The organism is Vibrio frigidus (assembly GCF_042465995.1).
Taxonomy (GTDB): Bacteria; Pseudomonadota; Gammaproteobacteria; order Enterobacterales; family Vibrionaceae; genus Vibrio.
Map to the genome: position 1 here is coordinate 57672 of NZ_JBCDMC010000005.1, position 57671 is coordinate 115342.

General features: G+C 41.3%; 59 protein-coding genes (2 of these 59 cut by a window edge). 25 read left to right on the forward strand and 34 right to left on the reverse strand.

The features are described 5' to 3' along the window. The 4 genes from AACW90_RS09710 to AACW90_RS09725 form a co-directional block, all read left to right on the forward strand. Positions 1-723, forward strand: the 3' portion of a protein-coding gene (locus AACW90_RS09710) for a DEAD/DEAH box helicase (RefSeq protein ID WP_195705308.1). 471 nt of this gene lie to the left of the window's left edge; 723 of the gene's 1194 nt are visible here — the last part of the coding sequence; its start codon lies beyond the left edge, outside the window; its stop codon occupies positions 721-723. Between the two features lie 121 nt (positions 724-844). Then, positions 845-2440, forward strand: coding sequence for an ABC-F family ATPase (locus AACW90_RS09715; RefSeq protein ID WP_275137313.1), 1596 nt, complete (start codon positions 845-847; stop codon positions 2438-2440). A 265-nt stretch (positions 2441-2705) separates the two neighbouring features. Further along, positions 2706-3263, forward strand: coding sequence for a YceB family lipoprotein (locus tag AACW90_RS09720; protein ID WP_390233676.1), 558 nt, complete (start codon positions 2706-2708; stop codon positions 3261-3263). A gap of 24 nt (positions 3264-3287) precedes the next feature. Continuing rightward, positions 3288-3500 carry a TIGR02450 family Trp-rich protein gene (locus AACW90_RS09725; protein ID WP_390233679.1) on the forward strand — a complete coding sequence of 71 codons (213 nt, stop codon included), beginning with the start codon at positions 3288-3290 and terminating at the stop codon, positions 3498-3500. A 10-nt stretch (positions 3501-3510) separates the two neighbouring features. Here the strand turns inward: AACW90_RS09725 and AACW90_RS09730 are convergent, their stop codons facing one another. Beyond that, positions 3511-3897 carry a thiol-disulfide oxidoreductase DCC family protein gene (locus tag AACW90_RS09730; protein WP_390233681.1) on the reverse strand — a complete coding sequence of 129 codons (387 nt, stop codon included), beginning with the start codon at positions 3895-3897 and terminating at the stop codon, positions 3511-3513. A gap of 259 nt (positions 3898-4156) precedes the next feature. Here AACW90_RS09730 and AACW90_RS09735 point away from each other — a divergent pair, with 259 nt between their 5' ends. Both AACW90_RS09735 and AACW90_RS09740 read left to right on the forward strand, forming a co-directional pair. Beyond that, the gene (locus tag AACW90_RS09735) at positions 4157-4858 is read left to right on the forward strand and encodes a helix-turn-helix transcriptional regulator (RefSeq protein WP_390233684.1); all 702 of its coding nucleotides are present in this window, start codon (positions 4157-4159) and stop codon (positions 4856-4858) included. A gap of 66 nt (positions 4859-4924) precedes the next feature. Beyond that, the gene (locus tag AACW90_RS09740; protein WP_390233686.1) at positions 4925-5293 is read left to right on the forward strand and encodes a VOC family protein; all 369 of its coding nucleotides are present in this window, start codon (positions 4925-4927) and stop codon (positions 5291-5293) included. A 69-nt stretch (positions 5294-5362) separates the two neighbouring features. Here AACW90_RS09740 and AACW90_RS09745 read toward each other — a convergent pair whose 3' ends face one another. Beyond that, positions 5363-5944, reverse strand: coding sequence for a TetR/AcrR family transcriptional regulator (locus tag AACW90_RS09745; RefSeq protein WP_390233688.1), 582 nt, complete (start codon positions 5942-5944; stop codon positions 5363-5365). 152 nt (positions 5945-6096) lie between these two features. Between AACW90_RS09745 and AACW90_RS09750 the strand changes: the two genes are divergently transcribed. From AACW90_RS09750 to AACW90_RS09770, 5 genes are all read left to right on the forward strand, one after another. Further along, positions 6097-7149: an alkene reductase gene (locus tag AACW90_RS09750; RefSeq protein WP_390234318.1), complete on the forward strand. Its 1053-nt coding sequence runs from the start codon at positions 6097-6099 to the stop codon at positions 7147-7149. Between the two features lie 341 nt (positions 7150-7490). Further along, complete coding sequence (locus AACW90_RS09755; protein ID WP_390233690.1) at positions 7491-8123, forward strand: TetR/AcrR family transcriptional regulator; 633 nt, start codon at positions 7491-7493, stop codon at positions 8121-8123. A 10-nt stretch (positions 8124-8133) separates the two neighbouring features. Further along, positions 8134-9048: an SDR family oxidoreductase gene (locus AACW90_RS09760; RefSeq protein ID WP_390233692.1), complete on the forward strand. Its 915-nt coding sequence runs from the start codon at positions 8134-8136 to the stop codon at positions 9046-9048. A 196-nt stretch (positions 9049-9244) separates the two neighbouring features. Then, entirely contained in the window at positions 9245-9451 is a 207-nt protein-coding gene (locus tag AACW90_RS09765) for a hypothetical protein (protein WP_390233694.1), read from the forward strand. A 114-nt stretch (positions 9452-9565) separates the two neighbouring features. Next, positions 9566-9823 carry an HP1242/YdcH family protein gene (locus tag AACW90_RS09770; protein WP_390233695.1) on the forward strand — a complete coding sequence of 86 codons (258 nt, stop codon included), beginning with the start codon at positions 9566-9568 and terminating at the stop codon, positions 9821-9823. A 149-nt stretch (positions 9824-9972) separates the two neighbouring features. Here AACW90_RS09770 and AACW90_RS09775 read toward each other — a convergent pair whose 3' ends face one another. From AACW90_RS09775 to AACW90_RS09790, 4 genes are all read right to left on the reverse strand, one after another. Beyond that, positions 9973-10116, reverse strand: a complete 144-nt coding sequence (locus AACW90_RS09775; RefSeq protein ID WP_195705293.1) for a hypothetical protein — start codon at positions 10114-10116, stop codon at positions 9973-9975. 196 nt (positions 10117-10312) lie between these two features. Further along, positions 10313-12115, reverse strand: a complete 1803-nt coding sequence (locus AACW90_RS09780) for an ABC transporter transmembrane domain-containing protein (protein WP_390233698.1) — start codon at positions 12113-12115, stop codon at positions 10313-10315. A 180-nt stretch (positions 12116-12295) separates the two neighbouring features. Beyond that, positions 12296-12634 (reverse strand): DUF3316 domain-containing protein, encoded by a 339-nt coding sequence (locus tag AACW90_RS09785; RefSeq protein WP_390233700.1) that lies wholly within the window; start codon positions 12632-12634, stop codon positions 12296-12298. 63 nt (positions 12635-12697) lie between these two features. Continuing rightward, positions 12698-13036 (reverse strand): DUF3316 domain-containing protein, encoded by a 339-nt coding sequence (locus AACW90_RS09790; protein WP_390233702.1) that lies wholly within the window; start codon positions 13034-13036, stop codon positions 12698-12700. A 432-nt stretch (positions 13037-13468) separates the two neighbouring features. Between AACW90_RS09790 and AACW90_RS09795 the strand changes: the two genes are divergently transcribed. Then, complete coding sequence (locus tag AACW90_RS09795; RefSeq protein WP_390233704.1) at positions 13469-13714, forward strand: hypothetical protein; 246 nt, start codon at positions 13469-13471, stop codon at positions 13712-13714. On the opposite strand, the gene mnmH is transcribed toward AACW90_RS09795, so the two are convergent. The 10 genes from mnmH to AACW90_RS09845 all read right to left on the reverse strand — a co-directional run bounded on the left by mnmH (position 13700) and on the right by AACW90_RS09845 (position 26756). Then, complete coding sequence (gene mnmH, locus AACW90_RS09800) at positions 13700-14788, reverse strand: tRNA 2-selenouridine(34) synthase MnmH (protein WP_390233706.1); 1089 nt, start codon at positions 14786-14788, stop codon at positions 13700-13702. The two genes, AACW90_RS09795 and mnmH, sit on opposite strands and share 15 nt — an antisense overlap. Continuing rightward, complete coding sequence (gene selD / locus AACW90_RS09805; RefSeq protein WP_390234321.1) at positions 14788-15846, reverse strand: selenide, water dikinase SelD; 1059 nt, start codon at positions 15844-15846, stop codon at positions 14788-14790. The genes mnmH and selD overlap by 1 nt, the downstream gene beginning before the upstream one ends. 111 nt (positions 15847-15957) lie before the next feature. Next, on the reverse strand, positions 15958-16626 hold the full coding sequence (locus AACW90_RS09810; RefSeq protein ID WP_390233709.1) for a PilZ domain-containing protein: 669 nt from the start codon (positions 16624-16626) through the stop codon (positions 15958-15960). Between the two features lie 45 nt (positions 16627-16671). Next, complete coding sequence (locus AACW90_RS09815) at positions 16672-17868, reverse strand: EAL and HDOD domain-containing protein (protein WP_390233712.1); 1197 nt, start codon at positions 17866-17868, stop codon at positions 16672-16674. 293 nt (positions 17869-18161) lie between these two features. Beyond that, a complete protein-coding gene (gene trmY, locus AACW90_RS09820; protein WP_390233714.1) occupies positions 18162-18758 on the reverse strand; it encodes a tRNA (pseudouridine(54)-N(1))-methyltransferase TrmY in 597 nt (198 codons plus the stop codon). Between the two features lie 286 nt (positions 18759-19044). After that, the gene (locus tag AACW90_RS09825; RefSeq protein ID WP_390233716.1) at positions 19045-20649 is read right to left on the reverse strand and encodes a methyl-accepting chemotaxis protein; all 1605 of its coding nucleotides are present in this window, start codon (positions 20647-20649) and stop codon (positions 19045-19047) included. 428 nt (positions 20650-21077) lie between these two features. Next, positions 21078-21506 carry a universal stress protein gene (locus AACW90_RS09830; protein WP_390233718.1) on the reverse strand — a complete coding sequence of 143 codons (429 nt, stop codon included), beginning with the start codon at positions 21504-21506 and terminating at the stop codon, positions 21078-21080. A 127-nt stretch (positions 21507-21633) separates the two neighbouring features. Then, positions 21634-23130, reverse strand: a complete 1497-nt coding sequence (locus AACW90_RS09835; RefSeq protein WP_390233721.1) for a diguanylate cyclase domain-containing protein — start codon at positions 23128-23130, stop codon at positions 21634-21636. A gap of 319 nt (positions 23131-23449) precedes the next feature. Further along, positions 23450-24649 carry a mannose-6-phosphate isomerase, class I gene (gene manA / locus AACW90_RS09840; RefSeq protein ID WP_390233723.1) on the reverse strand — a complete coding sequence of 400 codons (1200 nt, stop codon included), beginning with the start codon at positions 24647-24649 and terminating at the stop codon, positions 23450-23452. A 208-nt stretch (positions 24650-24857) separates the two neighbouring features. Continuing rightward, on the reverse strand, positions 24858-26756 hold the full coding sequence (locus AACW90_RS09845; protein WP_390233725.1) for a PTS fructose transporter subunit IIABC: 1899 nt from the start codon (positions 26754-26756) through the stop codon (positions 24858-24860). A 377-nt stretch (positions 26757-27133) separates the two neighbouring features. Between AACW90_RS09845 and AACW90_RS09850 the strand changes: the two genes are divergently transcribed. Continuing rightward, positions 27134-27979: a helix-turn-helix transcriptional regulator gene (locus AACW90_RS09850; RefSeq protein ID WP_390233728.1), complete on the forward strand. Its 846-nt coding sequence runs from the start codon at positions 27134-27136 to the stop codon at positions 27977-27979. A 19-nt stretch (positions 27980-27998) separates the two neighbouring features. Here the strand turns inward: AACW90_RS09850 and AACW90_RS09855 are convergent, their stop codons facing one another. Beyond that, a complete protein-coding gene (locus tag AACW90_RS09855) occupies positions 27999-28910 on the reverse strand; it encodes a LysR family transcriptional regulator (RefSeq protein ID WP_390233730.1) in 912 nt (303 codons plus the stop codon). A 128-nt stretch (positions 28911-29038) separates the two neighbouring features. On the opposite strand from AACW90_RS09855, the gene AACW90_RS09860 reads away from it, so the two are divergent. Next, entirely contained in the window at positions 29039-30052 is a 1014-nt protein-coding gene (locus AACW90_RS09860; RefSeq protein WP_390233732.1) for a zinc-binding alcohol dehydrogenase family protein, read from the forward strand. A gap of 12 nt (positions 30053-30064) precedes the next feature. On the opposite strand, the gene AACW90_RS09865 is transcribed toward AACW90_RS09860, so the two are convergent. Both AACW90_RS09865 and AACW90_RS09870 read right to left on the reverse strand, forming a co-directional pair. Then, complete coding sequence (locus tag AACW90_RS09865) at positions 30065-30850, reverse strand: PTS sugar transporter subunit IIA (protein WP_390233734.1); 786 nt, start codon at positions 30848-30850, stop codon at positions 30065-30067. 9 nt (positions 30851-30859) lie between these two features. Continuing rightward, positions 30860-31162: a PTS fructose transporter subunit IIB gene (locus AACW90_RS09870; RefSeq protein ID WP_275138242.1), complete on the reverse strand. Its 303-nt coding sequence runs from the start codon at positions 31160-31162 to the stop codon at positions 30860-30862. 187 nt (positions 31163-31349) lie between these two features. On the opposite strand from AACW90_RS09870, the gene AACW90_RS09875 reads away from it, so the two are divergent. Beyond that, the gene (locus AACW90_RS09875) at positions 31350-32813 is read left to right on the forward strand and encodes an ATP-binding protein (protein ID WP_390233737.1); all 1464 of its coding nucleotides are present in this window, start codon (positions 31350-31352) and stop codon (positions 32811-32813) included. 2 nt (positions 32814-32815) lie between these two features. Continuing rightward, positions 32816-33505: a response regulator gene (locus tag AACW90_RS09880; RefSeq protein WP_390233740.1), complete on the forward strand. Its 690-nt coding sequence runs from the start codon at positions 32816-32818 to the stop codon at positions 33503-33505. 141 nt (positions 33506-33646) lie between these two features. Here AACW90_RS09880 and AACW90_RS09885 read toward each other — a convergent pair whose 3' ends face one another. After that, positions 33647-34534, reverse strand: a complete 888-nt coding sequence (locus AACW90_RS09885; protein WP_390233743.1) for a LysR family transcriptional regulator — start codon at positions 34532-34534, stop codon at positions 33647-33649. Positions 34535-34705: 171 nt separating this feature from the next. Between AACW90_RS09885 and AACW90_RS09890 the strand changes: the two genes are divergently transcribed. The 3 genes from AACW90_RS09890 to AACW90_RS09900 all read left to right on the forward strand — a co-directional run bounded on the left by AACW90_RS09890 (position 34706) and on the right by AACW90_RS09900 (position 37130). Next, positions 34706-35302: a TetR/AcrR family transcriptional regulator gene (locus AACW90_RS09890; RefSeq protein WP_390234324.1), complete on the forward strand. Its 597-nt coding sequence runs from the start codon at positions 34706-34708 to the stop codon at positions 35300-35302. A gap of 103 nt (positions 35303-35405) precedes the next feature. After that, entirely contained in the window at positions 35406-36440 is a 1035-nt protein-coding gene (curA, locus tag AACW90_RS09895; RefSeq protein WP_390233746.1) for an NADPH-dependent curcumin/dihydrocurcumin reductase, read from the forward strand. A gap of 312 nt (positions 36441-36752) precedes the next feature. Continuing rightward, entirely contained in the window at positions 36753-37130 is a 378-nt protein-coding gene (locus AACW90_RS09900; protein WP_390233749.1) for a nuclear transport factor 2 family protein, read from the forward strand. A 63-nt stretch (positions 37131-37193) separates the two neighbouring features. Here AACW90_RS09900 and AACW90_RS09905 read toward each other — a convergent pair whose 3' ends face one another. Together AACW90_RS09905 and AACW90_RS09910 are read right to left on the reverse strand one after the other, a co-directional pair. Further along, on the reverse strand, positions 37194-38183 hold the full coding sequence (locus AACW90_RS09905; RefSeq protein WP_390233752.1) for an ABC transporter substrate-binding protein: 990 nt from the start codon (positions 38181-38183) through the stop codon (positions 37194-37196). Positions 38184-38496: 313 nt separating this feature from the next. After that, positions 38497-38766, reverse strand: coding sequence for a putative hemolysin (locus tag AACW90_RS09910; RefSeq protein ID WP_390233755.1), 270 nt, complete (start codon positions 38764-38766; stop codon positions 38497-38499). A 212-nt stretch (positions 38767-38978) separates the two neighbouring features. On the opposite strand from AACW90_RS09910, the gene AACW90_RS09915 reads away from it, so the two are divergent. Further along, on the forward strand, positions 38979-39497 hold the full coding sequence (locus tag AACW90_RS09915) for an NUDIX hydrolase (protein WP_390233757.1): 519 nt from the start codon (positions 38979-38981) through the stop codon (positions 39495-39497). 73 nt (positions 39498-39570) lie between these two features. Here the strand turns inward: AACW90_RS09915 and AACW90_RS09920 are convergent, their stop codons facing one another. After that, positions 39571-40539 (reverse strand): Gfo/Idh/MocA family protein, encoded by a 969-nt coding sequence (locus AACW90_RS09920; protein WP_390233759.1) that lies wholly within the window; start codon positions 40537-40539, stop codon positions 39571-39573. A gap of 550 nt (positions 40540-41089) precedes the next feature. On the opposite strand from AACW90_RS09920, the gene AACW90_RS09925 reads away from it, so the two are divergent. Next, a complete protein-coding gene (locus AACW90_RS09925) occupies positions 41090-41290 on the forward strand; it encodes a hypothetical protein (protein ID WP_390233761.1) in 201 nt (66 codons plus the stop codon). Positions 41291-41340: 50 nt separating this feature from the next. Here the strand turns inward: AACW90_RS09925 and AACW90_RS09930 are convergent, their stop codons facing one another. The 9 genes from AACW90_RS09930 to AACW90_RS09970 all read right to left on the reverse strand — a co-directional run bounded on the left by AACW90_RS09930 (position 41341) and on the right by AACW90_RS09970 (position 50879). Further along, the gene (locus tag AACW90_RS09930) at positions 41341-41712 is read right to left on the reverse strand and encodes a cell envelope integrity TolA family protein (protein WP_390233764.1); all 372 of its coding nucleotides are present in this window, start codon (positions 41710-41712) and stop codon (positions 41341-41343) included. A gap of 88 nt (positions 41713-41800) precedes the next feature. Continuing rightward, the gene (locus tag AACW90_RS09935; protein ID WP_390233767.1) at positions 41801-42466 is read right to left on the reverse strand and encodes a helix-turn-helix domain-containing protein; all 666 of its coding nucleotides are present in this window, start codon (positions 42464-42466) and stop codon (positions 41801-41803) included. A 470-nt stretch (positions 42467-42936) separates the two neighbouring features. Next, the gene (locus AACW90_RS09940) at positions 42937-44490 is read right to left on the reverse strand and encodes an EAL domain-containing protein (protein ID WP_390233770.1); all 1554 of its coding nucleotides are present in this window, start codon (positions 44488-44490) and stop codon (positions 42937-42939) included. Positions 44491-44657: 167 nt separating this feature from the next. Beyond that, complete coding sequence (locus AACW90_RS09945; RefSeq protein WP_390233772.1) at positions 44658-45284, reverse strand: LysE family translocator; 627 nt, start codon at positions 45282-45284, stop codon at positions 44658-44660. 160 nt (positions 45285-45444) lie between these two features. Next, positions 45445-46281: an arabinose operon transcriptional regulator AraC gene (gene araC, locus AACW90_RS09950; RefSeq protein ID WP_390233775.1), complete on the reverse strand. Its 837-nt coding sequence runs from the start codon at positions 46279-46281 to the stop codon at positions 45445-45447. A 63-nt stretch (positions 46282-46344) separates the two neighbouring features. Beyond that, the gene (locus tag AACW90_RS09955) at positions 46345-46875 is read right to left on the reverse strand and encodes a hypothetical protein (protein WP_390233777.1); all 531 of its coding nucleotides are present in this window, start codon (positions 46873-46875) and stop codon (positions 46345-46347) included. 50 nt (positions 46876-46925) lie between these two features. Then, complete coding sequence (gene araA, locus AACW90_RS09960) at positions 46926-48413, reverse strand: L-arabinose isomerase (RefSeq protein WP_390233780.1); 1488 nt, start codon at positions 48411-48413, stop codon at positions 46926-46928. Positions 48414-48436: 23 nt separating this feature from the next. Continuing rightward, positions 48437-49183, reverse strand: coding sequence for an L-ribulose-5-phosphate 4-epimerase (locus AACW90_RS09965; protein ID WP_390234326.1), 747 nt, complete (start codon positions 49181-49183; stop codon positions 48437-48439). Then, on the reverse strand, positions 49176-50879 hold the full coding sequence (locus AACW90_RS09970) for a ribulokinase (RefSeq protein WP_390233783.1): 1704 nt from the start codon (positions 50877-50879) through the stop codon (positions 49176-49178). Before AACW90_RS09970 ends, AACW90_RS09965 begins: the two co-directional genes overlap by 8 nt. A 368-nt stretch (positions 50880-51247) precedes the next feature. Here AACW90_RS09970 and AACW90_RS09975 point away from each other — a divergent pair, with 368 nt between their 5' ends. The 3 genes from AACW90_RS09975 to araH are packed head-to-tail and all read left to right on the forward strand — an operon-like array spanning position 51248 to position 54831. Further along, entirely contained in the window at positions 51248-52249 is a 1002-nt protein-coding gene (locus tag AACW90_RS09975; RefSeq protein WP_390233785.1) for an arabinose ABC transporter substrate-binding protein, read from the forward strand. A gap of 59 nt (positions 52250-52308) precedes the next feature. Continuing rightward, positions 52309-53823, forward strand: a complete 1515-nt coding sequence (araG, locus tag AACW90_RS09980) for an L-arabinose ABC transporter ATP-binding protein AraG (protein WP_390233788.1) — start codon at positions 52309-52311, stop codon at positions 53821-53823. 15 nt (positions 53824-53838) lie between these two features. Beyond that, entirely contained in the window at positions 53839-54831 is a 993-nt protein-coding gene (araH, locus tag AACW90_RS09985) for an L-arabinose ABC transporter permease AraH (protein ID WP_390233790.1), read from the forward strand. A 204-nt stretch (positions 54832-55035) separates the two neighbouring features. Here araH and AACW90_RS09990 read toward each other — a convergent pair whose 3' ends face one another. Then, a complete protein-coding gene (locus AACW90_RS09990; protein WP_390233792.1) occupies positions 55036-55932 on the reverse strand; it encodes an ROK family protein in 897 nt (298 codons plus the stop codon). A 66-nt stretch (positions 55933-55998) separates the two neighbouring features. Further along, positions 55999-56703: a GntR family transcriptional regulator gene (locus AACW90_RS09995; RefSeq protein ID WP_390233794.1), complete on the reverse strand. Its 705-nt coding sequence runs from the start codon at positions 56701-56703 to the stop codon at positions 55999-56001. A 261-nt stretch (positions 56704-56964) separates the two neighbouring features. Here AACW90_RS09995 and AACW90_RS10000 point away from each other — a divergent pair, with 261 nt between their 5' ends. After that, positions 56965-57671 carry the 5' portion of a glycoside hydrolase family 1 protein gene (locus tag AACW90_RS10000; RefSeq protein WP_390233796.1) on the forward strand. The gene runs 691 nt beyond the window's last position, so 707 of the gene's 1398 nt are visible here — the first part of the coding sequence; its start codon is at positions 56965-56967; the stop codon falls past the right edge of the window.

Below are 57671 nucleotides of genomic sequence, written 5' to 3' on the forward strand. Positions count from 1 at the left end.
AGAATGTTGGATATGGGCTTCATTGAAGATATCAATAAGATTATTGGTCGTCTGCCCAAGAACATCCAAAATCTGCTATTTTCCGCGACGATGTCAAACCCAGTGCGCGAATTGGCAAGAACAGCGATTAATGATGCTACAGAAATCGCGATTACTAAAAATGCGGCGTCTAAAAGTAATATTAAGCAGTGGTTAGTCACGGTAGATAAAGATAAGAAATCGGCGTTGTTAAGCCATATGTTAAACGAAAACAGTTGGCCTCAAGCGTTGATATTTATTGAAACTAAACATGGCTCTGCCAAGCTTGTTGCACAGCTAGAAAAGCGCGGTATTGCTGCCGAGGCGTTCCACAGCGGACGAAACCAAGCTTCGCGTGCTCGCGTGCTAGAGGCATTTAAAGATGGCTCAGTTAAGTATCTGGTTGCGACAGGTGTTGCCGCACGTGGTATTGATATCGATGACCTTACCTGCGTGATCAACTATGATCTGCCGTATCCTGCTGACGAATATGTTCACAGAATAGGACGTACAGGTCGTGCCGATGCTCAAGGTGAAGCGGTTTCATTGGTATCAAGAGACAACTTCAAACACCTTTGCATGATAGAAAGTCGTTTGGGTCACCTGATTGAACGTCGAACAGTCGAGGGTTTTGTACCAACAAAAGAGGTGCCGATTTCTATTCTAAATTATGTGCATAAACATAAGAGAGAAGAGAACAGCTAAATCGCCACTCTTCTATAATTGATAGTGATGTGCTTCACAAAAGCTGTTAGAATCGCCCCAAATTTGGAAAGCTGGTATCGACCAGCTTTTTTGTGTAATTAAGAAAACTATTAGGTGTCCCGTGCTTACAACTGCAAACATCACCATGCAATTTGGCGATAAGCCACTATTTGAAAATATCTCCGTTAAATTCGGTAACGGTAATCGCTATGGTTTAATCGGTGCCAATGGTAGTGGTAAATCGACATTCATGAAGATCCTAAGCGGCGAGCTAGAGCAATCAGGTGGCACCGTTTCTTGTGATCCTAATGAACGCATGGCGAAACTAGGCCAGGATCAGTTTGCTTACGAAGATTACACTGTTATTGATACAGTGATAATGGGACACAAAGAACTTTGGAAAATCAAAGAAGAGCGTGATCGCATCTATTCGTTACCTGAAATGACGGACGAAGATGGCATGCGTGTAGGGGATCTTGAAACTGAGTTTGCCGAGATGGACGGTTATTCTTCTGATGCAAGAGCAGGAGAGTTACTGCTCGGGTTAGGTATCCCAGAAGCGCAACATTATGGCTTGATGAGCGAAGTTGCTCCTGGTCTTAAAGTTCGTGTTCTTTTGGCGCAAGTGCTGTTCGCTGAACCTGAAATCATGCTTCTTGACGAACCAACCAACAACTTGGACATGCATACGATTGCTTGGCTAGAAGATATCCTGTTGGCTCGTAACTGCACCATGATTATTATTTCCCACGACCGCCACTTCTTAAACTCTGTATGTACCCACATGGCTGACCTTGATTATGGTGAGCTACGTATGTTCCACGGTAACTACGATGAATATATGTTTGCAGCAGAACAGGCGCGTGATCGTTTGCATGCAGACAACGCGAAGAAAAAAGCGCAAATTGCTGAACTACAAACGTTTGTTAGCCGTTTCTCTGCGAACGCTTCTAAAGCGAAGCAAGCCACCTCTCGCCAAAAGCAATTAGACAAAATTCAGCTTGATGCAGTTAAACCATCAAGCCGCCAATCGCCGTTTATCCGTTTTGAACAAGAGAAAGAGTTGTTCCGCAATGCGTTAGAAGTTGAAGGTTTAAAACAAGGTTATGGTGAAAATATCTTGTTTAACGGTGTCGACTTGATGGTTGAAGTGGGTGAGCGAATTGCGATTATCGGTGAAAATGGTATCGGTAAATCAACGCTACTAAATACTCTTGCTAGAGCCATGGAACCAATGGCTGGTATGATCAAATGGTCTGAAAATAACAACATTGGTTATTATGCTCAGGACCACGCTCATGACTTTGCTGAAGACCTCAATCTGCTTGATTGGATGGGACAGTGGAAGAATGAAGGCGATGACGAGCAAGTTGTTCGTGGTATTTTAGGTCGTATGCTGTTTTCACAAAACGATATTAAAAAATCAGTTAAAGTTATCTCCGGTGGTGAGCAAGGCCGTATGCTGTTTGGTAAGTTAATCATGCAGAAAGCCAATATATTGTTGATGGATGAACCAACGAACCATATGGACATGGAATCTATCGAAGCACTTAACCTTGCGTTAGAGAACTACAAGGGCACATTGTTCTTCGTTTCCCATGACCGTCAGTTTGTATCGTCAATCGCAACACGCATTATTGAAATTACGAAAGATGGCGTTAGTGACTTCCACGGTAGTTACGAAGAATACTTAAGTAAACTTGGTGTCAAAGGTTAACCTCAAACCAAATTTACCAAGTAAAAAAGAGCCCAGTAGGGCTCTTTTTTGATCTGACCGAGTTCGCTCGTTTTTCCTATCGTTATATTCATAGGAAATTAAGTCAGACTTGACACTGGCTCCACTAGAGACTTTGCTTCTAATGAAGATAGTAGTAAACAATAAGAATGATAAAAGAAGTCAAGACCATTCCTTTTAGTGCTACAGTTTATCTTGTGAATAATAAAAAGCCGCGCTTCTAACGGACGAATAAGAGTTGATATAGATGATAATAAAAACAGTAAAAATAGTGACATTAACACTTTCAGCCTTGTTTATTGGTGGCTGTGCTAGCTATAGCATCTCAGAACAAGATATGACTGAATATCTGCAAGACAGTGTGGTTCTGGAACAATCTGTGGGCATTGAGAATGTCATGTATGCACAAGTTGCCGTTGACGATCTTAAAGTGAAAATTGGTCGCTCAGATGCAGAGCGCGTCTCCGTTTTTGCAAATACTCGCGCACAAGTGCAGATGTTCAGTATGCAGAACACGGAACTAGATCTTGATATTGAGTTTAGTGCGATTCCTGAATATGATCAGGAAAGCGGAGAGATATTTTTGAAATCACTTCGTTTAGAGCAGTTTGATGACCAAAGTCAGCAGTTGACCCCTGAAATAACGAAGCTTCTAAAACCGGCGGTTTCGATGATTGGCCATGCGCTGTCTCAACTCCCTGTCTATAAACTGGACGGAGACCAAGTTCAGCAAGCACTGCTTAAATCAGCGAAGCCCAATTTAGTTATTAAGAATAACAAGTTAGTGATCGAGTTGTTTGATTAAAGGATGAAACAATGGAGGGTATTGATGAATAAAATTAGCCCAAAGAAATTACTTAATAGCAAATGGACAGCCGTTAACCCTCTCAAAAAGGAAAAGCACTTTTTAGTCACGGAGGTAGAGATAGAAGACAATGAAGTGATGCATTGTCTAATAGAAGCCATTATCTCTAAACGTACACAAGCGATAAACTGGCACGACTTGAAAAATACGGATAATTGGCTCCTTGGCTGGAAATAGGTAAAGACACCTAGCGTGAACAACTGTCCTTATTACAACGAGATGTACCCGTTAACCAAAACGATATGCGATATCTGTTTTTGGCGAAATAAAGGTAACACCAATCGGCTATTGGCTTAAATATACGCCAGCGGAGTGGAGCATAGAGCCAGCCTTTTCCAACCAACTGCCACGCGCGATGCGTGGCATCCAAACCGAGCAATAATTGTCCCCTATCATCTAGAGCGTGCAAGATAGTATTTGCCTCTTGAGCATCAATTTGCGGATAATTGAAAAACGTATCACCGTAAATATCCACGGTCTGTATAAGCCGTTTATGATCCAGCTCTTTTAGCGCCTTCATCTCTTTTGAGCAGAGTGGACAGGTTCCGTCGTAAAATAGTGTCAATCGTGTCATGGCTGGCTCGTTAATATTTATTGCAGTTATGATTATACGATCCTTTCTTCGAGTTGGATCACTCGGTTCTCCCATTCCAACAACGGACGAATTACTTACGGAAGATAAATTGAAGCAAACATCATCGGCACTTCAGAAAATGGCACGTTATTTCGGAGATTAATCCTAATTGGTGTGAAATATCGTCTTGTTTTAGTTAAGAATAGCGCAGGATATATGGATGTAGTAACCTTTCCATTTACACAGATAAAGTACCTTCATGTCTAGAAGCCAACGACTCTTTGATTTACTCCAATTGCTGCGCTGTCACAAATACCCTGTCTCGGCTGAACATTTAGCTCAAGAGCTCGATGTTAGTGTGCGTACTATCTACCGAGATATTGCCACACTACAAACGCAAGGCGCGGAGATTGAAGGCGAAGCGGGGCTTGGTTACGTATTAAAGCCGACGTTTATGTTACCGCCGCTGATGTTTTCATTGGAAGAGTTAGAAGCGCTACTGCTAGGCGCCGATTGGGTTGCCAAACAAGCGAATGGTGAGTTTAGCGAGGCAGTGAAAAATGCTATCGCAAAGATATCGGCGGTGTTGCCTGCTGATCATAGCGCGAAGCGCAATGAAGATGTCATACGTGTAGCTTCTATTATTGAAGTCCCTGAGCTAACGAGAGAACTGTCTGACATTCGGCATGCTATCAAGCAACAATTTAAGGCTAAGATAATCTATGTAGATGCGAAAGAAGCTTCTAGCGTGCGGACTATCTGGCCTATTCTTATCGGTTTGTTTCAGCAGCACTATGTTTTGGTGGCTTGGTGTGAGACAAAAGAAGCATTTCGTAATTTCAGGCTTGATAGGATAGAAGAGTGGCAAACACTTGAACAAATGTATCGACGTGCTCGTCGTGATTTATTGAAAGAGTGGCAGCAAAAGGAAGGTATTGGTGATAAAAACGTACGCTACTGACAAGAACTGTCATTCGAGTTCGTTATATTACTCATCAAATCACGCTGTATCGCTTTAGGAGATAATATGTTTAAGATCGATTCGTTTGTTCTCTATGTCAAAGACATTGAAACCAGTAAGAAATTCTATACGAAAACCTTTGAGTGTGAGGGACAGGTTTTATCACCAACGTTCGTCTCTTTTTCCTTAGGTGAGGGTGTCACCATTGAGTTAAAGCAACTTGCACAAGTGTTACCTTTAGCTAACATCATGGGTGGAGGGACAGAGTTATCCTTGGTAGTCGAAGATTCAAAAACACTGCACGAGCTTTACGAGCAATGGAAAACCAAAGAGGTCAAATTCCTCCAAACGCCGACAACGTTGGTTTTCGGTCTGACGTTTGTTGCCATTGATCCTGATGGGCATCGGATTCGGGTGTTTACGCAAAACATTTAATTGAGCCCTAGTTTATCGTTAATAGCGGATCACCTGATAAGCTAGGTATCATCAAACTTCATGGCTTACCTATCGACACACGTCCTGATAAAGCTGTTCGGCAAGCTGCGTTATGGTATCACCTTGAGGATGAGTATGAGCGAATGTTCTTAATCCATATATCCCCATCATCAGATAATGAGCGCGAGCATCGGCCTCGCGGTCACTGCTAATCTCTTTTAGATCAATGGCCCTTTGCAAAACCTGAGTAATCGCTTGCTGCCAGTTAGCCAAATGAAGAGTGATAATACCATGCACTTCATCGTCGTTTTCAGTGACTTCGTTCAATGCTTTCGTCAGTAAACAAGATCGGGAGGCATCGCAGCTTTGGCACTCTACAACGATATGATCTAAATAGGATTTAAGTTCAATAAGCACCGAACGTTGACCTGAAAAAAAACCGGTGAACTCTGTAATTCTATCTTGATGATACTGGTCTATTGCCGCTAAGAAGAGCCCCCGTTTGTTTTCGAACGCACAATAGATAGAGCCAGGGTGTAAACCGGTGGTCCTTTTTAGATCTTGCATACTGGTCTTGCTGTAACCTTTATCCATAAAGGAGGTCATGGCAGATCGTAGTACTTTCTCTCTATCAAACTCTGCAATTCGCATTATTAATTCGTCACTCTCGTTAAGATTGTTATCTGAATAATCTATGTTAGTGAAACTATTGTAACCAATCTTGAACGCTTATTCAAAAAAGATCTTGAACGCCCATTCACAAAAGAGTATCTTGAATGAACATTCAATATACAGAGGTCGCTATGACTGATAATTTATTTCAAACTTATGCTCTCAATAAAACTTTATCTTTAAAAAATCGTATTATCATGGCACCACTGACTCGTTGCATGGCGGATGATTACCTAATACCAACTCAAGATATGGCCGATTATTATGGTCGTCGAGGCGAAGCAGGGTTAATCATTTCAGAGGCAGTAATAATACGACCTGATGGCCAAGGTTATCCTAATACGCCCGGTTTATTTACTCCGGCTCAAATCGACGGCTGGAGAACGGTGACAAATGCAGTGCATCAAAATGGCGGCAAAATTTTTGCCCAACTTTGGCACACGGGCCGCGTTGCACATCCGCATTTTTATCAATCAACAGGCAGTCAGGATGTGATGGCACCCTCAGCCGTCGGGGTTGAAGGTAGTGTCCCTAGAATGCGTGAATTAACGTATCAAATACCTAAGGCTATAACCGCTGACGACATTACTCAGTTAGTAAGCGATTTTTCCCAGGCAGCAGCTAACGCGATTGATGCCGGCTTTGATGGCGTTGAAATTCACGGCGCTAACGGCTACTTAATTGACCAGTTCTTACACCATGACAGTAATCGCCGTATTGATGAATATGGACAGACACCTAAAAATATGTCGCGTTTTGCACTTGAAGTGGTGGACGCTATTGTTGCTCGTATTGGCAATGAAAGAACGGCACTACGAGTATCACCCGGTGCCTATTTCAATATGGCCGGTGACAGTCGTGACCGTGATGTCTTCGACTATCTTGTCCCTGAGCTTGAGAAACGTGATTTAGCTTTTCTACATATCGGCGTTTTTGATGATGCGATGGAGTTTGAATATCTAGGTGGTCGCGCTTCAAGCTATGTTCGCAGCATCTATAACAAGACGTTAGTGGGCGTTGGCAGTTTCACCGCAGAAACAGGTAGTGACGCTATCGCGAAAGATCGATTTGACCTTCTTGCGATTGGGCGACCATTTATTGCTAACCCTGATTATGTTGAGCGCGTTCGTACTGGGAAAGACCTTGTTGAGTACTCAGATGAGATGCTGACTAGCTTGATATGATGCCAGTGCTTCGATGCCACTGATAACGATAAAAAAAGGGTTAGCTTTGTGCTAACCCTTTTTTTATCGCTTAAATATATGTATAGAAACTTGATAACGATACGAGAACAAACGCGCTCAATTTGCTGGTGGATTACCTCCATGGGTATGCCTTAGCGTTAAACAACAAAAACGCTAAGGTCGACTTGAATGTCGACATGTTGATAGGGCTGCTTAATTTCTACTGCATTGCACTAGAAAATGTTAAATAAGGCATAATTAATTATGGTACGCTTGCGTATCATAATAGGGTGGTGTACATTTAATCACATCAATTAAATATAGAGCGGAGCCTTCAGTAAATGAAAAAAACGGACAAAAAGGCCGTAGGCCGCCCGATCGATGATGACAAAACACAGAAAGTGTTTGAAGCCATAGACAACATATTGGCAAACGAAGGCATATCTAAACTTTCCATAGAACGAATCGCCAAAACCGCAGAGATATCTAAAGCAACGCTATATCGCCGTTTTCGTAATCTTAAAGGGATATTAAATGCTTATGTCGAGACATTTACAGATGATGCTCTTGCCCCACTCTTGCAAGATAAAAAAGTGAACGTAAAAGAGCCTATAGTTCTAGAACAGTTACTGATAAAGCTAGGTATAAATCTGATGCAACTCATTACTCGACCTAGAGTGATTGCTTTTGACAACGCGATGCTTTCTGCCGGTGTGGAGTATTCAGAATTAAAGCAAGATTTGTTTAAGAAAGGCCCACAAAATGCGGTACGTCAAATCGGTAATGTACTTGAACAGGCGGGAATCGTGTCGGCTTTTTTCGATAGCTATCGCTTAGGTGATATTTTATTCCATATTTGGCGTAGTGGGGTTTATGACAAGGCGAGGGTTTCCGGACAAGTTGTAATGAATAGCAAGCAACTCGATCAACACATAACATTAGGCACTCAGTTTTTCCTAACCAAGTTAATTTAGGGGGATTCGAATGAATAAACCAAATACTCGTATCTTAGTCGCGGGTGCGACGGGTTATTTAGGAAGTTACATTGTTAATGAGTTACTTAAACAAGAGGCAGATTTTAAAGCTCTGGCGAGGCGTCGTTCTAAACTGATCAAGATGGGGCTCGTTGATAGGCAAATTGAGATCGCCCAAATTACAGAGGTGAGTACTTTAAAAGGGTGCTGCAACGATATTGATGTCGTGATTTCGTGCGTAGGTATTACTCGTCAAAAGGATGGGTTGAGTTTTATGGACGTTGACTTTCAAGCTAATCTTAACTTATTGGAAGAAGCGGAAAAATCAGGTGTCAAAAAATTCATTTATATCTCAGCATTTAATGCTCCAAAATATCGACGTGTTCGGCTTCTTAACGCAAAAGAGCGTTTTTCTGAAAGGCTACTTGCCTCCATTAAGTTAACACCATGTGTAATAAGACCCAATGGCTATTACTCTGACTTAGAAGAAATTTATGCCATGGCAAAATCCGGTCGAGCTTATGTTTTTGGTCAAGGTGATGTGAAACTAAATCCCATTCATGGTGAAGACTTAGCGCAATTTTGCATAGACGTAGTAGAAAAAGATGAGCGTGAGTATGACATCGGTGGGCCAGATGTTCTCACCGTGAATGAGATAGCGGAGCTCGCATTTCAGGCCCAAAATAAGACGCCCAAAATCACTTATTTGCCTGACTGGCTAAGAACAATGTCTTTGTTTTTTGCGGCAAAGCTTCCTGAAAAATTGACGGGTTCTGCGGAGTTTTTCCTGACTGTGATAGAAAAGGACATGATTGCACCAATCTATGGACACCGAAAATTATGTGATCACTTTCAAGACATTTTTCACAAAAAAACACCATTATTAGATGAGTCGAAACACGAGCGAAAAAACGAGTTCCATTGATGTATGTTCATCATATAGATGGCTCCTAATGTAAATAATGCTGTTCGGTTAGTACTAAATACTTCGTCATTCCCGTGAAAACGGGAATCTGGGTGGATTTAGATCTCCACCTTCGTGGAGATGACGTAGATTTCGTGGAGATGACGTAGACTTCGTGAAGATTAGATGCTGTATACACAGAGGAAAGAACGTTGGTATGAAACAAATTTCAATCAGCAGGATACATACCAATAGCGGGATATTTCGCATCTCTGCCAGCATCGATAAGAGTAAATCTATCACCTATCATTCGGTAGACTTTATGAGCACAGATGGTTGGTTTGAACTCGATATTGAATCTATTGAAGGTAAGCGGATTTTGTGGGGGATAGAAACGGAAATTATAGAGTATATCGAGTCATGAATAGTTCTGAGAGAGTCGTTTTCTGCACACTTAAATGCTTTGTGTTTTAAGCCACATTTTTGTGAGCGAAATACCTCTATAATGATAGGTAATCCGACTGAAGAGAGAATGCCTATGCTAAATGAAAACCATGCCTTTATCTTAGATTTCCCTGATCTTAAATTAGACATTGTTCAACTTAACCATGACGATCCAATATTCAAAGCCGATCTTCAGCAATATCATGAACTGGACTATAGCATCCGTCAGCTAGAGATATCAGGGAGTCCAATTGATGATGATAATATGCATGAACTAAAGCTTCAACGTATGACGCTAAAAGACAGTTTATATAAGCAGTTAACCAAGCATCATGAGCAGGTAAAAGAGTAAATCAACGGGAGAGTTTGATCTATTACTAGGTGAAGAAGAACGATAGAGATCTTTTAATAGATGACAAGATCAAAAAAGAGCCAAGAAAAAAGACTATTATGGTCTACTTTCTTGGCTCTTTTTTTGACAGTTCTTTTACAAGAGAGATGTTACATCAGAATCGCTAAAACAGTGGATACAGATACAACAGCAAGGCCTACAAGTCTAAATAGAATCGGTGCTTCGTTCATTTCTGTCAGCTCAGTCGACTTCCAAGTTTTTAGGGCCGCTCTCAAATCGTTATTTACAGTCATAATATTCCCCTTACATTGCATTGCCAATCTCGATTAAATACATTGTATATACATTGCATTTTCAATGCAACCCTTTTGTGTCACTTTTATTTCACTTTTATTAATTTTGGTGTTTTTCGATGGAATCGAACGTCAAAAGGGCACTTTCGTGTCCAATTAAAGCGTTCGATCTTCTACATAATCGGTTAATAAGACGTTAATTTAGGTGTTTAAATTGCAGTTCAACCAACCTTTGATACAGCGAACAGCTTTCCATGAGTGCACTGTGATCACCCATTTCCACCAGTTTGCCATTTTCTAATACTGCAATCTGATCCGCGTGCTGAATAGTTGATAGTCGGTGAGCAATGATCAGGGTTGTTCTATTTCTCATTAACTCTTCTAATGCTTGTTGGACATGATGTTCACTCTCACTATCTAGGGCTGATGTGGCCTCATCGAGCAACAAAATCGTTGGGTTTTTTAGTATTGCTCTTGCGATAGCAATCCGTTGACGCTGTCCACCAGATAATCGAACGCCTTTTTCACCAAGAAAGCTGTGGTAGCCCTCGGGTAAGTTAACGATGAATTCGTGAGCATGTGCTTTTGTTGCAGCTTCAATCACTTCTTGATCTGTTGCGTCAGGTTTTCCGTAACGAATATTGTGAAACACATCGCTGCTAAAGAGAGCGGGGTGTTGAGGAACCAACGCCATCTGCTCACGTAGATCTTTAGGATCGAGCGCTTTGATATCTATTCCACCAAGTGTGACCTTGCCTGATTGCGGGTCGTAGAACCGTTGTAATAATTCAAACAGTGTGGTTTTTCCCGCTCCAGATGGGCCGACGAGTGCCAATACTTTCCCTTTTTCGGCAACCAGAGACAATTGGTTAGTGGCAGACTGATCTGGTCGTGACGGATAATGAAATGTTACCTTTTCAAAGGCTATTTCGGTGCTGAAGTCGGCCGCTTTCAACGTGTCTTTGGCCGGCGGCAAGATATGGCTTTTCACCTGTAATATCTCAACCAAGCGTTCGGTTGCTCCTGCTGCTCGTTGCAGCTCTCCGAGTACTTCAGAGATTGTCGCTAATGATGAGGCAAGAATAATCGAGTAGAAGACAAATGCACCTAAATCGCCACCAGACATTGTTCCGTGAATGACGTCACTACCTCCGACCCAAAGCATGCCAGTTATCGCGCCAAAGACAATAATAATTACGCCAGCGACTAATATAGATCGGTGTTGAACTCGTTGCTTACCAATGGCAAATGCTTTCTCTACTTCGTTGGCGAACGATACGCGCTCCTCATTTTCGCGGGTATAGCTTTGTACCGTCTTTATATGTTCGATAGCTTCGCCTGCATAGCTACCAACATTCGACATCGAATCTTGGCTTAGCCTCGATAATGCTCTTACGCGCCGACCATATACAAGAATAGGGATAAGTATCAGTGGGACAATCGCCATCACCACAAGAGTGAGCTTAATATTGGTCGCAAACAACATGACTAACGTGCCGACAAACATAAGCGCGCTGCGCATGGCCATGGAAAAAGAGGAGCCGATAATGCTCTGGAGTAACGTCGTGTCCGTTGTAATACGGGACATGATATCGCCACTGCCGTTGGTTTCAAAATAGCTTGGATGTAGAGTAATAACATGGTTGAAAACGGCCAAACGTATGTCGGCGCTGACTCGTTCACCAAGCCAAGAGACAAGATAAAAACGAGAGTAGGTTCCTGCAGCAATGAAGACAGTGATGGTAAGCAGAAAAGTAATGGCTTTTTTAAGCTCACTTAGCGAGTTTTGTGCAAAGCCACCATCAATGAGAAACCGCACGCCTTGTCCTACTGATAGCATAATTCCTGCGGTAAATAGTAAGGCGATGAGAGCGAGAACGACGCGACCCTTATAAGGGCGGATGAATCGAATGAGTTCGAATAAAACGGTGAGTTTTTTTGTTTCGCCATTTGATGTGGATGTTGATATTTCGGCATTTCTTGTGTCGTTGGCTTGCATCTATCGTTCTACCGTAAGTCGTTTGGTAACCTGATGATAGCACTACAATTGCGTTGATATGTTGCTTTTTTGTAAATGGCGTTTTATGGCATTATTCTTGGTGCTGATAAAGCAATCAAGAAACCATTAGGCTGTCCTTTGCCCGTTGGTTTTTTTGTACAAGAAAATCGATATGGACGATTAGTCCCTTTCTTTTGCATCGAAGTGATAATCTACGTCAACAACCGCGCGATATTGGATTTCACCACGCGTAACGGCAAATTCTTCAACGGAAACTTGTGTATCGTCGATGGCAATATCGCGAACGCCATTGGATGCATAAGTTGGTAGTTTATTGCGCAACTGACTTTTGGTCATGCTTTGTAGCGAATCTGTGATATCAAAACCTGCGTCTAGTGCTTCAGCTTTGGTTTGATAAAATGTGGAAATAACCGATGTTTCGCTGTGCGTCGTTTGAACAGAAGCGAACGCTGAAGAGGCAAGGAGTAAACCAGCAGCAAGAGTAATGATTTTTTTCATGTTATGTACCTTGTAATTTGAGTGTTGTTTTTATATGTACTTTGAATAGACAAGTTTTGGTGACTAATTTCTTTCTTTTGAGTCGAAGCTGTAGTCCACAGCAATAACTGCACGGTATTGAACGTCACCGCGAGCAACGGCAACTTCTTCTACTTTTACTTCGGTTCCTTCAAGTGCGACATTGCGAACGTTGCTTTCAGCGATGGTAGGTAACTCACTACGAAGTTGATTTTGTGTCATGGCTTGAAGAGAATCGGTGATGTCAAAACCTGCATCAAACGCTTCGGCTTTCGTCTGGAAGTTTGCCGTTGAAACAGATGTTTCGTTGTACGTTGTGTGTACTGAAGCAAATGCAGAAGAAGCAAAGAGTAGACCAGCAGTAATAGCAATTAATTTTTTCATGTTGTATTCCTTTTTGAATTAATAACGCAATTTGAAATAGTGGGTTCAATTGAACGGTCAGGGTTGCCCTGTGTCGTCCTATGAGATCCATATTATACTATACATACGTGTAGTAAATGGGTGGCAGGTTCATGGGTTGTGGGTAAATAGGCACTAATAAAAAGATAAAAATCTCAAATGTATGACGTGATATATTTTATATTGCAATTATTCAAATGGTTACAATAATTGTGATCTACTTCAAAAAATGCCAAAAGGCAGCTAATTCGATAATAATTTGTGTATTTATTTAGAAAAAATATAAAAATAAATGATAAAAAAATTGAGATTGTCATTTCTGTATGATGACTTGCAGGGCGCGAGCGTATATTCTTCGAATAGAAGTTAATCGATGGGTATAAGAATCGTTGATTTGAGATGGAGTTCATTCAAATGAAAATACAAGAAGAAGATTTAGGTTTTACATTTAGAAAAATAGCAAAAGAAGTACATATCTTTCACCGAGGCAAAAAAGCAACAGTGTTGCGTGGACGAAAAGCAGATGAATTTTTGGATGACGCCGACAGCTTTTCTGACGGCGATGGGCAGCAATTAATGGCTCGTATTACGGGTAATTACAAAAGAGGTAATGAGAAGCTGGCTAAGCAAAAGCAAAACAAACGTCTAAACACTTTCTAACCATGCTTCTACTTCAGAGTAGCATCCACGGAAAATAATACGTTCAGATTTTTTACCAAGTTGATATTCATACATGGGGTCATAGTACTGCTTGAGCAAAGGAGCTAGCCAATCTACATGATGAGTGATATCACCTGAACTCTGCATTATTTTTACGGCATCCTGTTGCACTTGAAGAAGATCACCGTAGCGTTCTAAACCTAATCGTTTTCGTATTTTAAACAGCCCCTGATTGAGATAATCAGAAAACGTTTTCCAACCTAACTCTTCGCCATAGTGTCTAATGTAATCAAGTTGCATCTTAATTACATATTCATTAAGCAGGCGCTCAAGTCGAATATCGAAAGGGTCTTCAATGACCGCTAGATTAGATTCACTGATAGCGTCTCTTATCGAGTTGGGCACAGAAGCACATCCTACCGTTTTACCCTCATCTTCATAAACGAAACTATTACAGCCTTGTTCCAGTTTCTTTACCATCTGAGTAGCAAGCTGATTCTCAAAATTAATTTGAGTACGCTGTTCGGTTACATAGCGACCAAAAGATGAGCCACGATGATTTGCAGCCCCTTCTATATCGATACCATTTTTGAGAGATTTTATAAGGTCTGTCTTACCGCTACCAGTGTTACCACCAAGAACGACCTTAGGCATAGTAGAGGCCTGTTCTACAGTATCGATCAAGAATCGACGTAGTGCTTTGTATCCACCAGTAACAAATGGGTAGTCTATGCCTGCTTCTTTAAGCCATTGCTGAGTGATTTGTGAGCGCATTCCTCCGCGAAAGCAATATAGGTATCCATTAGGATTCGCTTCGCAAAAGGCCTTCCACATTACGACTCGTTGGTCTTTGATATCGCCGTTGATCAATTGATGACCTAACTTAATGGCTTTTTCTTGCCCTTGTTGCTTGTAACACGTACCGATGGCTGAACGCTCTTCGTCTGTCATTAACGGCCTGTTTACCGATAATGGAAAAGCACCCTGACTAAATTCGACAGGCGCGCGGACATCCAATAATGGAATGTCCTTACTAAAGAGCGTTTTATAATCATTGCAATTTTGCCGCTGCATCAAACAACCTCGATAAGAGCATGGTTGTTTGCGCTATCTGATGGGTCAGCAGGCTTGATTAGTTTACCGATAGATAGAAGTTCAATACCATGTTTATCCGCGAGTGCTTTAACGGTCGCTTTGCCTTCTTCTGAAACGGCGAGAAGTAAGCCTCCAGAGGTTTGAGGGTCACACAAAATGGCTTTTTGTTGATCAGTGATCGTGCCAATTTTTTCTCCGTAACTATCGAAGTTTCTTTGCGTACCGCCTGGCACACAACCTTGATCGATATAGTCGAACACACCCGGTAGAGTAGGGATGTTGGCAAAGGTAATCTCTGCTTGAAGTCCGCTGCCCTCACAGATTTCACTTAGGTGACCGAGTAAGCCAAATCCAGTGACATCTGTCATGGCTTTTATTGAACTGATTTCAGCGAATTCTGCGCCAATTTTATTTAGCTTACACATCCAGTCTCGTGCAAGGCCTTTGTGGTTTTCGGCAAGTTTTGATTGTTTCTCGGCTGTCGTCAAGATTCCAATTCCAAGCGGCTTGGTTAGGAATAGCTCGCAACCATTCTCTGCTCGGTTATTGCGTTTAACTCTGTCGGTTTCTACAATGCCAGTGACTGCAAGGCCAAATATAGGTTCAGGGGCGTCGATGGAATGGCCACCAGCAAGAGAAATGCCTGCCTCAGCACAGACAGCTCGTCCACCTTCAATGACTTTTTGGGCGATCTCTGGGGCGAGGATATTAATTGGCCAACCTAAAATGGCGATGGCCATAATGGGTTTGCCACCCATCGCATATATGTCACTTATTGCGTTTGTGGCGGCGATACGACCGAAGTCATATGGGTCATCAACGATAGGCATAAAGAAGTCAGTCGTACTAACGACGGCGGTACCATTACCCAAATCATAAACTGCCGCATCATCCTTGCTTTCATTTCCTACCAGTAAGTTCGGGTCGTTAAATGGTGATATCTGAGTTTTTAGAATAGTATCAAGTACTTGAGGTGATATTTTACAGCCACAACCTGCGCCGTGACTGTATTGAGTTAGACGAATAGGTTCCATGATAATTCCATTTTAAAAAGAGAGATAATTCTACTCCTGATGAAGGCACTAGTCACTATACAAAGCTGAGGCGTTTCAATCGTTTTGATATGGTACAAGTGGGTATTTCGCTGCTCATCTAGTCGTGCTTTCAATGACATGATTAAGTACTTCTAATTTTAGATCGTCATTCATGACGATCTTTTTCTCTAATGCAACACCGATTATTAGACCGCCTCCATGACGGCGCATATTGACGACAGTTGATTTGGGGTAGGGCTTTGGAATATGTGTCATTTCAGGTTCGATGACCACTTCATTACCAATTTTTATATCAATACTGTCTTCTTTGAGAAATAGTGCGCAACCACTGACTGAGATATCGATGAAGCGTGCTGCGTACCTTTTATTGTTAACGTAAACATCAGCAGAAATATCGACTTTAAACCGTTTACTCGTTCTTATCGGTTTGCTTTCAATACGGTTTGGATATTGGATAAACAGCAACCATGATCCAATTGTTTTAATGCTCATTATGTGGCTCTTGAATGCAATCACATGGCCAACGTCTGTATCTGCAAACCCTCGAATAATGATGTCGAGTCCTGTTGTTTTACGAGTGATAAGGTCTTCCATTACCTTAGAGCCGAGTTCGAATATAAGATAATTATCTTCTTTGAGGCCGATAAATTTACATTGGAATGTATAATACTCTTCCGCTATAAACGCTATGTTTCCAGATAATCTCATGCCAAAGTCCAAATACCTTTTTAACTCTTCGGCTTTTACGAATGGGTTACTCAAATTACAATTCCATTATAAGTTGCTGTGTCTACTATTTTTCGGCCTTTAAAGGCCTTCTGACCAACGCATTGATTGGTCGTAACAATGGCGAGTGAAATCTTCTTTAAAATCTAAAAGGGTGTTAATTTGGGCAACGCTTTCCCAATCCGCTTTTTCATACGCTTTGACGAGAGAAAGTAATCTTCCTAGCTTTCCAGAGCTAAATAACAACGCTTCTTTTACGGTCAGTTCAACAGGAAGAATATCGACGATATCTTCAATAGGGGCGTCACATAATGCGTCTAATAAAGACAATAAACCGACTAAGAACGCTTGATTATCACCCATATCGTTCTCATTATATTGAGACGTCAATTCACAGAAACGAGCCCTTTGTATAGAAAGTGTGTACAAAATATCGGATTTATCTTCCGCTATAGAAGAGATGGTTACGAGAGAGATAAACTTTCGTAGTTTTTCTTCACCCAAAAAAGCGAGGGCTTGATGAAATGACCGAATGGGTGTTAAAAGTTGGGATGAGTTGACGTAACGTAATAGTTTAAATGAGAGGGTAACGTCTGAGGTAAAGATAGCTTCTAACTTTTTATAGTTGATCTCTTTGTTCGATATCTCTTTGCATAACTCAATCACGGTTTCAAGGAACGGATATATTTTTTTCTGTTTGATGATTTCGGGTCGACTAAAAAAATACCCTTGAAATAGATCGAAATTGCACGCTAATGCTTGTTGAAATTCTTCGTGGGTTTCAACCTTTTCGGCTAGAAATTTTATCTTCGACCCTTTCAGTTTTTCGATAAAACGTGCGGCCTTTGGGAGTGGAACAACCCGGATATCGAACTTGATAATGTCGATATGAGGTAAAAACCGGCGCCATTCAGGCGAAGGGATAAAGTCGTCTAATGCAATACAATATCCTTCGGACTTGAGTCGAACAATCGCCGCGTATAATTCATCCGTTGGCGAGCAGTCTTCCAATATTTCAACGACTATTTTTTCTTTTGGCAGTAACAAAGGTGCAAGTGAAATGAGGCTGTTATACGGAAAGTTAATAAAACCTATTTTGTCTCCTATGGCAGGACACTGAGTGCTGAAAAATTGATCGAGCATGATTCGACCGGTCGCTTGATCGGCATCTATTTGTGGAAACGCATTTTTTGAACCATCTCTAAATAATAGTTCATAGGCAAACGTGTTTTTATTGCGATCTAAAATAGGTTGTCGTGCAACGAACGAGTAACTCATAAATATTTTATACTATCGGATGATAAGATGAAGAAGATGTTAACCATAACAGTGTGTTACGACATTAACTTCAGAAGTATCACCGTTATTTATTGAAGAAAGGAAAGTGATGGGCGTACTGTATCAATCGAGTGGATATTTAATATGCAAAATCCGCAGGGAAGATAAAGAGTGTGACGCAAGGATGACGATAGTGACGAAATTGTGGTGTGAAATCCAAACGACAACCATTTGAATTTCACTGCATCGATAATAAAACTGAGAAATAGAGGTGACCTCAAAGACTTATTGAATTAATGATTGATATCTAGTTCATTGTGAATCAATACGACGCATTGAGAGGCAAACAGCATTTTTGGACCCAGGCTTATCTTTATCGCCCCAAGTCGTTTCAAACTATTGAAACTTTTCTTTGGCATAGGGATATGGTCAGTCAACAAAAAGCAAGGGTTACCAATGAATTCTTGTTCCCGAATAGGGGTGCCTTTTTTGTCCATCATGAATAATTGATAGTCTTCAGCAAGTTCTTGTACTAATTTTTCAAAACTAACGGTTCGCACGGTAATGCCCGGTTCCACTTGGCGCTCTTCTTCTTTGAGCATACCTTTTGATTTATCCAGTGCATTCGCCACCTTATCTAAAAGTGCCTGTTCATGGAATCCGCCGAAATTACTAATCTCATTTGGGCTCAAGCAGATGGTGCGAGAATAGTCTTGAGTCTTTTCTAGGACGAGATAAACCACAACATCATCACGATGGGATTGCGCGACAAAGATGGTATTCATTAAAGTGTGAGCCAAAATCTCGCTGTGTGCTTCTTGTCCAACCGACGCCAAAAGTTGTTGGCTGTCAGTGGAGGCTGCTCTAGCTCGTAATACAAACGCGCGCATAGATGATTGTCCTACTGATTGAATTGGTTTGTTTATAGATGAGAATGCCCTTATTTATAAGGCCACCAAACATTATGGTCGTCATTATTGCAGCTTTAGCAAATGATGTAACGGGTAATGATTCAAAATATGTTGACGAATTTATCGCGGACTCATTATATGAATGATTAAGTCGAATCTGAATGGTTACGTTGAAAGAGGGAAGAGGAAAGCAAAAAGAAGAAAGAAGGCGAGAGCCTCATGACCAGCGACTAAAGCGACTAGCCATGAGGAATAGCGACCGAAACTAAGGCATAGAAACAGAATCACCTAGATTGTACTGGTCCATTTGGAGTTCAAGTGATGCGGACAACTTGGTTAACGACTCGACCTTTTCTTCTAGTTGATGAATGCTGTCTGCTGTTCGATATGATTGGGTACTTATTGACGTTACATTCTGATTCATCTCTTCAGCGACACTGTATTGCTCTTCTGCGGCCGTCGCTATTTGCATATTCATGTCATTGACATCGGCGACAGATTCTACAATTTTCGAAAAGGCGTCTTCGGTCCCTTGAATTTGCTCTACTGAAAATTGAACTTTTTCTATCCCTTTATCGACGGCATTTACTGCGTTCGTGCTACCATTTTGCAGTTTTTCGATCATGGTATTTATCTGTACCGTTGACTGCTGAGTTCGAGACGAAAGGACTCTAACCTCATCGGCCACCACGGCAAAGCCTCTGCCATGTTCCCCTGCTCTTGCCGCCTCTATCGCCGCATTCAGTGCCAACAGATTAGTTTGGTCTGAGATGCTGCTGATAGATTCGGTAATATCCCGTATTTGCTGACATTCATTTGCCAGTAAGTTAATGGTTTCTGAGATGCTAGAAAGACTTTCAGCCAGTTCGAGAATGGTGTCTCTTGTAGACGAAACCATGACTTTGCCTTTGTTGGCTGCGATATCGGCTGTCGATGCGAGTTCAGATGTGCGAGAGGTATTTTGGGCAATTTCTGCTACCGTTGAACTCATTTCATTCATAGCAGTTGCGACCAGTTCTGTCTCCATATGCTGCAAGTTCATACTTTCTTTGGTTGTACTGCTTGTTTTCGCGAGCACTTCTGTCGCGAGAACCAAATCATGAGAAGACTCGCCAAACCTACCAACAACGGCTTTTAACCGACCTTGAAGCATCTTCGCTGACATCACGGTCTCACCAATTTCATCTTGCTTGATGATCTCAATCTTTTCGGTCAGATCGCCAGCGGAAATGCGTTTAATAATATGAGTTAATCTATTAATTCTTTGTACAACGTCAAAATTAATCAAATACAGCAGTATTCCAAATAACAGTATTGTCCATAGGTTACTGGCGACATCAAAAATATCTAAGCTAAACAGTTGATTCTCATTCCATTGCATGGCTAAGAATGTGATGAATGCTAAACCAACAATCGTGTTAACTTGAGTGGCGAGCGTCATTGTGGCGTACAAACTTGGTTTTGGGATTTTCTTCTGAGTGTTATTATTCAGGTCCTTATATAGACCCTGTGCATCATCTATCTGCTTTCTTGTAGGGCAACTTCTTACCGATTGATAACCCACTTTTTTACCATTTTCGAGAACGGGAGTCACGTAGGCATCAACCCAATAGTAGTCTCCATTTTTACAACGATTTTTAACGATGCCTTTCCAAGGTTTGTCTGCCTTAACCGTCGACCATAGGTCTTCAAAGGCCGCTTTGGGCATATCTTTATGGCGAACGAGGTTGTGATTTGAGCCGATTAACTCGTCTTCTGAATAGCCACTTATTACAATAAAATCACGGTTACAGTACTGAATGACACCATCCAAATTAGTAACAGAAACAAGCGTTGCATTGTCTCCAAATTTTCTTTCTTTATCTGCCATCAAATCTTACCTTCAAAAATTGTCCAATGGATACAGACAACCAACTAAATTGACGTTGGTTGTAAATGTGTAGAACGCCAAGAAGCACATTCATTTTCAATTGCTTCTATTTACGAATTAAACCTTTTTAGTTTTCTGTTATCGACGTGTTTAATTCTGAATTATTTATCTCAATTGACGAAGAGATACATAGACACCTTATATTATTACAGGATAAAACAAAGGTATTTTATATGGACTAGCCGCTAGACTTGAACTCATAGCTGATTTATAGAAGGCAAATATGAAGTTTGGTACTTGAAGGTGCACCTACAAAAAACGAAATGATGCACCCGTTTAAGCATAATGGAGCTGAGTAGAAAGACGAGGTTTATGGAACTTTCCTTAACTAAAAATGGTAGAAAGAAAATGGATAATCGTTGCAGACACTAGGCTAACGGAATGACCAATAATTCAACAGGAATGGATTTCATGACTTGCTTAGCGGATGAGTTGATGTTGTGCCAGAATCCTTGATGATGACCACAGACAATGAGATCGATTTCGTATTCGGCTACGGCATCTTCTAGCTCTTGAGAGAGACCGCCAAAACCCACCAAGGTTTGTTCAATAGGATAGGAAGTGCTCTCTTTGAGCGTATTCAACTGCGCTTTCGACTCTTGCAATATGTTGTTATTGTCGCTGTCATTCACAAACGAATGTACGATCTGATGCGTGAAGTCGTCGTCTTTCATTACGTCAATATAGATAAGTGACAGTTTGGCTTTGGTTGCTTTGGCAAGGTCAACGGCTTTGTCTAACAATAACTGGCTATCGTCGCTTAAATCTACAGCAACAAGTATGTGGGTGTAACTCATGGTCTATTTTCCTCATCATTACGTTCTATAATTGTAGGGTGATATTAACGTTTTATTCAATCATATCTTGTACAAATTGAGCGATAGATTATCCCTTGATAAAATGAATTTTATCAAACCACACAGTTCAAGGAGAAGGTACGAGTTCTCTATCGAAATCAAGTGCATGAGTTTCTAATATTTTATGGACGATGGCCAGATACTCATGCACGCTATCTTCATCTGCAAGAGAAGACAACTCATTGAGTGACTTGATTATTTGAGCGTGTTGCTGAATATGTTCTGAGGTCATATTTAGACTGAGTCGTTTGCTCACTTTTACTTCATTTTGAAAATGCTGTTTCATCTGTTTTTTAAACAAGCTTTTAAACTCCGTGAAGTCTTGATGATTGTTGTGAACAGATTGAATGAGGTCGTCTAATTGTTGGTGGTCTTTATCTATTTCGTCTATCCCTATTTTAGCGATACTGTAGTTTGCCTTGGGTGTTTCGCTAGAAAAAGTGATACTGCCTCGTTGTGATTTCTTAGAACGATACATCGCATTATCGGCTTCTCTTAGTGCAATATGAGCACTTTGAGAGTTTGGTGACAACATGTGTATGCCTACACTGCAATCAACTTGTAATACTAAACCATGAGTATTGATTGGATTCTTTATTAATTGCTGTATCTGGTGCGCCACTTTTTGTGCATGGTTTTCTGCTTCATCTAATGAACTGCCTGCGTTGACGATGAGTATCGCAAACTCATCACCGCCTAACCGAGCGACGACTTCATTAAATTGACATCGATGCTGTAAACGAGAGCCGAGTTCAACAAGAACCGTGTCCCCAACATAGTGTCCAAATTGATCATTTATCGGCTTAAACCCGTCTAAATCTAGGTAGATTAAAGCGCCAACATGGTTGTGTTGGATTAGCTTACCGAGTACATGTTTTAATTTACTATCAAACATACGGCGATTGTAAATACCAGTGAGCTGGTCAGTATTGGACTCCTTTTCAAGTTTGCTTTGAATTTCTTCGGTGTAACTCAGTAATGCAAATACACCGATGACAGCACAGAAAGCAGGCCAGATTATTTGTGAGTATATACTGGATTGAGAAAATAACTCAGGTGATACTTCCATCAGTATAGAACGACTCATGATGACGAAGGCCATGAACAGAAATGCGTAGCCGACGACGCTGTCGGAGGGGTATCGGATGGCTTTTAAACGCAAAAACAGATAACTGATAGAACCAAAAGCCACTGGCAGAAATACACCACTTATGTGCAAGTAGTAAGTGAGGTCGCTTTGTAATATAAAATAGAGTTGCGCTGCACAGTTAAGGCTAAAGAGTCCAATAATTAATAACCACGGAACCTTTGTAGCGGTTCGCTTACAGGCGAAGATAACCATTGCCCATACAAAAATGGTGGAGGTAAAAGCCGATGTAATTTCCAATATAGTGCCAACGTCAAACACGTAGATAAACCAGCTAACAAAATAAGCAAAAAACGCGATCATAAAAAAATTGATCGAGTTGGAGCGATTCTCTAACTCTTTTACCCGTGTTGCGGCAAAAGCGAATACCAAATTAATGAGGGCTACGCTAAAAAAGTAGGCTTGCTCAATCGCCATCGCTAAAACTCCAGTTTAAATCCAATAAATATCTATTTTTTGCCTAGGAAACATTACAGATATTTATGTTAACAAGCAATTTCATAATCTACTGATATCATAAAGTGAGTGGTATCGAAGTGTTTTCAGGTGAAATAACGTACTAAGGCTTTAATAGGCAAGTATTGTGGCCTAATTTAATAGATAAAATCGACGATGTTTTACTAAGAGAGATTCTATTGGCAACGGTATTAGATGGAATCATGCATAACAAAAAACCAGAGGCTTTAAAGTCTCTGGTTTTTATTTTTTAACGAAGCGATTAACGTGTAGTTAGTCGTTAGTTGAATGCGCGAGCCACGCGGCCCTTTGAAGTGATTTGGTATTTTCCCGTATAGGCAGGAATGAATACGGATTCACCTTTATTGAACGTTACCGACTCTCCACTTAAATGAGTGAGTGTTACTTCTGCATCTAGTGCAAGCAAGATTTCAGCACTGTCGGTGCGAAGCGTAAGACCAATGATATCTTCGAATACCGCGAATTTAAAATCATCGACAGGAACCGGGTAAAAAAGTCCGCCGTCTTGGTCAATTGGATTTGCCAGCAGCGTACTCGCCTTTTTTTCTTTGAAGATAGTACATTTTACAAGCTCTTTAACGTCAATAAACTTAGGTGTTAAACCTGCGCGTAACACGTTATCTGAGTTAGCCATGATTTCTAAGCCGGTGCCTTTTAGATAGGCATGAGGAGTACAGGCATCTAAGTACATAGCTTCGCGTGGTTGCAGTGTAATAACGTTAAGCATCAATGGAGCGAATAGACCAATGTCTCCTGGGTATAGTTCAGAAAGCTCTAGGATTAGACTAAACAGTGGATCGTTTTTATGTGCTTTAGCAAATGCAAGCAGTTCAGCAACGGCTGTTTCTTTAACTTCGCCTTTTAATGAAAGCAGTGCAGAAAAGAAGACTTCAAGGCCGACCTCATCAATAGATGCCTTGAAAGTATCAACAATACTTTGAATGGTTTGCACGTTCGCTTTATCGAATAGTGCAACGACGTCAGTGATTTCTCTAAAACCGTTCATCGCTTGATATGATGTCAGTGCGTAAACTAACTCTGGCTTATGGTTAGGATCTTTATAGTTTCGATTACCAGCGGTGCGGGGAATACCGGCTTGCTCTTCTCTTTGGAACCCTATTTCTGCTTGTTCTTTGCTTGGATGGACTTGGATTGAAAGCGCACTTGCTGCCGCAAGGACTTTAAATAAATAAGGAAGTTCACCAAATTGAGTATCGGTTCCTAGGGTCAAAATACCAGATTTATCTAAATTGATAAAATCGGAAAGCAATTGTTCTTCACCATTTTCAACTATCTTAGAACAACCATTAGGGTGGGCGCCCATCCAGATTTCTGCTTGCGGTTTGTTGTCTGGATTTTCAATGTCAAATAGTTGGTTTATTGAAGTTCGGCTACCCCATGCATAGTCTTGAATAACGTTTTGCATTGGGAAAAAGCACGGATTTTTTGCCTGAGTCATGATGTTCCCTTCCGAATATCTGGATTTAATTTGAATGGTGAAATTAAACGTAGTTTACGCTATTTTTGAATAGAAATGCAGTGATAATACGAAATAAATACATTTATAGTAATTGTATTGATTAATGTCAAATTTGTATTAAAACTAAACCCTCCTATACTAGGAGGGTTTATGAACAGATTGAAACTTTAGCGGTGATGCTTAACGATTATGCTAACGCAGTTTCAGTCTTGCCTTGGCGTATTTTTTTCAATGCAATACAAACGAGCGCGGTAACAATAGAACCGACGGCCATACACATTATAGCAAGAAGGGGTTTATTCATTGCCCCTAATAACGCAACGATTGGACCACCGTGTGCAACGCTATTCGTAATGCCAAAGGAGAAAGCCATAACTGCAGCGACCATTGAACCAAGCACGTTGGCTGGTATTACAGACATCGGGTCTTGAGCGGCGAAAGGTATTGCCCCTTCCGAGATACCCACTAAGCCCATCGCACCTGCCGCTTTACCTGCTTCAGTTTCAGAGGCTTCAAATAGGTCCAGTTTCCGTCCAAGTACTGTGGCTAAGCCCATACCTAATGGTGCGACTGGTATCGCACAAGCCATTGCACCCATGAACTGAGTTTGTCCGTTTGCGATCATGCCGACAGAGAATAAGAAGGCGACTTTGTTGAAAGGCCCACCCATATCAAAGCCTGCCATACCACCAAGGACGATACCAAGCAGAACAACGTTACCTGTGCTCATGCTCGTTAGAAGTGCATTCAAGCCATCCATTAAACTTGCAATTGGCGCACCAATGACAAAGATAAATAATGCAGAGATAAACAACGAACCAAGGATCGGAGCAATCATGATTGGAACGAGCGGTTGAATAAACTTGTGATAGTTAATACTTGTTAACCAACGGACAAAGTAACCAACCAATAGACCAGCGATAATCGCACCGATGAATCCGGTTCCGGCTTCTGCGCCATAGAACGAACCATTGTTGGCAATCCAGCCGCCGATTAATCCTGGTGCAAGGCCGGGACGGTCTGCAATAGCGTAAGCTATATAACCCGCTAGAATAGGGATCATCAATGTGAACGCAACAACACCAACATCTAAAATTTTATTCCATAGACTGCCCGCAGGAATAGCCATACCCGCTTCGGTAGGTTCACCACCAATCGCAAGTGCAAGCGCGATCAATAGACCACCAGTAACCACAAATGGGATCATGTGAGATACACCGTTCATCAAGTAACGATATAACTCTCCGCGCGTTTTTGAAATAGAGCTAGGTGTGTCGCTGCTCTCTTTTCCGTCTGCCTTATAAGTTGGAGCACTCAGTGCTTTTGTAATTAATCCCTTCGCGTCACTAATAGGGGCTTTAACGCTCGTTTCGATTAATTTTTTGCCAGCAAAACGGCTCATATCAACTTGCTTGTCACAAGCGACAACTATCGCATCCGCTTTTTCGATCTCTTCTGATGTTGGTGAGTTCTTCACACCAATAGAGCCGTTGGTTTCAACCTTAATTTCATAACCTAGCTCTGCTGCGCCTCTTTCGAGTGCTTCAGCAGCTAGATAGGTGTGCGCAACACCTGCAGGGCAACCTGTTACACCAATGAGAAAACCTTTGTCAGCAACCGGGTTGTTTCCCGCGGGCTCTACTTTTTTCAATAGCAGTTTTAACGCGTCTTTTTCTGTTTTTGCTTTAAGAAATTGCTCGATGAATCCATTCTGAATCAGTTTAGATGATAGTTCAGCAAGCACTTCAATATGGTGATTAGATCCGCCGTCTGGAGAGGCGATCATAAAGAAAAGTTTAGAAGGCTTACCGTCTTCAGCGCCATAATCGATGCCTGATTTACTGACACCAATAATAACAGCGGGTTTAGTGACTGCGCTACTTTTCGCGTGTGGTAAGGCGACACCATCTTCAAATCCCGTATTTCCTAGCTCTTCACGTGCGTTTATATCGGCTAAAAACTGTTCTTTGTCGCTGATGCGTCCTTCTGCGTGTAATACGTCAATTAACTCTACGAATACATCTTTTTTATTCGTAGCTTTAAGATCAAGACGAATCAATTTTTCATTGATTAACTCGGTGATCATAATATTGTCTCCATGTTTGTCGCTATTAAGTGTTTACCCTGTTTGTTATTACTATTTTCGTAGAATTCCGTTGATTCGGATAGTGTACGAGGAAGACATTTACTGGATAATTGTAACCTACTAAAATTTGTGTGAACTAGAGCGTGAAACAGGTGTTTTCATTGCATTGAAAGTAATTCTATATATACTCTTTTATATCAATTAGTTAAAAACATAATATGATAAATACTATTGTTAATAAAATGTACATTTTCTTTCTTTATATTGAGTTCTGGATTAAAGTGACTTGATGTGAGGCAAGAGAAACGTGCGTAGGCTCACGAAATTACCGTGTTATTAATCGTTTTTTTCTGGTTCACTATTTTATTGAGGTTGTAATGAGCACGGTTTTTCATAGTTTAATAGAAACGCTACTGTCTGAGCGTGAAAGCTTCAATCGAATATGGTTTGCGACCGATAATTTGACGCCTCCACAGTTTAGTTATCAGGTGAATTTTCCAAGGCTTGAGTTAGTGATAAGTGGAGAATATGTTAATCAAATCGAAGATCCTGATCAGGGTATCGTTAGCGTTAAAGTGCTAACGGGCGATGCCCTTTACATTCCACCGAACTGTTGGAATAAACCCGATTGGGATACGGATTGTTCAGTACTGAGTTTGTTGTTCGGTCGTCGCCAACTTGGGTTTAGTCTGGTCAGTAAAAATAAGAACGAAACGGGATTTTTTGATGTACAAAAACACAGCATTCAGACGCGTACAGGCCATGCGATTGACCATATCCTAGAGGCGTTAAACGCGTTAGGGCGCGAGCCTAGGAAGAGCCCAATGGATGAATACCTTCTTACAGCGTTGATGAGCTATGCGCAGACCATGATCTCTGACCCTGCGCACAGCGCAAAGAAACGAGGCGAGGATATGTATCAAGGGATTTGTATCCATATTCAAGAGAACTTTCATCGTACGATTACTCGCTCCAGCATCGCGGAGCGATTCAATATTTCCCCTAATCACCTTTCTAGATTGTTTCGCCAACAAGGGCATATGACATTGGCCGATTACATAACGTGGGTAAGAGTCGATCGGGCCAAATTCATGCTACGACGATACGACTTTCGATTGTCAGAGGTGGCGACGCGATGTGGCTTTCAAGATGTGAATTACTTTTTTCGTGTATTCAAAAATAAAACTGGCCATACCCCAAGCGAATATCGAGGTATGGGGTAAGTTCAATAGACTCTAGTCATTAATAATGTAATGCCTGAAATAGGCCGTTGCATTTGGCAATCAGATGCTCTCGAAGCGCCTGGATGGTTGGGTTGAGTTGTTTTCGATCCGCGCAAATCATGTTGAGTGGCGTTGGTGAACCTTGCCAATCCTGGCACAAACGAACTAAATGACCACTTTGTAAGTCCTCACCGATGTCGATGATGGATTTAAAGGCAATGCCTTTTCCTGCTCGCGCCCATCGATGAACCGCGTCACCATCATTGGTCATCAGATTCCCCGACACGGCAACCGACTCCTCCAGCCCATCCTTGATGAGACGCCAACGAGTGTGGAGGGCATCATCCAGAGTAAAACAAAGGCAATTGTGGTGCTTAAGTTGGTGAGGTGAAATGGGTTCGCCAAACGTGTCGATATACTCAGGTGAAGCGCAGAGAATACGAAAATTCTTTCGCGCAATGGGTAACGCGACCACACTAGAGTCTTTTGGGTGACCAAATCTCAAAGCAACGTCGACAGGTTGGCTATAAAGGTCGGCGAAACTATCGGACAGTTGAATTCGCATGGTGATTTGGGGGTGTTTTTGCATGAACTCATCTAACCAAGGCAATATTATATTTCGACCTGTGTCGGATGGCATAGAGAGTTGCAAAAGACCACTAAGCTCAGATTGGCCATTCTGTATTTGTGAATAGCTGTCGTCAATCAATGTGAGAGCCTGTTGACAGCTCGCCAGAAATAACTCTCCTTGTTGAGTCAATCTTAACCTGCGTGTTGACCGAATAAACAAAGAGCAGCCAATGTCAGCCTCTAGCCTTTTGATACAAGCACTCACTGCAGCAGGTGTCAGGTCCATATTTCGTGCCGCTTCAGATAGATTGCTGAGTCTGGCCGCTTCTATAAATATTCTAAAATCATGAAGAGCTTTCATTTTCAAATTTTTTTTGAAATAGATGTTAATAGACTCTAGTTTTTCAAACGTTTCATGTCAAATAAACTAGGCTTACTTAAGTTACTCGTAAATGAGTGTCTAATTCCACCACAACGTTCGGAGTCACAATGAAAGCTATCGGTTATCAACACGCGTCACCTATTAATCAAGCAGACGCGTTGCAAGACATTGAGTTACCAATGCCCACGGCAACAGGACACGATGTTCTTGTTGAGGTGAAGGCAATTTCCGTCAATCCAGTTGACGCAAAGGTGCGCAATAACGCGTCTGCGGAAAAGGATGAGTGGAAAGTTCTTGGTTGGGATGCGACGGGTGTGGTTAAAACCGTGGGTACGGATGTGACGTTATTCAAGGTAGGGGACAAGGTTTGGTACGCCGGTGATATCTCACGTTCAGGGAGCAACGCCCAATTTCAGTTAGTTGATGAACGTATTGTCGGCCGTATGCCGCAAAGCCTGTCATATTCTGATGCGGCAGCGTTGCCATTAACGTCTATTACTGCATGGGAGATGTTGTTTGAGCGCCTAGAAGTAGAAGTGGGTAAAAAAACCAACGATAAGTCGATTATGATTATCGGTGCTGCTGGCGGTGTGGGCTCTATAATGGTTCAACTTGCGAAGCGTCTTACTGGCTTGACGATTATTGGTACGGCTTCTCGTCCTGAAACCAAAGAGTGGTTAGAGGAACTTGGCACGCATCATGTCATCGACCATAGCAAGCCCCTTAGCCAAGAACTCAAGAAGATAGGATTCGATAACGTCGATTATGTGGTTAGTTTAAATAACACCGAGCAACATTATGGTGAGATAGTCGAATCATTGGCACCACAAGGTAAGTTTGGCTTGATTGATGATCCTGCATCGCTTGATGTGTTGGCATTAAAACGTAAGAGTATTTCATTACATTGGGAGTTAATGTTTACTCGTTCATTATTTAAAACCGATGATATGCAGGCACAACATGACTTGCTCAACGAGGTTTCTGAGTTGATTGATGAAGGCTTACTTAAAACCACAGTGGGTGACCACTTCGGCACCATCAATGCAAACAACATCATTAAGGCTCATGGATTGCTAGAGTCGCAAAAAGCGAAGGGAAAAATTGTATTAGAAGGGTTTTAGACCAAAAAATGCTTATTGCCTTGCCATGATGTGGAGAAGTATTGCTTTTAACGCCTCGGGTTCAGACGTGGAAGTCACAAGTTGGCAGAACGCTTCATCAAGTAGTTTTCGAGTAAGCTGAGTGCAAGCTTTGATAACCGGCATTTCGGCAGGAGCAGGGATGACGATACCGATGATCGTATTCACATGACCTTGTTTTGAATACCAGTCGACAGGTGTCGATAGCTTAATCACGGCTATTGAAGGCTGATCAATACCTTCAACCATAATATGCGGCAAGGCTATACCATGACCAATGCACGTAGAAGAGATAGCTTCTCTTTTTACCATGGCATCAAATATCGGTTGTGCATGCCTTGCATTGAGCATGTGACATATCTTTGATATGAGTGCGTATTTCTCCATAGAAGTAGAGGGTTGGAACTGCTTAAAGCCATAGGTGATTGAAAATGGTAGTGAAAACGCGGGGTGTTTTGCTATTACTGAATAGCTAAACTCCTCGGTTTTTTCATGAGATGTATTCACAATTTCGAACTGATCCGCTATAAAATCGGTCAGCACCATGCATGCTAGTTCAGCGTCTGAACCCTCTATCCAAAGCTGGCAGAGGTGATTCTGTTGGCTACCAATACTGATTACCTGCAGTGTATGCTCGGCGTTGACACTCTTTCCATTAGAAATATTTTTTAAAATAACGACCGAGCGAAAATAACTGGAGAGCATTTTCAATCGATTCAACTTCCAAGCCGCAAAACCCTCAAGACCAATAATAAAAGTAATTCTTCGTTCTATACGCATTGTGAATAACTACAGTTCTTTACAGCGAGTCAAGACTCGGCATGCGTCAATCAATACTTCTTCAATCGTGACGCAATGTATTTTACTGCCAGTGAACCGCGCTCTTTGCTCTATTTCAATATCAGAAGCGATCAGTACGACATCGGCGTTGGCAATATCGATAGCGTTCAGTTGATTTTCAATACCCATGGCACCTTGTGTTTCTACTTTTATGGGGATGCTTTGTCGATTGGCTTCTTTTTGCAGCACATCAGCAGCCATATAAGTATGTGCGATACCTGTTGGACAGGCGGTTACAGCGACTATTTTCATTTGCATAGTGTTCGGTGAGTTGAATTGTCATCATCTTATAACATGCCTAATTAACGGGGAAGCGATTCTTTTTGTAGGAATAAATAGGTGAGGATTATGGAGAAATTGTGAAGATTCAGACTCGGTCGTAGCAAAAATAGTCAGCCACCGTATACTTGCTAAGATTTTATAAATACGTGGTGCATTTGTGCGATTGTCTATCTTTACTAAACTGTTTGTTTCTATCCTACTTGTGTGTGTAGTCATGCTTGGAACAATGACTTGGTTTATAAATTCGAGTTTTCAAGACGGCCTACAGAGTTATTTAAATAACAAAGAAGTTGAAAAAATAGAACTGATCGCTAACAAGCTAAAAGGTTATTACTCGCCAATATTTGGTTGGCAGCGCCTCGTTTCTGCTCCCTATCTATGGGGAGATATTCTTGATCAATTCGGAGAAGCACCACCACCGCAGGCTAGTCAAGGTAATGGGCCACCAGGTCGCCGCCAAGATAGACCACCTCGACACACAAATCCAGACACTACAAAGGATACAGTGCTTGTCCCGCTAGGTGTAAGAACGAACCTTTTGGACATGAATAATCAATCAATCTTAGGCATACCTGAAAACTTAAGCTACGATTCTGAAACGGTAAAACAGGTGAAAGTTGAGGTTATTGTCGACGATCAAGTGGTGGGTTGGGTAAGTATACTTCAAAGCAAAAGTATTTCTGAAAGCCTAGCAGAGAGCTTTTTTCAGCAGCAAAGTAAGAATACTTTCTCGGTGATCGCTCTTACAATTTTGTTCTCTTTTATTATCGCATTTTATCTAGTTCGTCATTTCTTAAAACCTCTGAAAGCCTTGCAAGCAGGGGCTATCGCTATTGAACAAGGTGATTTAGATTTTCAATTACAGTCGAAAGGCAACGATGAGCTAGCTCAGTTAACCTTGGCATTTAATCAGCTTGTTCAAGCGCTTAAAAAGCAGAAATCAGATAGAGAGCAGTGGTTATCTGATATCTCACATGAGTTAAGAACGCCAATAGCTGTGTTGCAAAGTGAAATTGAGGCCATTCAAGATGGTATTAGAAAACCGGAACCACAATATATTGACTCTTTGCATCAACAAGTCATGATTCTCGGTAAATTAGTTAATGATCTTTACGAACTGTCGTTGTCAGATTCTGGCGTGAATTTTGAGTTATCTGATATAAATGACATTTCAGCTATTGTGGCTGATGTAGTCAGTCAAAATGAGTTGCGTCTCAAACAAAAGCATATGATGACTAAGTTGAGTAGCTCGCTTGATATTGTCCCGAAAATTCAAGGTGATAGAAAAGCCCTTAGACAACTATTTCTAAATTTGATGGAGAACAGCATCCGTTATACTGATCAACCGGGTACAATATCTATTTCAATACTTCAAGAGAAAGAGAGTATTAAGGTAATATTTCAAGACAGTTATCCAAATGTGCCAGAAGACTCTTTACCAAGGCTATTTGACAGACTTTATCGAGTAGATAAGTCCAGAAGTAGAGCAAGCGGTGGTTCTGGAATTGGATTATCGATATGTAAAAATATTGTGGAGGCCCATGACGGAACCATTACCGCGAGTCATTCCGAACTGGGTGGGCTGAAGATGGAAATTCAATTACCGAAGCGAAAGGCGTAAAAATGACGATAGGAAATAGTAGAACCATATTGGTGGTTGAAGACGAACCGACGTTAGCGAACGTGTTGTGTGACTACATTGACCATTCAGGTATGAAATCGTTCCAGATCAACAATGGTGGTGATGTGATAGCTTGGATAAGAGCAAATCATCCAAGCTTGATTGTTCTCGACTTGATGTTACCAGTACGCGACGGTTTAGATATTTTTAGAGAGTTAAGAACATTTTCGCAAATACCTGTGATTATGGCGACGGCTAAGGTTGATGAAATTGACCGGTTGGTAGGATTAGAGTTGGGTGCAGATGATTATATCTGTAAGCCGTACAGTCCGCGTGAGGTGATCGCTCGTATTAAAAATGTATTGAGAAGAAGTGATAAATTACTGGGACATCACACACCTGAACAAGAAAAATTACGTATTGATGCTCCCTCTATGAAAGTGCTGTTGATTGGACAAGAATTAGTGTTAACCCCAGCAGAATTTAAATTGCTACACTTTTTGTACAAGAATGAAGGACGGATATATAGCCGCGAGCAGTTGATGAATCATATTTACGACGATGGCCGCATAGTTACGGATAGAACTATAGACAGCCATATTAAGAACTTAAGGAAGAAAATGCAGGAGATCGATAATAACTGTGATTACGTTAAGTCGATCTACAGTGTTGGCTACAAATTTGAGTTGTAGTGTTCACAAATTAGGTTAATCGTAACTAGATGCCACGAGATAACACTTTATTTGGGCTCTGGAAACCATCCTTTTTCTGAAATAGTCGCTTACTGCTTCACGTTAATATAATAGTGATTGAAAGGGGCGTGATTATACGGATTAAGATTTAGCCAATAAAAACTCTTTGAAATGGATAGCAACAGGCGAGGCTGAAGCTGGCGGATGGTAGTGGATATTGAGGCTCCATATACTAGTTTCAAACTCTTCTAATAATACGACAAGTTCCCCACTGTCTATCGCATGTTTAACGATAAAATCAGGCAAATAGGCGATGCCGGAACCCAAAATGGCAGCCTGAAGTAGCAGATCGCTATCATTCACTTCTAATGTCGTCGGAATCTTAACGATTTGACATTCATCCCCTTTAGTAAATGCCCAATCATTGCTGCCCGTTAAAGTGGTCGCAAAAAGGCATTGATGCGTCGTTAACTCCTCAGGTAACGAAGGAGCGGCGTGACGAGCGAGATAATTTGGCGCGGCGACAACGACAAACGGGCTTTTCATTAATTCTCGTCGCACAAGGTGGAGGTCTCTCTCTCGGTAACCTTGATATACGGTGTTTGCACTGATTGACAAGTCACTGTCAGCGGCAAAATCGAGTGCCCACGGGGTAATATTTATATTGAATGTTACGTCAGGGTTTAAAAGTAAGTAACGATTGATTTTTTCCATCAGGTAATGGTTAGCGTAGACAGGGGTACAAACAATATCGATATGGCCTTTGTCGCATTGTTGGAAATCTTGCATCTGTAAACATAAGGTTTCAGCGTGGTCAACAACAGAAGAGAACTCTCGGAAAAGCTTTTGTCCGGCAGGTGTGGGGTTGAGTAAGCGATTATTGCGTCGGTAAAGGGGTACACCAAAACTTTGTTCAAGTTCTTGCAGCCAACGACTTCCCGCCGAGACCGATATATTGACTTTCCGAGCGGCAGCGGAAATGGAACCTGTGCGAACAACATAGATAAAGAAAGCCATTTTATCGAGCATGAATTTTACCGTAGAAAGAAACTATAGAAATCGTTTATTGGTTTTATATTACCATTTAATCTACGTCAAAAAATGTTAGATGCGCCGGATCAAATAGATAAAGATAGCGATAATAGTGCTTTTCTTCTGACGCTACTAGACGACTGGTCTAATTGGGTGTATTGTTGGCGCATGAAAACAGAAAACAAAGATACCAAACAACATATTTTGGACACTGGATACAACCTAGTTGTAGAAAAGGGGTTTACTAACGTTGGGTTGGCACAACTGCTCAAGCATGCCGAAGTTCCGAAAGGTTCTTTTTACCATTACTTTAAATCGAAAGAACAGTTTGGTGAGGCGCTAATAGAAGATTACTTTCTAAATTATTTTGAGCGCTTAGAAGCATTGTTCAATCAAGAAAGTAATTCGGCCTATGATAATCTCATTCAGTATTGGAAAATGTGGGGTGGTACAGGTCAAGCGGACTGCGGTGCGAACAGGTGCTTAGTCGTTAAACTTAGCGCCGAAATCTCAGATCTGTCAGAACCGATGCGATTGGTGTTGATGAAGGGAGCGAATCAGATAGTGGCACTGGTCGCGAACTGTATCTCAGCAGGTGAACAGGACGGATCAATCAAAGTAGGCCATAGCGTAGACACGGCGCAATTTCTTTATAACCTTTGGTTAGGGGCTGCGTTGATGCATAAACTCACCAAAGATGTATCAAATCTAGAACAAGCCTTACTTACATCAGAACGTATTCTCTCTGGGGATATTGTTCTCTAAATTTGTTAAGTTCCCGCCAATCGACTGGTGGGCTTTTTAGATAATAACACTAGACGACTGGTCTAATTTAAAGCCAGTCTAATAAAACCGTTAAGGAATGATAATGTCAGCTCAACAAAATAATTCTCGAGTAGTTCTCGCCTCTCGCCCTGTTGGTGCACCAACGGAAAATGATTTTCGCTTAGAATCCGTCGTAAAACCAATACCAGCGGAAGGTGAAGTATTACTGCGCACCGTTTATCTTTCATTGGACCCATATATGCGTGGCCGAATGAATGATGCGAAGTCCTATGCTGAACCCGTCGCCATTAACGATGTCATGGTTGGCGCAACGGTTTGTCAGGTAGCCGAGAGTAAAAATGACAACTTTGATGCGGGTGAATGGGTATTGGCATATACAGGTTGGCAAAGCTATGCACTGTCCAATGGACAGGAATTGCTTAAATTAGGCAAAGAGCCGACAGCGCCATCTTACGCGCTAGGCATTATGGGTATGCCAGGGTTTACGGCGTATATGGGCTTGCTTGATATTGGCGAGCCTAAAGTAGGTGAGACGATAGTGGTTGCCGCTGCTACTGGGCCTGTTGGGGCGACAGTAGGGCAAATTGGTAAACTTAAGGGATGTAAAGTGGTGGGTATTGCTGGCGGCGAAGAGAAGTGCCGATACGCTAAAGAGGTGCTCGGTTTTGACGAGTGCATCGACCATAAATCTAAAGATTTCCAACAACAGTTAGCGAAGGCGTGTGACAAAGGTATCGATGTCTATTTTGAAAATGTAGGCGGCAAGGTGTTTGATGCGGTTATGCCTTTACTCAACACGGCTGCTCGTATTCCGTTGTGTGGCCTCATATCACAATATAACGCGACGTCTCTACCAGATGGCCCAGATCGTATGTCTATGCTTATGGGGACGTTGCTCATTAAGCGAATCAAGATGCAGGGTTTTATTATTTTTGACGACTACGGCCATCGGTATAATGAGTTCGCGGCTGATATGGCGACATGGCTAAAAGATGGAAAGATAAAATATAAAGAGCAACTCGTTGTAGGGTTAGATAAAGCACCAGAAGCTTTCATTGGTCTACTTGAGGGTAAGAATTTTGGTAAGTTAGTTATTCAAGTTAATGACCCAATGTAATGACACCAATCCAATAAAGTAATTGATCACAAATTGACTTAATTTAGTCGTAATAAATAGTTGATGGTAGACAAAAAAGCGGCTCGTTAGAGTCGTTTTTTTTTTTCTAATTTCAATCCTATTGCTCGTTGACTAGTTAAGTGGTGCTTTCACTTAAAGTGTAATAGTTGTTTCGATGCAGTGTTGGTTGAAACGTATTGATGTGCACATTACTCCGTCTGTTGAAACCCTGACGTTTTTATTATAAAACGTTATATTAAACCAAGAGTAATGTTTATGATTTACGGATAATAAATTTAAGGGCTAGGGAATATGAGCATAGAGAATAACAAAAAGAACGCGGTTAATTTTTATAGGATGGCTTATTTAGGTGAACCTAGGAAAGCCATAGAAAAATATGTTGGAGATGAGTATATCCAACACAACCCGCTCGTTGGAAATGGCAAGGAAGCATTCATAGAATATTTTACTCAAATGCAAGATGAGTATCCCGAGAAAGAGATCACCTTTGTACGTGCTGTCGCGGAAGGAGTAATGGTCGCGCTTCATACGCATCAAGTTTGGCCCGATCATGACGAGTACGTGACGATGGACTTCTTCCGTTTCGACACAAACGGTAAGATTGTAGAGCACTGGGATTCTATTCAACAGATCCCTAATGAAAATCTCAATGGCAATACGATGTACTAAATAATAAGGATAATAACGGTGCTTATGTACAACCCTTATTATCCTTATTTGTCTATGCTTAGATTACATGGCCTTTTTGATTTTTTCGGCCACGTCTTCTGAAACCCACTTTTGCCATACCTCAGGATATGTCTCCAAGAAGTATTGCATCGCTTCCTCCGAATCCGCTTGGTTGTCTTCCATCCATGCCAATAGTTGGCTCATGACTTTATTGGTGAACCCACGATTTGCAAAGTATTGATAGGCGTCTGGCGCTCTTATCGCAAAGCTTTCTGTGGTTATTGTATGGACAGGGGAAGGTGGGTACATGGTCACCTTAGGCGAATCACATTCAGCCTGAGTAGTACAATTTACGTACTCCTCTACATCGACACCACTTCCAAAATCGACTTTCACCATGTCATATTTACCTAGAACCGGTGTAGGCGACCAGTAATAACCGAACCACGGTTTTTTACGCTCGTAAGCTTTGGCAATAGTACCCGACAAGGCTGCACCTGACCCCGGATCGATAATTTCAAACTGATGGTCCTCTAGCTTTAGGGCACTGAATAGATGTTCGGCGGTTATCTGACACGTCCACCCAGCAGGACAGCCATAGAAGGCATGTTTTTCGTCACTCTCTGGGTGCTCAAATAAACCAGCATGTTTTATGACGCCCTCGATAGTATTCATCTCTGGGTACTGTTCTACCAAATAAGCAGGAACCCAAAACCCTTCCTCACCACCGTCGGACAATGACTTACCCGCATAGCGAAGTCGTTTATCTTTGACGCCTTGGTCAAGCGCGTCTCTAATACTGTTTGTCCATAATTCGGGTGCAACATCGGGTTTGCCCTTTTCTATCATTGATGTCCCTGTGGGCAAGCTATCCCCTGGTATCAATTCTGCTTCACAATTGAAGCCAGTGTTAAGGATGAATTGGTCGATATGTGCCATAAGACTGGCAGAGTTCCAATTCATGTCAGCGATGGTGACAGTTCCACATTCTGATGCATTCGCTTGAAACGACAATGCCGCTGCTAATAGAGCGGCAGTGGTAGAAGGCTTCATCTATAAAATTCCTTTCTAACGGATTTAAAAATTGGATATAGAGGAAATATAAATATTTTATATTTCCTCTAGTAGGTTTAACACGTTGATAGTACGTCTTAATCGTTTACCCGTTTAGTGTAGGACCTTCACAGAGATTATCAAAGCGAGGGGTCGATATTGACCATGAAATGACCTAAAAATAGACCCAAAGGGGTAAGTATTGGCGACACGATGCAATCTGTATTGAGTCTATCGCCGAGCTGGTATAACACACTCGCTCGATTCTTGACCATGCAGAACGAGAAAGCCACGCGAATGCGTGGCCTTGATATTACATCTTGTCTTTTTCTATATTGTGGTTTTCTTTGTAGTATTCCCACTGCTCATATTTTTCCTCTTCAGAGAGGACGCAATACATCACACGTTGGTCGTTTTCATTGAAAGCCTGAAGCTCACCTTTTTGTTGTACACAATAGACTGAAGCGGGGTTTGAGATAGATTCATAGCTCTCGACATCGTACTCATCTGGCTCACTTGAACCCGCGCAACCAGCCAATACTGCCATTGCACCCAACCCAACCAGCCAATTTAATTTATTCATTCACTTTCTCCAACAGACTTTAGACTATTAACTTAGTATTAATTTTCCTGTAAGTGTAGGTTAATTTTACAAAAAACGGTCTGGATAAAGTAAAAATTCGAAAATATGTGGGTGTGAATAAGTTTATGGCGGTGCAGAGTCATATAAAAAGGATAATTGAGTATGTTAACATGCGCCATTATCACATAAATCCAGATTTAACAGACACTTCTATGAGACACATTCAAACGCAAATTCACCCTGATATTGATCACCTAGACAATAAAACGATATTTAAACGCGCAGCGGCTAGAGCGATTGTGCTTGATGGCGAAAATATCCTCATGCTTTATACCGAGCGTTACCACGACTATACAATACCTGGTGGCGGTTTAGACGAGGGGGAAGATGTCATTTCTGGTATGGTTCGCGAGTTGCAGGAAGAGACTGGTGCCCAGAACATTCATAAAATTAAGCCGTATGGCATTTATGAAGAATTTCGCCCTTGGTATAAAGATGATGCCGATATAATGCATCAGATATCGTATTGCTACACCTGTAAAATTGATGGTGAGTTAGGTGAAACCGCCTTAGAAGCACATGAAGTGAATAATGGCATGGTACCTATCTGGATTAACATCCACGAGGCCATTGCACACAACGAAGAAACTATGGCCAAAAACCCCAAGAAGGGCATGAGCATTGAGCGCGAGACGTATTTGCTTCATTTGATTGCTAAGGAAATGCTGTAAGGATAGAGGGGGATGAAATACGTATAAAAACGTGTTTATCCCGAACTAGACTTTTGATTACTGTTTTGTAGCATCACACTTTTGATTGGTATATCGCTAATATAAGTTCCGTGGTCACCCGAGCAGATTCAGCATTTACTAACGGTTGTTCACCTGTTTTAACCGCATGTTCAAAATCAATGAGTATGGATTTGTGGCAACGGGTGTCAGCTACTGTTGCGCTAGTGGCACCGTCGTGTTGATAGTCGTACAGGGGATCCGTGGGGTTAAGCAAGTCATCGATATGCCAATCGCTAATGATGTCATCGGTTAATGTGAAACTGCCTTTCTCAGTATGCACTTGTATCTGAGCGGAGAAACCAGGTTTAGTTGCGGTTGAAGCAATGACTGTCCCAATCATGCCATTGTCATGCCGAAACAGAGCAGCGCCGTGATCCTCTGCGTCCATCTTGTGTGCAAACGTATCTAACATACTGACCACTAGCTTGGGCATACCAAAAAACCACGTGTATAAATCAAGGTTATGGCAAGCCTGCTGCATAAACACACCACCACCGTCTATCTCGTACCCGCCACGGTATTGCGCACTGTCATAATAAGACTGTGGTCGATAGAATTTAGCTGTGACATCGGCGGAATAAACCCGACCAAATGCGCCGCTATCCATTAACCTTTTTACGGCAGCGTTATCGGGCGCGGTACGTCGTTGATAAGAGATAGCAAGCGTAACCCCCGTTGTTTTACAAACCTCGATGCAACGATCAATCGATTCCAAAGATATATCCAATGGTTTTTCGGTAACGACATGCTTGCCTAACCTTGCTGCTGTTAAAATACTTTGGTGATGCAAGCCATTCGGAGTCGTCACAATTACAGCATCAAACGGAATATCAACATGGTCTAAATGCTTCCAAACAGGGCAATCGTTAATTGTGTTTTTTCCGCTGCGAGAAACAAAGCCGACGACGTGTCCATTTAATTCAGCAACAACGTTAAACCATGTTTGACTAATGTTACCAGAACCCACAATTATATATTTCATGTCGACCTTCTTTTCGTTATTTAAAGTTGTTATTTAAAATACGTCAAATTTACCAAAGTTCATAAACAGGAGCGAGGCGCGACTTTTCGCGTCTTTAAAGTTTAAGACTACACCAAAAAACCAAACTAAATATCGATTATTTTTAGGGCGTACACCAATACTCAATGACAACAACTAAAGATTAATATACTGACTAAATCGATACGTTACCTTGTCTTAGGTCTAACGTTATAAACATATGTCTCCAGAAACTGAAATAGTTGAATAAATAGTGCTCATTATCGTGTGTTAATATTCATCCTAAAGAATAGCGAATATTTACGAGAAAAGACAATAGGAATGAAGATGGGGACGTTGAAGTATAAAATGATGCTTAAAAAGCTCATATGAGTCAAATATTGCTCGCCTATATACTGGAATAAGCGGAAAGCCACTTAATTATGGGTGTTCATGTATAAACAAAATTGACATTAAATTGGCAATGAAGAAATTATTTGCATTTATAGTCATGAAGTCTATTTGAATGAAGAGAATGATAATGAAGTTAAATATGAAGAGGTTTTTAATTGCTTTTTCTGCTGTGACTCTTGGGATATTTACGTTGGTTTTTAGCCTGTTAGTGGCGATACCAATTTCAATAGCCGCACTGATTACGGGCAGAAAACTACAAAAAAATCGAAACAAAACGCATTTTGATACGGGGCAAGAGTACGTTATTGAAGGGGAATATCAGGATGTTTCCGACAAATAATGATGATTTCTATCTGTTGAGTATCAAAAGGCTTCAGCGTTTAGGTGTTCTTAATCATCAGGAACGATAGTCATGTTCACATTCTGAACTTTCTTTCGTGTTCTTTCTGATAAAAAATCTACCCTAAACGGCTGAGCTTGTTCAATAGCAAGTTTACCGTAGTGCTCTAACTCGGGCTCCCCAGAACTTTCAACTAATTGAACCTCCAAAACCTCACCAACGTCATTTAGCGTTACATTAAAGGTGACTAGGTGGCCAAAGCATTCTTCGCATCGGTACAGCCTTCGTTTTACTGAAGCACGGGCGAGTTCGCTCCATAGATTGAGTTCCGCTTTCTCTTGGTTTGAAAGTGGTATGTGAAGCACATCAGCAGGGAATGAGTGAAACGCAACCAAGATCAAAAACAGTATCGCTGTTCGCATGCATTCCTCCTCAACAACTCAACGTTTTCCACTGTACGTAATAACCACTTACTACTCTCTAACCATAGCTGACTGTTTGCAATTCGGATCAATCCAAAATATTCTTTATTTCAGTCACTACTTTTCCTACAACAGATATATCGTCTTCGCTTACGTTTAATGTCGAATTATTGAATGCGATAGCGACTTTTTTTCCTGGTATTCGTTGGATCTGATTAAGGGAGAGTAAACCATCAATATTCACGAGATAAAGGCCACTTATTGCCTGATTGGCTCCCGTATTGATAAGAAATACTTGATCGCGATCTTTGACGGCCAGTAGTTCTTCGTCGTTGAATTCAACAAGCAAATCTGAATCAAATATGGTGGCATGTCGGTTGACGAGTTGCCCATTTTTCAGTTCAAAACTCTCTAGTAGGGAAGAAGCCTGGCTTTGAGCTAGTGCGGGCAAATTGCTATCTATCATGTAACTTGTCGATTTTTCTTCGACTTTAAGTGCCTCTTTTGCGTCATTTGAGATTTGATAGCCCAAAGATAGATCTTTCATAGGGATGCCTAGCGTCAAATGAATTTTGATTAAAAGCTCAAATGACGTTCTATTTTTCATATTCCACGTGCTAAATGTGGATGTCGGTACACCCGTTACTTTAGAAAGTTCTTGTAGGTTCTTACAACCAAGTATCATTTTCAGGTTATTAGTGAAGTCATGGCCCTTTAAAAATGTATATTCTGGAATCTTTTTACTATAACGCATACTGTTTAACTTATTTTATTGGATAAAGATCTCAAATGAATTGAAATAAGCTCAATTAAAATATAATTTTCATTGATTAATATTCATTTGAGATTTAATATCTCGTTAGTTCTTTGGTTGGTATAGAGCTGCAACTCAATCAACCACATAAAAAGCGATAGGTAAAAATAATACCATCTTGTATCTCTATCAAATAGTACTAGTTTCTACTTTTGTAGTTTCTTGGGCGCATGCCTAATTATTTCTAGAGCGAGTCGATGTGCAATACTGATATGGAGGGGTATATTGACAATAAATTCGGTCACTTACATGGAGTAAAGTGGCGACTAATGTTCTAAACCACGGAAGGGGCAACAAACACCTCTGAACGATATACCGTAACGTTTAGTAGAGAAGGATTACCGTTTCTTCTCTACTTTTTTTCGTCTGCGCCATGCAAGTTTGAATGCGATTGAAGTACGGTCAAAATATTAACCAAGGTATTCGATCAGCTCTGCTTGTGGTAATGGTTTAGAATAGTAATAACCTTGAATGTAAACAAAACCTAATCTATCGAGTATTTCCAGTTGATATTTTTCTTCGACACCTTCTACGATGGTTCTCATGTTCAGTTGTGTTGCCAGTGACATCATGGAATCCAGCAGGGGAATGATAGTCGAGTCATCATAAAGGTTTTTAACAAACACACGATCAATTTTCACGTAATCAAAAGGGAATTGACGTATGAAGTCTAGCCCTGAATATCCAGTTCCAAAATCGTCTATGGCAAATTTGAAACCATAGGCAGACAGTCTGTTCAAATGAAGCTTGAGTGTGCCTAATTCGTCTTGAGAAAAATTATTGTCTTCCGTTATTTCAAAGACTATTTTTTGAGCCAGCACAGGTTGGCTTTCTACTAATGCGTCTATGAAGGTGACAAAAGACGGCTTAAGAATGACACTGCGACTTATGTTTACGCTGATATAAATCGTTGAGAATAAGGATGGGTGTTCTGATATAAATAGCGCTACCTTGCCTATTACCAACTTGGTGATGTCTTCAATGAGGTCTACTTTCTCTGCCAATGGGATAAATATATCAGGAGAGATGTAACCCTGAGTAGGATCTTTCCAACGCAAAAGTGATTCGCAACCGACGGTTTTACCAGACTTTTGATTAACAATGGGTTGGTAATGAAGTTCCAAAAAATCATTGGTAATCGCGTAGCGCAGAGAGTTTTCTAAGCTGTTGTTGTTTAATCGTTTCTGGCGACTGAATAAGTAGCAAATAGTGACCAAGCTTGCTAACACCAAGGTCACCCACAAATAACGCCAAAATTGCATGAAGTAGTACATTGACGTGGTACTGACTTCGAGTTCTAGTGGGTACCTATCTGATTGAGCAGAATAGAATTTAATCCCATCTGAGAATGTCTTGTTGCCCAACTCTCTTGAAATAACACGGAGTTTATAATTGATGTAATCATCAGCCAGTAGCCGGTCGATATCTTGAACTAGATAGCGTGGAGGAATAAGAACACTAAGGCCTTGTCCGAATTCGTTTGTAAATATAAGTGCAATACTTCGTGTACGGCTCAGTTTGGTCTTAGTGTAACTGAGTGTTATATGATTAGGGCTATTTTTTAGCCGATTAATTATAGTCTGATAGAGATGAAAAGAGGTATCTCCGTTGTTACTGGTACAATATATTTTTCCATTTTGGTCAAACACTCCGATTTCTTTCGCTCGCTCAGAATTAAATATACTTTTTCTTAAGTCAGCAAGGATTTCATTACATGATATGGACGTTTTTTCGGGTGTTAATAAGTAAGAGAACTGCAAAATGGATTGATCAAATTCATTTTCCATCGCACGTAACAATGTTTTTGTCTTTGTTTCAATAAGTTTATTGGAGACAGGAACTAAGAACAGTAGCGAGACGATAATAGCAAGGATAAATATCTGTAAAATTCTGATACCAAATTTATCATCATTATATATCAATGTATGAGGTGCAATGAATTTCAAAGCTTTAATTTTAGGCATCAATATGTATTTTCTCGGAGCAAATGTATCGTTATGTTTTTACACTAATCGAAATAGAATGGTCGAGTCAACGCTATATAGAAGTCTATGTTATAAAACAAAAAGTTACGCTTGATAATGAGAAGTGCTCATATGAAAATGAGTGTAATTGTATGTGTATACAGTACTTACCGACTTAATGCCAAATAAGCACCCGCCAACATCATAATGCTTCCAGCACCTCTATTCAGTCTTTTATGTGCCAGCGGCGTTTTTAATGCACTTGCCATACGAGCCGCACCGAATGCAATCAACATTAAACCCGCCATTAAGGCGAGAGTCGCTAGAGAGGCGACAAGGACAATATCTTGCGATTGCAATACTGTTAGGTCGATGAAGGTTGGTAAGAATGCGATATAGAAAAGTATGACTTTAGGATTCGATGCTGAAATTAAGAAACCTTGAGTGAAACTAGCGAACAAAGAACCTTTATGTTTGACTACTTCCGAGTCGATGTCTTTTTTTACCTGTGGCAGTGTTTTAAACATTCTATAGCCAAGATAAATTAGGTAAGCGGCTCCGACATACCGGATGGCCAAGAATACTTCTGTCCAGTTTTCTGCGATGGTTGCTAGGCCAAAACAGGCAAGAACAAGGTAAACCAGATCGCTCATCGCCATACCAAAAGCGAGCATAACGCAATTTTTAGCCCCATAGACAAGTGCTCTTGCAAGGATAGCGAACACACCGGGTCCTGGGGTAATGCCAAATATAAATATCGCGATAAAAAAGGTAATTGCGCTTTCTAATGACATCCTGTCTACCTGTGTTTGCAGAGAATAATAGCAATAACATAAACGAGTTTTCATTTCGTGGCTAGTAAGTAATAAAACACGAGCATCAATGGTTACTTTTTAATGATTACCGTTCGTTGATTACCAGCATGAGAAGGGGTGAATGATGGGTCGACATTCGTTATGTAATGTGTTGTCTAAAGTGCTTAGGGCTGACGCCTGCTTTTCGTTTAAATACTCGCGAAAAATAAAGTGGGTCCCCATAGCCAATAATTCGGCCAATTTGATTTATGGAATAGTTTGTTGTCAATAACAGGTGTTTGGCGCGACTAATTCGTTGGTCGTCTCGCCATTGCGTTATGGACATATTCATTTCACCGCGAAATAAATGACCTAGCCGTGAAGGAGACAAGCAAATGTGCGAAGAAACATCTTCAATTGTAAAATCTTTGTTTAAGTGCTGTGTCATATAATTCATAGCGTCAATCACTCTTGGGTCGAGTCTTTTACTTATAACGTCGGGTTGTAAGGTTTTACAACGAATCAATAACTGCTCGAGTAGGTTGATAGCGAGATCGTTGCGATAAGGGACTTCAGACTTTGACGTATATTCGATATCAACAAACAGTTTTTCTAGTTCTTTTTGAGTCTGTGAATCTAGTCCTCGGGTAATAAATACACCATCGATTTCATCGTGCCAATTTAACCAGTCATGCCAAAACGCACGAGGGCGAAAATATATCCATCGATGAAACCATGACGAGCATTGATCCTTCCTATGATAATAATGTGCTGCACTCGGCGGGAATAACAGTAGCTCTCCACTTTTCACATTGAACGCTTTGTCATTGGAAAAAACGGTGCCTTCTCCTTTACTGGTTATATTGATGATAAAGCCCTTCATTCCACCCGGACGATTGATAATAAAATCTAGTTCATCGCCTTCAATAATAGGTGTTAGGCCCGCGACCAAATGCGCGTCAAAATTGTAGCCGGGTTTAAGAGGGTTATTTTGCATATTAGGTACTTATTATTTTTCTATAAGTTTACGTGGCTATGGCTTTGACTACGCTTTTGCACATCACATTTCTTGTTCAAGGACGATCCATTGCGTGCTGCTAAATGCTTCACGAAATTCCGTTTTGTTAGACTCAAGTAAATAGGCACTCGGTTTATCATCTTTTTCATGCTCCCACGGTTTTAGTTTAGAGAGCATGTTGCTTTGTTCGCTTTTGAGTTGATAAGAGTGCTCTACTTGTTCAATGCTATGACGAATGTCTAATCGTGTTGGATTAGAACTTCTTGCGAGATAATCGATCACCAGAGCACCTTGTCGAAAGGAGTAGGTCATACTAATTGAAATAGAGGTGCTCATTTGAAGGTTACACCACTGTTCCAATTTGTTTTCTTTCGCCCGAAACTGCCATGAGATTTGCTCTAAATCTAATTCAGCAAGATTGTTGACTAACTCAAAGTGCCCTTTAAAAATGGCTTGAGACAGATAAAAAAGCTGGAAATCATTAGGAGATGATGTAGATATTTGCAAACTCCAATCAAGATATGTCAGTTCATTAGATTTTTCAGTTATAAGGTTTTTAGCTATTGTATTCAAGGTTGTACCTAATAAGGCTCCCTAAGGAGCCTCCAAATAACGGGATGATTTTATTTGTAGTAAGCGCGGTTATTTTTTAACTCAGTTTTAAATTGACGCAATCGTGTTTCGTGGTCAATAAGAACCATCTCAATACCCGCTATATCAGCATAATCCGTTAACATATCCACAGATACAGACTGGCTATATACTGTATGGTGAGCTCCTCCGGAAAGTATCCAGGCTGCGGCTGCTGTTTCAAGATTAGGTTGAGGTGTCCATAACGCGTGAGCAACGGGTAAGTGAGGTAGTTTTTGTGGAGGTAAGATCGTATCAACGCAGTTTACAATCATACGGTAATGAGTACCCAGATCGATAACAGACACATTGAGACCCGCACCCTCTTTACCACTGAAAATCATCCTAGCGATATCACACTTGCAACCAATAGTATGAGGATGGATTTCAATCTTTGGTTTTTGAGCGGCGATAGTTGGGCACACTTCTAACATGTGAGCACCCAATACCTGGCTCTGTTCACCAAAGTTATAGGTATAATCTTCCATAAAAGAGGTGCCACCAATTTTGCCTTGTCCCATGACTTTCATAATGCGAGCCATAGCCGCCGTTTTCCAGTCTCCCTCTCCACCATATCCGTATCCCTTTTCCATTAGCCTTTGAGTCGCAAGCCCCGGTAAATTAGTAAGCCCGCTTAAGTTTTCAAAGGTGTTGGTAAATGCATTCGCTCCTACGGACGCTAAGAACTGTGCCATTCCCAACTCTAGACGAGCTTCTTGCTGTAGTATTTGCAAACTACCTTTGTTCTGATACAGGGCAGGTTCTATATCGTAAGCAGAGGCATATTCATCTAATAAAGCACTAACATCACCATTTTCTACCTGATTAACACTCTCGGCCAATTCACCTAATCCATATGCATTTACTTCGTAACCGAATTTGATTTGCGCTGAGACTTTATCGCCTTCCGTTACGGCTACTTGGCGCATGTTGTCACCAAATCTCGCGACCTTAAGGTTTTTACCTTCGTCGATCCCTATTGCCGCGCGACACCAATCATCCACCTGATGATGTACAATAGGGTTCTCCCAGTGACCGACCACCACTTTACGGTCTAGCCCCATACGCGTTCCAATATACCCAAATTCGCGGCAGCCATGAGCACTTTGATTCGTATTCATAAAGTTCATATCGATGTCATCCCACGGTAGGGCGGCATTAAATTGAGTATGCAGATGCAAGAATGGTTTGTTTAGAATGCCCAATCCTGCAATCCACATTTTTGCGGGTGAAAATGTATGCATCCATAGTATTAAGCCAATACAATCAGGATCGTTATTTGCTTCACGACATATTGTCGATATTTCGTCGGGTGTTTTTACAGTACCTTTATTCACTATAGGTGCTGAAATGAGCTGAGTTTGGTTGAGACCAGTGACAATTTGCTGGCTATTTTGAGCTACATTAGCCAGTACTTGTGGACCATATAGGTGCTGAGAACCGGTGACAAACCAAACGTGTTTAGCTGAATATGTTTTCATGAGAGACCTTTCATTTTCGTAAATTATTTTTGTCCGTAGTACGCATTGTCGCCGTGCTTTCTAAGGTAGTGTTTGTCTAATAGTGCTTGATTGATGAACTCTACTTTCGGGTTGATTTGTATGGTTTTCCACGCCATGGCCGCCACGGCCTCCATTACAACAGCATTATGAACGGCCTGTTGTGGGGTTTTTCCCCAGCTAAATGGCCCATGTTCCTTGACAATAATCCCTGGTTTCTCCATGGGGTTACTGCTCCCAATTGTTTCCACAATCACCTTGCCAGTGTTCAATTCATAATCCGATTCAATTTCGCTATCTGTCAGTGCCCGGGTGCATAAAATGCTGCCGTAAAAGTAGTCTGCGTGGGTTGTACCTAATGCTGGAATCGCGTGACCAGCTTGTGCCCAAGATGTAGCGTTGGGCGAGTGAGTATGTACCACACCGCCGATAGTTGGATAAGTTCGATAAAGCTCTATGTGCGTGTCGGTATCAGAAGAGGGACGGAGTTTTCCTTCGACGATATTTCCTTCTAGATCGATAACCACCATATTCTCTGCACTAAGATCTTTATAAGCGACGCCACTCGGTTTAATCACAACAAGACCAGACTTACGATCGATTCCTGAAACGTTTCCCCAGGTAAAAGTGACAAGATTGTGCACCTGTAATGCCATATTTTCTTGCCAGACTTGATGGCGTAAAACTTTTAGTCGAATGGCGGTATCGTGGGACTCATTGATAGTGTTTTTAGTTGGTTCGTTGTTATCCATTTGTTTGTTCCTGTAATAATTGAAACTCAGTGAGAGCTTCAATTTGGCAACCTAACTGTCGATAAGTCTGCGCACGATTTTCTCGTAATTTAGCGGTATTCTTATTCGGCTGATATACATGGGAAACGGGGCTAGCCATCATCTTCTGAGCGGCTTGGGTATTGGGGTATATACCAGCTGCGACGGCGGCTAATATTGCAGAACCAAGTGCACAGCTCTGTTCTGAAGACGACACCACAATGTCTCTACCAATTACATCCGCACATGTTTGCATGACTAGAGGTGATTTTTGAGAGATTCCACCAATGGCGATGACGCGTTCTACTCTAATATCTTGGTCAACAAAACTGTCGACAATTGCTTTCGCGCCATGAGCCGTAGATTCAACCAATGCGTTGAACAAATCTGGAGCGCTTGAACCTAGATTCAGATTAGCAATTGCGCCTTTCAGTCGCTGATTTGCGTAAGGGGTGCGTCTGCCATTGTGCCAATCCATCCCTATAGGTGAATTCTCGTTTAACTCGCTGTCTGCTGCTGCTTTTGATAGTTCGGGTATTATGTTTTGCTCGATATGATCTAAGGGAAGCTTTAGTTGAGGATTTTGTTTCGCAAACTGTTCAATGGGCCACATCAATACACGTTTGTACCATGCAAATATGTCACCAAATGCGGATTGTCCTGCCTCTAACGCTAGCAGTTCAGGCGTTGCACTTCCTTGAACTTGACCGCAAATCCCATTAATGGTCCGCTCTCCAACATCTTGTGCATCTACCATGAGAATATCGCAGGTAGACGTACCAATAACTTTGACTAGGTCATATTTTCCAGCCCCGGCACCAACCGCCCCCATGTGGCAGTCGAACGCGCCAATGGCTACGGTTATGCCTTCGGACAAACCCAACGTTTCTGCCCATTCCGCGCACAATCCACCAGCGGCTTGATCAGAGGTAAACACTTCATTAAACATACGGTCGCGTATTCCGTCTAATGACGGTGATATTGCGTTTAAGAACTCTTGAGATGGTAAGCCAGCCCAACTTTCATGCCACATTGCTTTATGGCCCGCGGCGCAAACGCCACGCTTCAATCGAGATGGGTGTTGGTTCCCAGAAAGCAAAGCAGGAATCCAGTCACATAATTCAACCCAGCTGTGAATGTGTTGTGCCATGTCGTGGTCTTGCTCTGAGATCCATGCGGCCTTAGCCCAAAACCATTCTGAAGAGTAGACGCCACCAACAAATTTGGTGTAATCCGGGAACTCCCCAGAATGCGCTAACTCATTAATTCTTTCCGCTTTTTTGATCGATGTATGGTCTTTCCATAGGATAAACATGGCATTGGGATTATGCTCATGTTCTGGTGTCAGTGCTAACACTTCCCCTTGTGAATTCACTGGTGCGGGTGTTGATCCTGTCGTATCTACACCGATACTCACTATGGCCTTTGCAACTGCTTTAGGCACTTTAGAAACGGCCGTACAGATAACATCCGTCATTGCTTCTATATAATCTCTTGGATGGTGGCGAAACATAGATATAGATGGTTTGCTGTATTTTCCTTCCATCCACCTTGGATAATAGGTTACGGCGGTGGCAACTTCTGAACCATCGTTTGTATTAACTATCAATGCGCGAACGGAGTCAGAACCAAAGTCTAACCCTATAACGAACTGTTGCTTCTCAATTACCTTGTTCATGAATACTCCATTTAGCCATCAGTATTTCTTTTTATTTATAGCGAGAATTGGGCCTGTTCACCATGAATGTAATCGCTATAAATATGGACAAATTAGTTGGCGGTCAAAATATGAAGGTTTGTTGCAATTTTGATAACTCTCTGATTGATAATTGCTTGAAATGGCGTATTACGCCTATTTTTCGACCATTGTGAGTGTGTGGGTATTTTATTGAAGAGAAAGTGAGACCTAAATCATGGTCAAGCCCGCTAAATGCATGGACAAAATAGCTACAGATTCTTAATGTGATTGCGGTCACTTCAATCGCATGAATTTCTCTTTAATAATGAATAAGAACATCAATCCTCACCAGTAAATGGAATCACAAAATGAGTAAAATAAGAAAAACATTAACCCTAACAGCCCTCATGGGAGCGACACTATTAAGTACTTCAGTCAGCGCATTTTTTGGAGGCGATGACGGTCTGAAATTAGGTTATTTAGTCAAGCAACCAGAGGAACCATGGTTTCAAACAGAATGGAATTTTGCCGAAAAGGCGGGCGAAAAATATGATTTTGAAGTTATCAAGATGGCGGTACCAGACGGAGAGAAAACGCTAAATGCAATAGACACTCTTGCAGCCAGCGGAGCTAAGGGCTTTGTTATATGTACACCAGACCCTAAATTGGGACCGGCGATTATGGCAAAAGCTAAGAGCTACGGCCTTAAAGTTGTCACTGTTGATGACCAATTTTTGAATGCTAAAGGTGAACCCATGTTAGACGTACCACTCGTCATGATGGCTGCTAGTCAGATTGGTGGAAGACAGGGTGCGGAGCTTTATGAAGAAATGAAAAAACGCGGTTGGGATGAGTCCACAACGGGTGTAATGGCTATTACTGCTGATGAACTCGATACGGCACGTCGTCGTGTAAACGGTTCTATTAAAGCATTAGGAGATCTTGGTTTTCCTAAAGAGCAAGTTTACCGCATACCGACCAAATCTAATGATATCCCTGGCGCACTCGATGCTGCTAACTCGTTACTTGTTCAACATCCAGATGTCAAACAATGGTTAATTGTTGGAATGAACGACAACACGGTACTTGGTGGTGTACGTGCAACTGAAGGTCAAGGTTTTGCCGCTAGTGACATTATAGGTATTGGTATAAACGGTGTTGATGCTGTGAACGAATTGGCGAAATCGAAAGCGACGGGTTTCTATGGGTCATTGCTTCCTAGCCCGGACGTGCATGGTTTCAAAAGTATTGAATCACTATACAACTGGGTAGAAAAAGGCATCGCACCGGACAAGTTCGTTGAAGTGACGGATGTTGTGTTAATTACACGCGAAAACTTTAAAGAAGAACTGGCAAAAAAAGGACTTTAAAGGCCACTAAGCAAGCGGCAGAATGACTGCCGCTCAAGATGTAATCAGGAGAAAAGAGTATGACTACTTCACCCACCTACTTAGAGTTTTGTAATATATCCAAACATTTTCCGGGTGTTAAAGCGCTTTCGAATATCAGTTTTCGCGCCAACCGCGGCAGTATTCATGCACTCATGGGTGAAAACGGTGCTGGAAAATCAACCCTTCTTAAGACACTTAGTGGGTTGCATCAAGCAACAGAGGGTGAACTGATTATAGATGGAAAAGCGTTTAGCTTTTCTTCTGCAACAGATGCATTGGATCAGGGTATTGCCATCATCTATCAAGAGTTAAATTTGGTACCAGAACTCAGTGTCGCGGAAAATATATATCTTGGTCAACTACCGACCAAAAAAGGTCGTGTGGATACGGAAACACTCAACAAAAATGCACGTCAACAGTTATTAAGGTTAGGTGAATACTTTGATCCATCCCGTCCTTTGAAAGAGTTCTCTATTGGTCAGTGTCAGATGGTAGAAATAGCAAAAGCATTAAGTCGAAACGCTAAGATTATCGCCTTTGATGAACCGACAAGTAGTCTGTCTCAACGTGAAATAGAGAGCTTATTTAAGGTGATTCGTGAACTTCGTGATGAAGGGAAGATAATTATGTATGTTTCCCATCGAATGGAAGAGATCTTTAAGTTATGTGATGCAATTACGATCTTTAAAGACGGTAAGCATGTACAAACCTTTGATGATATGTCGGCTCTAACTCATGACCGATTGGTCGAGCTAATGGTGGGGCGTGAGATCAACGATATATATAATTACCGCTCACGTTCTCATGGTAGCAGTGGCCTCGAACTTGCTAATCTAATCGGTCCCGGATTAACCACTCCTGTATCTCTCAATATCAACAAAGGTGAAATATTGGGCTTATTTGGTCTTGTGGGTGCGGGCAGAACGGAACTAACCCGGCTTATATTTGGTGCAGAGAGATCAGTGGGTGGTGACATTCTTATTGACGGTACGCTAATAAAAATTAGAAATCCGGAAGATGCAATTAAAGCAGGAATTACCTTGTGTCCAGAGGATAGAAAATCCGATGGCATCGTGCCAATACTTTCTGTCCAGGAGAATACCAATATTAGTGCTCGCCCATGGAATCTTAATCTAGGTAGTTTGATTGATTTTAAGTGGGAAAGAGAGAATGCATCCAAGCAAGTAGAGGCATTGAATGTAAAAACGCCATCGCTTGACCAATCTATCGGTAATCTGTCTGGTGGTAACCAACAGAAAGTTATTTTAGGACGTTGGCTGTCTACAGATATGCGCGTCATTTTACTCGACGAACCCACTCGCGGAATAGATGTTGGAGCTAAGTCAGAGATCTACGAACTGATTTTTAAGCTTGCTGAAAGCGGGGTCACGGTGCTTGTTGTGTCCAGTGATTTGCCTGAAGTGCTCGGTATCTCAGACCGTTTATTTGTAATGAAAGATGGTGCAATAACGGGCGAACTAAGTCGAACAGAATTTAATGAACAAACTGCGCTACGTCTTGCCATGATTGGCGAAGCTTCTGATGCCGCATAACAAAGGATTATCATCATGTCTGCAACGAGCAACACGAAAACAATGAATAATAAAAATCGGAAAGTGGAATTTAAATTTTCTCACCTTTGGGACAGATTCGGCATGCTTATGGTATTTGCTGCCCTGTTTTTAGTCTGTGCATTTTTTGTACCTTATTTTGCGACTTTTATTAACATGAAAGGGTTGGGACTCGCGATATCAATGAGTGGAATGGTCGCTTGTGCCATGCTGTTCTGTTTGGCGTGCGGTGATTTGGATCTTTCCATCGCATCAATCATTGCCTGTTCCGGTGTCGTAACCGCAGTCGCCATTAACGCGACGGGAAGCGTAGTATTAGGTGTGGGTGCTGGGCTTTTCTCTGGTGCGGCGTTTGGTTTCTTAAATGGATTCATTATCGCTAAACTACAAATCAATGCATTAATCACTACGTTAGCAACGATGCAGATCGCTCGTGGTCTTGGTTATATTATTTCGGATGGTAAAGCCGTTGGCATTACGGAAGAAAGTTTCTTTGCTATAGGAAACTCGTCCATTATTGGCATACCAACACCTATTTGGCTCACCATCATCACGTTCGCTATTTTCGCATTCTTGCTAAATCGCACTGTTTATGGGCGAAATACATTGGCTATTGGAGGGAATGAAGAAGCAGCTCGACTCGCTGGTGTTAATGTCGTGAGAACGAAAATTATCATCTTTACTGTATCAGGATTTATTTCAGCACTTGCGGGCGTAATTCTTGCCGCTCGAATGACGAGTGGACAGCCGATGACGTCAGTCGGGTTTGAATTGGTGGTTATTTCAGCTTGTGTACTTGGCGGGGTTTCTCTTAAAGGCGGGATAGGTAAGGTCTCTTATGTTATTGCTGGTGTTCTAATACTAGGGACAGTAGAAAATGCGATGAACTTGTTGAATATGTCTCCTTTTGCTCAATATGTTGTTCGGGGGGTCATCCTGCTTGCGGCAGTAATATTTGACCGTTATAAGCAAAAATCAAGTAAGTCTTAATACGACTATTTCATACCTAAACTTTAAAAAGCGCATCCAACCAGATGCGCTTTTTAAGTTTTACTGTCTGTGATTCTCTCTATATACGAATAGCAAATTAGTTTTCCAATACGCATGTTAGTGAAATTATTTCTTAGATACAGGCAAAGTGGTTTTCGAAATAGTGATAAGACGAGATGTATCGGTTAGACGGGTTGTTCTTGGCTAACCTCGTCTGTTCAAGAAATGCTTTAACGCCCCAATAAGGTTTGCATTGTTGCCAAATTTTGACGCTTCAAGTTTTGGATAAACGGTAGCATGAGGTAACGCCGCCATAATGCCATCAAGTTTACTATTGATCTGACTAACCAGATCGGAACGTTGGCTAATGGCACCGCCAATGACGATCAATTCTGGGTCAATATGATACTGAATATTAAATAGCCCTATGGCTAACTCAGAGTACCAATTATGAACTATGCGCTGTATTTCGTCATGTTGTTGATCATAGAGATTAAATACATCTAACCCATTTAACTGACTCTTATCGACACCTAATTGGTCTGCGGCGGCGTCGACTAAAGCCTGTGTTGACGCCACGTGACCCAATATTTTGGGTTTACCGTTGACGTATCCCTGAATAGTAAAACCAAATTCTCCACCATGAAGGTGATGACCTTTTTGTATTTTTTGCCGAGTGACGATTGCCCCTCCAACACCGCTACCAACAACAACGGAACAAAAATGATTTGAGTTCTTACCTTTACCAAGCCAGGACTCTGCTAGTGCAGCACAGCATGCATCATTTTCTAATTCAGTTGTAATGCCAAACTTATTTTTATAAAGGGTCTTTATATCAATACCGTGGATATAAGGAAGGGCACTTGATCCATGAATGACGCCGCTTTCGATGTCAACTGCCCCACAGGTGCTGATTGCAATTCCTTGCACCTCATACTGCTTCTGGCACCGCTTAAAATGAGATGAAAACATATGCAGCCATTCAGGATAAGAATCAGCATTGCTAGGTAATGAAAACTGCTCGACAAACTCCGCGCATTCGTTCATGACTGCGCATTTCACCGAGGTACCACCAAAATCTAAAACAAGATAATTTTTCATTGTCTTAACCGGGTTACCATACTAGAGCCTCAAATAGTGTTTTCTTACGGATAAATTAGTTAATCATTACATCTTTACAAAATTAGTAGAGAATCTAAATTTCTCACACACTTGTTTAACATTTGAGTATTCAAAAATTTCACCACCGTCAAGATAAGCAACTTGTTCAACATTCACTATTTTGTCTCCCACGGTTAGAATTAGATGCTCAGCATCTTTTTCGTTAGCATCAATAACCGTAATTTCCATCATAGAACTGTGAATTTTAAGGTGAAGATCTTTAGTGATATATTGGTAAATTGAGCTCTCTATATGTTTTTTAGATAATCCAGAGATTACGTTTATTGGCATATAGGTTTCTTCGATGGCATAGGGTTCATTGTCAATAAAGCGAACACGAATTATGTGATAGAGCATGTCCCCTTCTTGACAGTTTAACCTATCAGCAAGAAAACGACTCGCAGGGTCTACACTGTAATTAAGTACATTTGTGTCTAGTTTTTGTCCCTGCGCCTCTGCATTTGCTTTGGTTCCATAGAGATGTTTTGACCCTCGCATACTCAATGGACGTTTTACAAATGAACCCGAGCCTCTTTTTCTCACCACAAGGCCATCTTTAACTAATATATCCAACGCTTTCTTAATGGTTAGTTCACTACAATTGAACTCGTTTGCGAGAGAGGTACCGTCGGGTAGTTTTTCGTTGTATTTGTATTCCGACTCGACTATCCGAGCTCTAATTGTCTCATAAATATCTAAGTACTTAACCATGTAAGCTTCCGTTCATGTTGGTCGTTATGCAGGATCGAACAAAAATTCTGCGGTTTGACTATGTTAACGCCATCTCCATGATAGTCGTTAATTTATCTGATCAAATAATCGCGTTAACACACACAGAATAAAACAATATGTATAAAAAATAAAACCATATAGTTTTAAATCAAATACACTGTATTATAGTGTGACGAAGGTTAACTATTTGTCGCGCTAGCCTTTTGATTTAAAGTCGATTTAAAAGGTAGGGTTTGCATAATGACTCAATATGTTTTTCCAGAAAAATTTTTATGGGGTGCGGCGGCATCAGGTACTCAAACTGAAGGTATCACCAACAAGGCGAACTCGTCTATTTGGGATCGTTGGCACGAACAGTCACCAGAACGGTTTTATCGTGAAATCGGTTCTCAGGTAGTGACGGATACCTATCATCGTTACAAAGAAGATGTAAAATTGATGAAACAGGTGGGTTTCAATTCCTTTCGTACCTCTATTCAATGGTCGCGTTTGATCAAAAATTATGAAACGGGTGAAATCTGCGAAGACGCAGTCGAATTCTACAATAACTACCTCGACGAAATGATTGCTAGTGGCATAGAACCTATGATGAATCTTTATCATTTCGATATGCCAGCTGAGCTACAAGAGAAGTTTGGCGGATTTGAGTCAAAGAAAGTGGTTGATCTTTATGTCGATTACGCGACGAAAGCCTTCGAGCTGTTTGGTAATAAAGTAAAATACTGGATCACGTTCAATGAACCTATTGTTCCTGTTGAAGGTGGCTATTTATATGATTTCCATTACCCATGCAAGAAAAATGGAAGATTGGCTGTTCAAGTCGCGTTTAATATTATCTTAGCGCATGCAAAAGCGGTTCATGCTTTCAATAGACTTGGTTTGAAAAAAACGAAAATTGGTGTCGTACTAAACCTGACGCCTTCATATACTCGCAATGACAGTGAAGA

Excerpts from the sequence above, each read along its gene's own strand:
- AACW90_RS09770 (WP_390233695.1), top strand. The coding sequence starts at position 9,566 with ATGCTAAATGAAAACCATGCCTTTATCTTAGATTTCCCTGATCTTAAA.
- trmY (WP_390233714.1), bottom strand. The coding sequence starts at position 18,758 with ATGCGCGCGTTTGTATTACGAGCTAGAGCAGCCTCCACTGACAGCCAA.
- AACW90_RS09970 (WP_390233783.1), bottom strand. The coding sequence starts at position 50,879 with ATGAACAAGGTAATTGAGAAGCAACAGTTCGTTATAGGGTTAGACTTT.
- AACW90_RS09760 (WP_390233692.1), top strand. The coding sequence starts at position 8,134 with ATGAATAAACCAAATACTCGTATCTTAGTCGCGGGTGCGACGGGTTAT.
- AACW90_RS09835 (WP_390233721.1), bottom strand. The coding sequence starts at position 23,130 with ATGGCGATTGAGCAAGCCTACTTTTTTAGCGTAGCCCTCATTAATTTG.
- araA (WP_390233780.1), bottom strand. The coding sequence starts at position 48,413 with ATGAAAACATATTCAGCTAAACACGTTTGGTTTGTCACCGGTTCTCAG.
- AACW90_RS09735 (WP_390233684.1), top strand. The coding sequence starts at position 4,157 with ATGTCTAGAAGCCAACGACTCTTTGATTTACTCCAATTGCTGCGCTGT.
- AACW90_RS09910 (WP_390233755.1), bottom strand. The coding sequence starts at position 38,766 with ATGAATAAATTAAATTGGCTGGTTGGGTTGGGTGCAATGGCAGTATTG.
- AACW90_RS09725 (WP_390233679.1), top strand. The coding sequence starts at position 3,288 with ATGAATAAAATTAGCCCAAAGAAATTACTTAATAGCAAATGGACAGCC.
- AACW90_RS09750 (WP_390234318.1), top strand. The coding sequence starts at position 6,097 with ATGACTGATAATTTATTTCAAACTTATGCTCTCAATAAAACTTTATCT.
- AACW90_RS09730 (WP_390233681.1), bottom strand. The coding sequence starts at position 3,897 with ATGACACGATTGACACTATTTTACGACGGAACCTGTCCACTCTGCTCA.
- AACW90_RS09965 (WP_390234326.1), bottom strand. The coding sequence starts at position 49,183 with ATGGATAACAACGAACCAACTAAAAACACTATCAATGAGTCCCACGAT.
- AACW90_RS09720 (WP_390233676.1), top strand. The coding sequence starts at position 2,706 with ATGATAATAAAAACAGTAAAAATAGTGACATTAACACTTTCAGCCTTG.
- AACW90_RS09975 (WP_390233785.1), top strand. The coding sequence starts at position 51,248 with ATGAGTAAAATAAGAAAAACATTAACCCTAACAGCCCTCATGGGAGCG.
- AACW90_RS09905 (WP_390233752.1), bottom strand. The coding sequence starts at position 38,183 with ATGAAGCCTTCTACCACTGCCGCTCTATTAGCAGCGGCATTGTCGTTT.
- AACW90_RS09815 (WP_390233712.1), bottom strand. The coding sequence starts at position 17,868 with ATGAGTTACTCGTTCGTTGCACGACAACCTATTTTAGATCGCAATAAA.
- AACW90_RS09790 (WP_390233702.1), bottom strand. The coding sequence starts at position 13,036 with ATGAAAAAATTAATTGCTATTACTGCTGGTCTACTCTTTGCTTCTTCT.
- AACW90_RS09795 (WP_390233704.1), top strand. The coding sequence starts at position 13,469 with ATGAAAATACAAGAAGAAGATTTAGGTTTTACATTTAGAAAAATAGCA.
- araC (WP_390233775.1), bottom strand. The coding sequence starts at position 46,281 with ATGCAAAATAACCCTCTTAAACCCGGCTACAATTTTGACGCGCATTTG.
- AACW90_RS09990 (WP_390233792.1), bottom strand. The coding sequence starts at position 55,932 with ATGAAAAATTATCTTGTTTTAGATTTTGGTGGTACCTCGGTGAAATGC.
- AACW90_RS09775 (WP_195705293.1), bottom strand. The coding sequence starts at position 10,116 with ATGACTGTAAATAACGATTTGAGAGCGGCCCTAAAAACTTGGAAGTCG.
- AACW90_RS09825 (WP_390233716.1), bottom strand. The coding sequence starts at position 20,649 with ATGGCAGATAAAGAAAGAAAATTTGGAGACAATGCAACGCTTGTTTCT.
- AACW90_RS09865 (WP_390233734.1), bottom strand. The coding sequence starts at position 30,850 with ATGCGTATAGAACGAAGAATTACTTTTATTATTGGTCTTGAGGGTTTT.
- AACW90_RS09935 (WP_390233767.1), bottom strand. The coding sequence starts at position 42,466 with ATGCGTTATAGTAAAAAGATTCCAGAATATACATTTTTAAAGGGCCAT.
- AACW90_RS09945 (WP_390233772.1), bottom strand. The coding sequence starts at position 45,284 with ATGTCATTAGAAAGCGCAATTACCTTTTTTATCGCGATATTTATATTT.
- AACW90_RS09830 (WP_390233718.1), bottom strand. The coding sequence starts at position 21,506 with ATGAGTTACACCCACATACTTGTTGCTGTAGATTTAAGCGACGATAGC.
- AACW90_RS09755 (WP_390233690.1), top strand. The coding sequence starts at position 7,491 with ATGAAAAAAACGGACAAAAAGGCCGTAGGCCGCCCGATCGATGATGAC.
- AACW90_RS09850 (WP_390233728.1), top strand. The coding sequence starts at position 27,134 with ATGAGCACGGTTTTTCATAGTTTAATAGAAACGCTACTGTCTGAGCGT.
- AACW90_RS09880 (WP_390233740.1), top strand. The coding sequence starts at position 32,816 with ATGACGATAGGAAATAGTAGAACCATATTGGTGGTTGAAGACGAACCG.
- AACW90_RS09745 (WP_390233688.1), bottom strand. The coding sequence starts at position 5,944 with ATGCGAATTGCAGAGTTTGATAGAGAGAAAGTACTACGATCTGCCATG.
- AACW90_RS09870 (WP_275138242.1), bottom strand. The coding sequence starts at position 31,162 with ATGAAAATAGTCGCTGTAACCGCCTGTCCAACAGGTATCGCACATACT.
- curA (WP_390233746.1), top strand. The coding sequence starts at position 35,406 with ATGTCAGCTCAACAAAATAATTCTCGAGTAGTTCTCGCCTCTCGCCCT.
- AACW90_RS09995 (WP_390233794.1), bottom strand. The coding sequence starts at position 56,703 with ATGGTTAAGTACTTAGATATTTATGAGACAATTAGAGCTCGGATAGTC.
- AACW90_RS09845 (WP_390233725.1), bottom strand. The coding sequence starts at position 26,756 with ATGATCACCGAGTTAATCAATGAAAAATTGATTCGTCTTGATCTTAAA.
- AACW90_RS09920 (WP_390233759.1), bottom strand. The coding sequence starts at position 40,539 with ATGAAATATATAATTGTGGGTTCTGGTAACATTAGTCAAACATGGTTT.
- AACW90_RS09890 (WP_390234324.1), top strand. The coding sequence starts at position 34,706 with ATGAAAACAGAAAACAAAGATACCAAACAACATATTTTGGACACTGGA.
- AACW90_RS09785 (WP_390233700.1), bottom strand. The coding sequence starts at position 12,634 with ATGAAAAAAATCATTACTCTTGCTGCTGGTTTACTCCTTGCCTCTTCA.
- AACW90_RS09915 (WP_390233757.1), top strand. The coding sequence starts at position 38,979 with ATGAGACACATTCAAACGCAAATTCACCCTGATATTGATCACCTAGAC.
- AACW90_RS09900 (WP_390233749.1), top strand. The coding sequence starts at position 36,753 with ATGAGCATAGAGAATAACAAAAAGAACGCGGTTAATTTTTATAGGATG.
- AACW90_RS09930 (WP_390233764.1), bottom strand. The coding sequence starts at position 41,712 with ATGCGAACAGCGATACTGTTTTTGATCTTGGTTGCGTTTCACTCATTC.
- AACW90_RS09780 (WP_390233698.1), bottom strand. The coding sequence starts at position 12,115 with ATGCAAGCCAACGACACAAGAAATGCCGAAATATCAACATCCACATCA.
- AACW90_RS09885 (WP_390233743.1), bottom strand. The coding sequence starts at position 34,534 with ATGCTCGATAAAATGGCTTTCTTTATCTATGTTGTTCGCACAGGTTCC.
- araH (WP_390233790.1), top strand. The coding sequence starts at position 53,839 with ATGTCTGCAACGAGCAACACGAAAACAATGAATAATAAAAATCGGAAA.
- AACW90_RS09765 (WP_390233694.1), top strand. The coding sequence starts at position 9,245 with ATGAAACAAATTTCAATCAGCAGGATACATACCAATAGCGGGATATTT.
- AACW90_RS09925 (WP_390233761.1), top strand. The coding sequence starts at position 41,090 with ATGAAGAGGTTTTTAATTGCTTTTTCTGCTGTGACTCTTGGGATATTT.
- araG (WP_390233788.1), top strand. The coding sequence starts at position 52,309 with ATGACTACTTCACCCACCTACTTAGAGTTTTGTAATATATCCAAACAT.
- AACW90_RS09855 (WP_390233730.1), bottom strand. The coding sequence starts at position 28,910 with ATGAAAGCTCTTCATGATTTTAGAATATTTATAGAAGCGGCCAGACTC.
- mnmH (WP_390233706.1), bottom strand. The coding sequence starts at position 14,788 with ATGCAGCGGCAAAATTGCAATGATTATAAAACGCTCTTTAGTAAGGAC.
- AACW90_RS09940 (WP_390233770.1), bottom strand. The coding sequence starts at position 44,490 with ATGCCTAAAATTAAAGCTTTGAAATTCATTGCACCTCATACATTGATA.
- AACW90_RS09740 (WP_390233686.1), top strand. The coding sequence starts at position 4,925 with ATGTTTAAGATCGATTCGTTTGTTCTCTATGTCAAAGACATTGAAACC.
- AACW90_RS09860 (WP_390233732.1), top strand. The coding sequence starts at position 29,039 with ATGAAAGCTATCGGTTATCAACACGCGTCACCTATTAATCAAGCAGAC.
- manA (WP_390233723.1), bottom strand. The coding sequence starts at position 24,649 with ATGACTCAGGCAAAAAATCCGTGCTTTTTCCCAATGCAAAACGTTATT.